At 44.7% G+C, this 57,671-nt stretch carries 54 protein-coding genes (1 of these 54 cut by a window edge); 23 read left to right on the top strand and 31 right to left on the bottom strand.

Translation table 11 applies throughout. From position 1 onward, the window contains the following. From UQW94_RS16950 to UQW94_RS16940, 3 genes are all read right to left on the bottom strand, one after another. Window positions 1–1,098, bottom strand: the 5' portion of a protein-coding gene (locus tag UQW94_RS16950; protein ID WP_005378158.1) for an EAL and HDOD domain-containing protein. 117 nt of this gene lie to the left of the window's left edge; the window shows 1,098 of its 1,215 coding nt (coding positions 1–1,098); the start codon lies at window positions 1,096–1,098; its stop codon lies beyond the left edge, outside the window. 98 nt (window positions 1,099–1,196) lie between these two features. Further along, window positions 1,197–1,934 carry a UDP-2,3-diacylglucosamine diphosphatase gene (gene lpxH, locus UQW94_RS16945; protein ID WP_005389817.1) on the bottom strand — a complete coding sequence of 246 codons (738 nt, stop codon included), beginning with the start codon at window positions 1,932–1,934 and terminating at the stop codon, window positions 1,197–1,199. Window positions 1,935–1,994: 60 nt separating this feature from the next. After that, complete coding sequence (locus UQW94_RS16940; RefSeq protein ID WP_005378156.1) at window positions 1,995–2,489, bottom strand: peptidylprolyl isomerase; 495 nt, start codon at window positions 2,487–2,489, stop codon at window positions 1,995–1,997. Window positions 2,490–2,691: 202 nt separating this feature from the next. On the opposite strand from UQW94_RS16940, the gene cysS reads away from it, so the two are divergent. Both cysS and UQW94_RS16930 read left to right on the top strand, forming a co-directional pair. Next, window positions 2,692–4,074 (top strand): cysteine--tRNA ligase, encoded by a 1,383-nt coding sequence (cysS, locus tag UQW94_RS16935; RefSeq protein ID WP_033905095.1) that lies wholly within the window; start codon window positions 2,692–2,694, stop codon window positions 4,072–4,074. Between the two features lie 87 nt (window positions 4,075–4,161). Next, on the top strand, window positions 4,162–4,740 hold the full coding sequence (locus UQW94_RS16930) for a thymidine kinase (protein WP_042522050.1): 579 nt from the start codon (window positions 4,162–4,164) through the stop codon (window positions 4,738–4,740). Window positions 4,741–4,801: 61 nt separating this feature from the next. Here the strand turns inward: UQW94_RS16930 and UQW94_RS16925 are convergent, their stop codons facing one another. From UQW94_RS16925 to UQW94_RS16915, 3 genes are read right to left on the bottom strand one after another with little or no spacing between them, the layout of a single operon-like run. Next, window positions 4,802–5,440: a YdcF family protein gene (locus UQW94_RS16925; RefSeq protein WP_258509588.1), complete on the bottom strand. Its 639-nt coding sequence runs from the start codon at window positions 5,438–5,440 to the stop codon at window positions 4,802–4,804. Continuing rightward, entirely contained in the window at window positions 5,437–6,264 is an 828-nt protein-coding gene (locus tag UQW94_RS16920; protein WP_064353801.1) for an NAD-dependent epimerase/dehydratase family protein, read from the bottom strand. Before UQW94_RS16920 ends, UQW94_RS16925 begins: the two co-directional genes overlap by 4 nt. 18 nt (window positions 6,265–6,282) lie before the next feature. Continuing rightward, on the bottom strand, window positions 6,283–7,161 hold the full coding sequence (locus tag UQW94_RS16915; protein ID WP_137281859.1) for a LysR family transcriptional regulator: 879 nt from the start codon (window positions 7,159–7,161) through the stop codon (window positions 6,283–6,285). Window positions 7,162–7,250: 89 nt separating this feature from the next. On the opposite strand from UQW94_RS16915, the gene UQW94_RS16910 reads away from it, so the two are divergent. After that, window positions 7,251–7,697, top strand: coding sequence for a PACE efflux transporter (locus tag UQW94_RS16910; RefSeq protein ID WP_042522041.1), 447 nt, complete (start codon window positions 7,251–7,253; stop codon window positions 7,695–7,697). A gap of 156 nt (window positions 7,698–7,853) precedes the next feature. After that, the gene (gene tnpA / locus UQW94_RS16905) at window positions 7,854–8,288 is read left to right on the top strand and encodes an IS200/IS605 family transposase (RefSeq protein WP_017633711.1); all 435 of its coding nucleotides are present in this window, start codon (window positions 7,854–7,856) and stop codon (window positions 8,286–8,288) included. Window positions 8,289–8,354: 66 nt separating this feature from the next. Here the strand turns inward: tnpA and UQW94_RS16900 are convergent, their stop codons facing one another. After that, on the bottom strand, window positions 8,355–8,588 hold the full coding sequence (locus UQW94_RS16900; RefSeq protein WP_005387662.1) for a TIGR02647 family protein: 234 nt from the start codon (window positions 8,586–8,588) through the stop codon (window positions 8,355–8,357). A gap of 298 nt (window positions 8,589–8,886) precedes the next feature. Here UQW94_RS16900 and focA point away from each other — a divergent pair, with 298 nt between their 5' ends. Next, complete coding sequence (gene focA / locus UQW94_RS16895) at window positions 8,887–9,747, top strand: formate transporter FocA (RefSeq protein ID WP_005378146.1); 861 nt, start codon at window positions 8,887–8,889, stop codon at window positions 9,745–9,747. A gap of 85 nt (window positions 9,748–9,832) precedes the next feature. On the opposite strand, the gene UQW94_RS16890 is transcribed toward focA, so the two are convergent. Both UQW94_RS16890 and UQW94_RS16885 read right to left on the bottom strand, forming a co-directional pair. Further along, a complete protein-coding gene (locus tag UQW94_RS16890) occupies window positions 9,833–9,970 on the bottom strand; it encodes a hypothetical protein (RefSeq protein ID WP_005378145.1) in 138 nt (45 codons plus the stop codon). 354 nt (window positions 9,971–10,324) lie between these two features. Beyond that, the gene (locus UQW94_RS16885) at window positions 10,325–11,137 is read right to left on the bottom strand and encodes an ABC transporter permease (RefSeq protein ID WP_017634681.1); all 813 of its coding nucleotides are present in this window, start codon (window positions 11,135–11,137) and stop codon (window positions 10,325–10,327) included. Window positions 11,138–11,599: 462 nt separating this feature from the next. Here UQW94_RS16885 and torE point away from each other — a divergent pair, with 462 nt between their 5' ends. The 4 genes from torE (at window position 11,600) to UQW94_RS16865 (ending at window position 17,441) form a co-directional block, all read left to right on the top strand. Continuing rightward, entirely contained in the window at window positions 11,600–11,779 is a 180-nt protein-coding gene (torE, locus tag UQW94_RS16880; protein ID WP_005378141.1) for a trimethylamine N-oxide reductase system protein TorE, read from the top strand. 50 nt (window positions 11,780–11,829) lie between these two features. After that, window positions 11,830–13,014, top strand: a complete 1,185-nt coding sequence (gene torC / locus UQW94_RS16875) for a pentaheme c-type cytochrome TorC (protein WP_005378139.1) — start codon at window positions 11,830–11,832, stop codon at window positions 13,012–13,014. Between the two features lie 26 nt (window positions 13,015–13,040). Continuing rightward, window positions 13,041–15,503, top strand: a complete 2,463-nt coding sequence (torA, locus tag UQW94_RS16870) for a trimethylamine-N-oxide reductase TorA (protein WP_005378138.1) — start codon at window positions 13,041–13,043, stop codon at window positions 15,501–15,503. A 198-nt stretch (window positions 15,504–15,701) separates the two neighbouring features. Then, window positions 15,702–17,441, top strand: a complete 1,740-nt coding sequence (locus UQW94_RS16865) for a glycoside hydrolase family 36 protein (protein WP_322142425.1) — start codon at window positions 15,702–15,704, stop codon at window positions 17,439–17,441. Window positions 17,442–17,518: 77 nt separating this feature from the next. Here UQW94_RS16865 and UQW94_RS16860 read toward each other — a convergent pair whose 3' ends face one another. Beyond that, the gene (locus UQW94_RS16860; protein ID WP_017820871.1) at window positions 17,519–18,733 is read right to left on the bottom strand and encodes a putative manganese transporter; all 1,215 of its coding nucleotides are present in this window, start codon (window positions 18,731–18,733) and stop codon (window positions 17,519–17,521) included. Between the two features lie 186 nt (window positions 18,734–18,919). On the opposite strand from UQW94_RS16860, the gene UQW94_RS16855 reads away from it, so the two are divergent. Together UQW94_RS16855 and UQW94_RS16850 are read left to right on the top strand one after the other, a co-directional pair. Continuing rightward, complete coding sequence (locus UQW94_RS16855) at window positions 18,920–19,825, top strand: manganese-dependent inorganic pyrophosphatase (protein WP_017634678.1); 906 nt, start codon at window positions 18,920–18,922, stop codon at window positions 19,823–19,825. Window positions 19,826–19,893: 68 nt separating this feature from the next. Beyond that, window positions 19,894–20,283: a DUF2750 domain-containing protein gene (locus UQW94_RS16850; RefSeq protein ID WP_005378129.1), complete on the top strand. Its 390-nt coding sequence runs from the start codon at window positions 19,894–19,896 to the stop codon at window positions 20,281–20,283. A gap of 81 nt (window positions 20,284–20,364) precedes the next feature. Here UQW94_RS16850 and UQW94_RS16845 read toward each other — a convergent pair whose 3' ends face one another. From UQW94_RS16845 to pspF, 6 genes are all read right to left on the bottom strand, one after another. Then, window positions 20,365–21,156, bottom strand: a complete 792-nt coding sequence (locus tag UQW94_RS16845; protein WP_005393308.1) for an ATP-binding cassette domain-containing protein — start codon at window positions 21,154–21,156, stop codon at window positions 20,365–20,367. Continuing rightward, the gene (locus UQW94_RS16840) at window positions 21,153–22,148 is read right to left on the bottom strand and encodes an oligopeptide/dipeptide ABC transporter ATP-binding protein (RefSeq protein ID WP_005378126.1); all 996 of its coding nucleotides are present in this window, start codon (window positions 22,146–22,148) and stop codon (window positions 21,153–21,155) included. The genes UQW94_RS16845 and UQW94_RS16840 overlap by 4 nt, the downstream gene beginning before the upstream one ends. Further along, window positions 22,148–23,035: an ABC transporter permease subunit gene (locus tag UQW94_RS16835; protein WP_005378123.1), complete on the bottom strand. Its 888-nt coding sequence runs from the start codon at window positions 23,033–23,035 to the stop codon at window positions 22,148–22,150. Before UQW94_RS16835 ends, UQW94_RS16840 begins: the two co-directional genes overlap by 1 nt. After that, on the bottom strand, window positions 23,022–23,984 hold the full coding sequence (locus UQW94_RS16830) for an ABC transporter permease (protein WP_005378122.1): 963 nt from the start codon (window positions 23,982–23,984) through the stop codon (window positions 23,022–23,024). Before UQW94_RS16830 ends, UQW94_RS16835 begins: the two co-directional genes overlap by 14 nt. Further along, a complete protein-coding gene (sapA, locus tag UQW94_RS16825; protein ID WP_005378121.1) occupies window positions 23,984–25,603 on the bottom strand; it encodes an ABC transporter substrate-binding protein SapA in 1,620 nt (539 codons plus the stop codon). The genes UQW94_RS16830 and sapA overlap by 1 nt, the downstream gene beginning before the upstream one ends. 205 nt (window positions 25,604–25,808) lie before the next feature. Then, the gene (gene pspF / locus UQW94_RS16820) at window positions 25,809–26,816 is read right to left on the bottom strand and encodes a phage shock protein operon transcriptional activator (protein ID WP_017820869.1); all 1,008 of its coding nucleotides are present in this window, start codon (window positions 26,814–26,816) and stop codon (window positions 25,809–25,811) included. Window positions 26,817–27,048: 232 nt separating this feature from the next. On the opposite strand from pspF, the gene pspA reads away from it, so the two are divergent. The 7 genes from pspA (at window position 27,049) to UQW94_RS16785 (ending at window position 34,388) form a co-directional block, all read left to right on the top strand. Beyond that, window positions 27,049–27,720: a phage shock protein PspA gene (gene pspA, locus UQW94_RS16815; RefSeq protein WP_005378119.1), complete on the top strand. Its 672-nt coding sequence runs from the start codon at window positions 27,049–27,051 to the stop codon at window positions 27,718–27,720. Between the two features lie 14 nt (window positions 27,721–27,734). Further along, entirely contained in the window at window positions 27,735–27,968 is a 234-nt protein-coding gene (gene pspB / locus UQW94_RS16810) for an envelope stress response membrane protein PspB (RefSeq protein WP_005378117.1), read from the top strand. After that, window positions 27,961–28,350: an envelope stress response membrane protein PspC gene (pspC, locus tag UQW94_RS16805; protein ID WP_017634673.1), complete on the top strand. Its 390-nt coding sequence runs from the start codon at window positions 27,961–27,963 to the stop codon at window positions 28,348–28,350. Before pspB ends, pspC begins: the two co-directional genes overlap by 8 nt. 161 nt (window positions 28,351–28,511) lie before the next feature. Further along, window positions 28,512–29,543, top strand: coding sequence for an efflux RND transporter periplasmic adaptor subunit (locus UQW94_RS16800; RefSeq protein ID WP_322142424.1), 1,032 nt, complete (start codon window positions 28,512–28,514; stop codon window positions 29,541–29,543). Between the two features lies 1 nt (window position 29,544). Further along, window positions 29,545–30,642, top strand: a complete 1,098-nt coding sequence (locus UQW94_RS16795; RefSeq protein WP_258478757.1) for an efflux RND transporter periplasmic adaptor subunit — start codon at window positions 29,545–29,547, stop codon at window positions 30,640–30,642. Next, on the top strand, window positions 30,639–33,749 hold the full coding sequence (gene vmeI / locus UQW94_RS16790) for an efflux RND transporter permease subunit VmeI (protein WP_322142423.1): 3,111 nt from the start codon (window positions 30,639–30,641) through the stop codon (window positions 33,747–33,749). Before UQW94_RS16795 ends, vmeI begins: the two co-directional genes overlap by 4 nt. A 72-nt stretch (window positions 33,750–33,821) precedes the next feature. Further along, complete coding sequence (locus UQW94_RS16785; RefSeq protein ID WP_005378109.1) at window positions 33,822–34,388, top strand: DNA-3-methyladenine glycosylase I; 567 nt, start codon at window positions 33,822–33,824, stop codon at window positions 34,386–34,388. Between the two features lie 24 nt (window positions 34,389–34,412). Here UQW94_RS16785 and UQW94_RS16780 read toward each other — a convergent pair whose 3' ends face one another. The 4 genes from UQW94_RS16780 to cls form a co-directional block, all read right to left on the bottom strand. Beyond that, the gene (locus UQW94_RS16780; RefSeq protein WP_322142422.1) at window positions 34,413–35,273 is read right to left on the bottom strand and encodes a lipase secretion chaperone; all 861 of its coding nucleotides are present in this window, start codon (window positions 35,271–35,273) and stop codon (window positions 34,413–34,415) included. 12 nt (window positions 35,274–35,285) lie between these two features. Continuing rightward, the gene (locus UQW94_RS16775) at window positions 35,286–36,191 is read right to left on the bottom strand and encodes an esterase/lipase family protein (RefSeq protein WP_017820863.1); all 906 of its coding nucleotides are present in this window, start codon (window positions 36,189–36,191) and stop codon (window positions 35,286–35,288) included. Between the two features lie 248 nt (window positions 36,192–36,439). Then, window positions 36,440–37,645: a cystathionine beta-lyase gene (locus UQW94_RS16770; protein ID WP_042522027.1), complete on the bottom strand. Its 1,206-nt coding sequence runs from the start codon at window positions 37,643–37,645 to the stop codon at window positions 36,440–36,442. A 211-nt stretch (window positions 37,646–37,856) separates the two neighbouring features. Beyond that, window positions 37,857–39,311 (bottom strand): cardiolipin synthase, encoded by a 1,455-nt coding sequence (gene cls, locus UQW94_RS16765; protein ID WP_017820861.1) that lies wholly within the window; start codon window positions 39,309–39,311, stop codon window positions 37,857–37,859. 430 nt (window positions 39,312–39,741) lie between these two features. On the opposite strand from cls, the gene UQW94_RS16760 reads away from it, so the two are divergent. From UQW94_RS16760 to UQW94_RS16745, 4 genes are all read left to right on the top strand, one after another. Beyond that, the gene (locus UQW94_RS16760; protein ID WP_256902894.1) at window positions 39,742–41,112 is read left to right on the top strand and encodes a sodium-dependent transporter; all 1,371 of its coding nucleotides are present in this window, start codon (window positions 39,742–39,744) and stop codon (window positions 41,110–41,112) included. An 82-nt stretch (window positions 41,113–41,194) separates the two neighbouring features. After that, complete coding sequence (locus tag UQW94_RS16755; protein WP_322142421.1) at window positions 41,195–41,887, top strand: TIGR01621 family pseudouridine synthase; 693 nt, start codon at window positions 41,195–41,197, stop codon at window positions 41,885–41,887. A gap of 31 nt (window positions 41,888–41,918) precedes the next feature. Then, window positions 41,919–42,860 carry a class I SAM-dependent methyltransferase gene (locus UQW94_RS16750; RefSeq protein WP_322142420.1) on the top strand — a complete coding sequence of 314 codons (942 nt, stop codon included), beginning with the start codon at window positions 41,919–41,921 and terminating at the stop codon, window positions 42,858–42,860. A 246-nt stretch (window positions 42,861–43,106) separates the two neighbouring features. Beyond that, window positions 43,107–44,144: an IS110 family transposase gene (locus UQW94_RS16745; protein WP_161440720.1), complete on the top strand. Its 1,038-nt coding sequence runs from the start codon at window positions 43,107–43,109 to the stop codon at window positions 44,142–44,144. Between the two features lie 258 nt (window positions 44,145–44,402). Here UQW94_RS16745 and UQW94_RS16740 read toward each other — a convergent pair whose 3' ends face one another. The 9 genes from UQW94_RS16740 to UQW94_RS16700 form a co-directional block, all read right to left on the bottom strand. After that, complete coding sequence (locus UQW94_RS16740) at window positions 44,403–45,458, bottom strand: FAD-binding oxidoreductase (RefSeq protein WP_005378100.1); 1,056 nt, start codon at window positions 45,456–45,458, stop codon at window positions 44,403–44,405. Window positions 45,459–45,538: 80 nt separating this feature from the next. Next, entirely contained in the window at window positions 45,539–47,200 is a 1,662-nt protein-coding gene (hcp, locus tag UQW94_RS16735; protein ID WP_005378097.1) for a hydroxylamine reductase, read from the bottom strand. Between the two features lie 174 nt (window positions 47,201–47,374). Further along, window positions 47,375–48,904, bottom strand: coding sequence for a nitric oxide reductase transcriptional regulator NorR (gene norR / locus UQW94_RS16730; protein WP_053307433.1), 1,530 nt, complete (start codon window positions 48,902–48,904; stop codon window positions 47,375–47,377). A 202-nt stretch (window positions 48,905–49,106) separates the two neighbouring features. Continuing rightward, complete coding sequence (locus tag UQW94_RS16725) at window positions 49,107–49,586, bottom strand: glycine zipper 2TM domain-containing protein (protein WP_031778989.1); 480 nt, start codon at window positions 49,584–49,586, stop codon at window positions 49,107–49,109. Window positions 49,587–49,709: 123 nt separating this feature from the next. After that, entirely contained in the window at window positions 49,710–50,321 is a 612-nt protein-coding gene (locus UQW94_RS16720) for a CDP-alcohol phosphatidyltransferase family protein (protein WP_005378090.1), read from the bottom strand. Next, window positions 50,314–50,961, bottom strand: coding sequence for an ATP-binding cassette domain-containing protein (locus UQW94_RS16715; RefSeq protein ID WP_322142419.1), 648 nt, complete (start codon window positions 50,959–50,961; stop codon window positions 50,314–50,316). Before UQW94_RS16715 ends, UQW94_RS16720 begins: the two co-directional genes overlap by 8 nt. Continuing rightward, complete coding sequence (locus UQW94_RS16710) at window positions 50,927–52,636, bottom strand: ABC transporter permease (RefSeq protein WP_064368062.1); 1,710 nt, start codon at window positions 52,634–52,636, stop codon at window positions 50,927–50,929. Before UQW94_RS16710 ends, UQW94_RS16715 begins: the two co-directional genes overlap by 35 nt. Window positions 52,637–52,645: 9 nt before the next feature. After that, entirely contained in the window at window positions 52,646–53,806 is a 1,161-nt protein-coding gene (locus UQW94_RS16705) for an ABC transporter substrate-binding protein (RefSeq protein ID WP_042522009.1), read from the bottom strand. Window positions 53,807–54,241: 435 nt separating this feature from the next. After that, window positions 54,242–54,688 (bottom strand): META domain-containing protein, encoded by a 447-nt coding sequence (locus UQW94_RS16700; RefSeq protein WP_005378077.1) that lies wholly within the window; start codon window positions 54,686–54,688, stop codon window positions 54,242–54,244. Between the two features lie 184 nt (window positions 54,689–54,872). On the opposite strand from UQW94_RS16700, the gene UQW94_RS16695 reads away from it, so the two are divergent. Beyond that, a complete protein-coding gene (locus UQW94_RS16695; RefSeq protein WP_005378062.1) occupies window positions 54,873–55,121 on the top strand; it encodes a DUF1289 domain-containing protein in 249 nt (82 codons plus the stop codon). A 135-nt stretch (window positions 55,122–55,256) separates the two neighbouring features. Here the strand turns inward: UQW94_RS16695 and UQW94_RS16690 are convergent, their stop codons facing one another. Together UQW94_RS16690 and ushA are read right to left on the bottom strand one after the other, a co-directional pair. Next, window positions 55,257–55,478, bottom strand: coding sequence for a hypothetical protein (locus UQW94_RS16690; protein WP_005386686.1), 222 nt, complete (start codon window positions 55,476–55,478; stop codon window positions 55,257–55,259). A 415-nt stretch (window positions 55,479–55,893) separates the two neighbouring features. Further along, window positions 55,894–57,582 carry a bifunctional UDP-sugar hydrolase/5'-nucleotidase UshA gene (gene ushA, locus UQW94_RS16685; RefSeq protein WP_017820852.1) on the bottom strand — a complete coding sequence of 563 codons (1,689 nt, stop codon included), beginning with the start codon at window positions 57,580–57,582 and terminating at the stop codon, window positions 55,894–55,896. Window positions 57,583–57,671: the final 89 nt, after the last annotated feature.

Genomic DNA, 57,671 nt, shown 5'->3' with positions numbered 1-57,671 from the left:
CGCTTGTTCGTAGGCGATCGTCATCGAAAGTAAGTGACCAAGTACGCCTTTTCGACTGGTTAATGCGAGTTTTATATCTTCGTCAACGGGGATATCTTCAATGACATCCGAGAGCGGTTGATCGAGCAAAGATCCGAGTAAAGAAAACATGCCTGTCAAAAAAGCCTGCCCAGGGTCATACCTAGTGTTCATTTGACTAAGTAACAGTTCACACATTCGTGCACGCTGAATCGCTAAAGAGTAAAGAGAGTCAGGTTTATCTTCTTGAACGGACGCAATCGCAACTAAGGAAATAAAGCGTCGTAGTCGCTCTTCACCCAGATAAATAAGCGCCTGTCTGAACGATTTGATCTTAGTCGTTAATGTATATCCTGAATTTACGTAAGTAAGCAGCTTGTATGACAGCGTCACATCAATCGAAAACAGACGTTCAACCTCATTGAAGTCGATGGGCTTATCAGCAATCTCTTTACAAAGTTGGATGACGGTAAGAAACGCGGGGTTCAACCGTTTTTTCTGGATCATCTCAGGTTTGCTAAAAAAATACCCTTGAAAATAGTTAAAACCGGCTTCTAGAGCTTGCTCAAACTCTTCATAGGTCTCTACCTTTTCCGCAAGAAAGTCGATTTTAAATGGGCTCAACGCCTGAATAAAAATGGCAGCTTTCTTGATCGGCACAAGTCTAATATCAAACTTGATCATGGAAACGTATGGAAGAAAACGCTTCCAAGCTTTCGTCGGAACAAAATCATCCAGAGCAATTTTGTATCCGCACTCATGAAGGTGCTTGATGGCTTCTAACAGTTCTTCTGTCGGTTCGCAGTCTTCAAGGACTTCAATGACGAGAGATTCTTTAGGGAACAAAGTTGGGACCAAGTTCACCAAGCTTTGATGCGGAAAGTTAACAAAGCCAAGTTTGTTTCCTAATGTGTTGTAATGCGTCGACAAAAAATGATCGGATAGCAGTCGACTAGTAGCCAGCTCTGGTTCTACTTCAGGGAAGGTATTTTTAGGGCCGTCTCGAAAGAGGAGTTCGTAACCTATGGTTCGTTTTTCTCTATCCAGAATCGGTTGGCGAGCTACGTAAGAATACTTCAATTAGGTACTTCGTTCTGTTTAACTTAGTATTATGATAATAGCGATTTTTTACAAAATATCTACGACTTGAGCGTGAATCTTCTACACGCTCTACATGCTTAACGCAAATTCTGTATGAACGGTCTCGTTTGTAGGTCAAAACTATCAGAATTTACTTTTAAAACTGAGCCTTGCGTATACCAATCCCCTAAAACAATTCGGGTCTTTTTAACGCCATCGACGTCAAAAAAATGTGTGTTCGGGCGATGTGTGTGACCATGAATCATTAAGTTGACGCAGTTCTGAGACATCACTTTCTCGACCTCATTTTGGTTGACGTCCATGATATCTAATGACTTGCTCATTTTATCATCACGAATATCGGATTGAACTTTTGAGACAATTTTCTTCTTAATGAACCAAGGAATACGGTTAAACAACCATTGTAGCCATGGCTTGTGAACGGTTTTTCTAAACTCTTGGTATTTCACATCGTCAATGCAGAGCGTATCGCCATGTAGGATTACGGCTTTTTGACCATAAAGATCAATCGTGCAGACATCGTCGAGTAATGTCATACCGGTTTCTTTGCAAAAGCGTTTGCCGAGTAAAAAATCTCGATTGCCTTGGATGAAAAAAGTTGGCACACCCGCATCCGTCAGTGCTTTAAATTCTGCACGGATTTGGTCTGCAAAAGGGGTGTTGTCATCGTCACCAATCCAGAACTCAAACAGATCGCCGAGTACATAAAGTGCATCAGCTTTTGTTGCTTCTGTTCGCATGAACGTCACAAAACATTCCGTGATATCAGGACGTGATGGGGTAAGGTGAAGATCGGAAATAAATAATGTCGTCATAGAAATAAGGGGAAGCTATGCCTCCCCATTAACTTATCTTTTAAAAATAATTCCTAAGAATTACTCTTCAATTGTTGTACCAGTGATTACTACGTCTTCTAGAGGTACGTCTTGGTGCATGCCGTAAGAACCAGTGCTAACGCCTTTGATCTTATTTACGATGTCCATGCCTTCGATTACTTCACCGAACACACAGTAACCCCAACCGTCTAGGCTTTCGCTACGGAAGTCTAGGAATGTGTTGTTGTTTACGTTGATGAAGAACTGAGAGCTTGCTGAATGCGGCTCCATAGTACGTGCCATAGCAAGTGTACCCACTTTGTTGCTTAGGCCGTTGTTTGCTTCGTTCTTGATAGGTGCACGAGTCGCTTTTTCACGTAGACCAGACTCCATACCACCACCTTGGATCATGAAGCCGTCAATAACACGGTGGAAAAGCGTGTTGTCGTAGAAACCGTCGCGGCAGTACTGAAGGAAGTTTGCGCTTGTCTCTGGCGCTTTCTCTTCGTTTAGTTGAATCTTGATGTCACCAAAATTAGTGTGAAGGGTGATCATGCTACTTTCCTTTACTGTGTTGTGTTGAGCCCGAGATTCTAGCCTAAGTTCTAGTGCTTTAAAAACTCAGGAAGAGGAAATTCTTCGTTTTGTGCTTGAAGTTTAGCCGATTATCGTTTTATCGGTTAATTGCTATTACCTAACTAGGTTGGAGTTGATATACTCATCTTCTTTTATTCATTCACAATCATAGATAGAGATCATGTTAAAGATATATAACACACTCACAAGACAGAAAGAGGAATTCAAACCAATTACAGCTGGCAAAGTCGGTATGTATGTCTGTGGAGTTACCATCTACGATCTCTGTCACATTGGTCACGGTCGTACTTTCGTCTCTTTTGACGTTGTATCACGTTACCTTCGCTACTTGGGCTATGATCTGACGTTTGTACGTAACATCACAGATATCGACGATAAGATCATCAAACGTGCCGCAGAAAATGGTGAGTCTTGCGATTCATTGACTGAGCGTTTGATTGGTGAAATGCACGCTGATTTTGATGCGCTGAACATGAAACGTCCGGACGTTGAACCTCGTGCGACACAGTTTATTGCTGAAATCATCGAATTGGTTGAGAAGCTAATCGAGCGCGGTTTTGCATACGTTGCAGATAACGGTGACGTAATGTTTGAAGTGGGTAAGTTCAACGAATACGGCAAGCTTTCTAAGCAAGACCTTGATCAGCTTCAAGCTGGCGCGCGCGTTGATATCGAAACAGCAAAACGCAGCCCTCTAGACTTTGTACTTTGGAAGATGTCTAAGCCGGGTGAACCAACGTGGGAGTCACCATGGGGTCCTGGTCGTCCAGGTTGGCACATAGAGTGTTCAGCAATGAACTCTTCAATCCTAGGTAACCACTTCGACATTCACGGCGGCGGTTCTGACCTTCAGTTCCCACACCACGAAAATGAAATCGCACAATCATGCTGTGCACACGATACACAATACGTGAACACATGGATGCACAGCGGCATGGTAATGGTAGACCGTGAGAAGATGTCTAAATCTCTAGGTAACTTCTTTACTATCCGTGACGTTCTTGGTCACTACGATGCTGAAACAGTGCGTTACTTCCTAATGTCTGGTCATTACCGTAGCCAGTTAAACTACAGCGAAGATAACCTAAACCAAGCACGTGCTTCGCTTGAGCGCCTGTACACATCTCTACGTGGTTTAGACCTAAACGCGGCGCCTGCTGGTGGTGAAGAGTACGTATCTCGCTTCACTGCAGCGATGAACGATGACTTCAACACACCAGAAGCGTACTCAGTTCTGTTCGACATGGCGCGAGAAGTTAACCGTCTGAAAACAGAAAACCTAGAGAAAGCGAGCGAACTCGGTGCGCTAATGCGTGAACTAGCTGACGTGATCGGTATTCTTCACCAAGATCCTGAAGCCTTCCTAAAAGGTGATGCGGGTAACGATGATGAAGTGGCTGAAATCGAAGCTCTGATCAAGCTGCGTAACGACTCTCGTGCTTCGAAAGATTGGGCGAATGCAGATATGGCTCGTGACAAGCTGACCGAAATGGGCATTGTTCTGGAAGATGGTCCAGAAGGCACAACGTGGCGTCGTAAGTAATTGAATTTTCATTTTTAAAGGGCTGATAATTCAGCCCTTTTATTTTCCATTTCCATAAATTAAAACTTTAACTTTAGGTAATGCTCTGTGGCTCAGATGTATTTCTATTACTCAGCAATGAATGCGGGTAAATCAACAACGCTTCTTCAATCCTCTTTCAACTATCAAGAACGCGGCATGACGCCAGTTATTTTTACGGCTGCGCTAGATGATCGTTTTGGTGTCGGTAAAGTGAGCTCTCGTATTGGTCTTCAATCTGACGCACATTTATTTCGTCAGGATACCAATTTGTATCAAGAGATCGCAGATCTGAATGAGGTTGAAAAACGTCACTGTATTCTTGTTGATGAGTGTCAGTTCTTGTCGAAAGAACAAGTTTATCAACTTACTGAAGTCGTTGATAAGTTGCATATTCCAGTATTGTGTTACGGCCTTCGCACCGATTTTCTAGGCGAACTTTTTGAAGGCAGTAAGTATCTATTATCTTGGGCAGACAAGCTGGTTGAGCTCAAAACAATCTGCCATTGTGGCCGCAAAGCGAATATGGTTATTCGTACCGATGAACACGGCGTGGCAATTAAAGAAGGCGATCAAGTTGCGATCGGCGGTAACGATAAGTATGTCTCCGTATGCCGCCAACATTACAAAGAAGCGCTCGGTAAATAAGCCGTATTGATATAGAAAAGCCACCGTACTTGGTGGCTTTTTGTTTGTCGGTTAGAAAAAGCTAGACTAAGTCAAAACCAAATCGCTCGAGTAAAGCCTGGTAAGAAGATTCGACTTGCTGAGGGATGTTCTGCTCGGTTTGAAATCCTTTCTCTGGATAGCTTTTTACGCGAGAGAAATCTTCTATTAGTGCTTCTAGCACCATCATTAATGGCATGTCTTCATTAATGTATTCAAAAAATGGAAGAGCCGCAGAGCTTACTTGGAGCTGAGTGTAGGGTGACTGCCACTGTTTTTCAAATGTCGCGATTGCTCTACGCTCCATAAACGGTTTTTGTACCAGAATAAACGAGGAACACTGTTTTCCTTCCTCTTTTAATCGTTGCTCAGTAAAGCGAACATTTTCTCCACTGTTTGTGGATTCAGTTTCGAGCAAAATTGCTTCACTTGGAACGCCCGACAACTTTGCAATCTCGGCAAAGGTTTCTGCCTCGCTTTTTTCAAACAGTCCATCTGTGAAGCGACCTTGACCCCCTGAAAATACAATCAAAGGTGCCAACTTTTGGTGGTAGAGCTTGGCAGCGTGCTCCGCTACACGCACATCATTACTGCACATCACAAACAAACAGTCCGCAGGTTTCAGTTCATGTTTGAGTTGCATGTAATCCCAAAGCGTTTCTATATGTCTATAGAGTCTCATAGCGCATCCAAAGTTGAATTGAAGTGAAATCGATAACCAAGTGAGAGTAGTTTGTCAGCAAGAATACGCTTGTCAGCTTGCTCTGTGACGGGTGGAAGAGGTATCTCACTTCCGATTTTGTTTATGGCAGCTTGGTAGAACTCAGCCTTGCTGACAGTATGAGGTGTCGTAACATTAATGACTTGGTTGCTTAAATTGCCTAAGGCAAATTTCGCAGCCGAGACAGCATCATCTTGATGAAGCATATTAGCTGGTGCTTTACGACTAACTTGTTGAAGCCTTGCAGCAAAGCGAGATGGGTGTCTATCTGGCCCGATTAATCCGCTACAACGTAGAATAACAAAGCTAATATTCGAGTCGATAACATGCTGCTCTGCTTGAAGCATAATACGTGCATTGTCAGAGAAATAAGGGCTTTCGGCTGCTAAAGAGAGTGACGCGTCAGCTTCTTCCATATCGGAAGCAAGGTTAGGGTAAACCGTGGTAGAGCTGATCATGAGAAGTTTTTCAACGTTGTTTTGCTTAGCTGCGTTGGCAAGTATTTGCCATTGCTGGGCATATTCTTGACCGCGTCCTTTACGAAATCCTGGAGGAAAAGCACCGATAACGTGCGTAATTTGATGCTGTTTGAGCAGCTCATCTAGCCGTGCTGTGGCGTTCAATTGATTGAAATCGAACAATGCGGAGTGAGTTAATGAGGTGGGTAACTCTTTTAATCGAGTTTGGCTACGACGAGTGACGACAACATAGTGTCCATCTTTCATCAATGTTTCTGCTAGCGGAGTTCCGAGCCAGCCTGCACCTACGATCAATGTATTTGCCATTTGGGTCTTCCTACTTACTTATGTCTGCCCGAATAGGTTGAGCAGTTCTGCTTTAGCTTGTTGATGGAGGGGATCTGAATGCCATTTCTGGTGCTGAATAAGGTCAACATTGACTTGCCAAGCCAGTTTTGTGAAATCATCCCCAACTTTTTCTAATGTATTAGGTGAATACGCGACTAAATGCTGTGGTAGAAAGCACCAACCAAACCCTTTATTCGCCAATTCCAACAAAATATAGTAGTTATCAGCGTACCAGATATCTGGGCTAAATGCTTGATTGAGGCCACATGGCTCTGCACTTTTGGATCGTATGACCAATTGACGATGTTGTTTTAATTGATCAATGTGAGTGATTTTCTGCTTTGCTAAAGGATGTGTTGAAGAAACATAGACATCAAATGCAATATTGCCAAGATTGGTGAAATCGATGTGCCTTGGCATTTGTAAATCACTCAAAATAATCCCAGTCGTGGCGCGTTCCGACTTAACCAATTCAATGATATCAGGGCTTGATGCCGTTAAGCATTCAACTTGTAAGTGTGGAAAGCGTTGCTCTAACTTCTTTAGCACATCCGGCAAGCGAGTCAGAGGAATCCCTTCATCAATAGCTAAGACTAATTTGTTCGTTGGCGTGGAAAAGAGCTGTGATGCCCTATTGTTTAGGCGGTCGAGTTGGCTGATTGTTGCTTGTGCATAAGGTACGAGCGCGAGGCCATTCTCAGTTAATTTAGGGTACCTGCCTGATCGATCAAAAAGCTCAACGCCACAGTCGATCTCCATATTCATGATGTGCTGGCTCACTACAGATTGAGCTCGCCCCAGTTTTCTAGCTGCTCCTGAAAATGATCCTGCTTCTGATGTAGCAATAAAAGCTTGCAGTTGTTCGATGGTAAACATATCGCTTAAACCGATGTTATCTAACTTTTGGTTATCTAAATAATAGATAAAATTCTAAGCATTGAGTAGAACTATTTGGACAGAGAAATATGACTCGTAACGAACGAATTTTTCATGCAGTACTTTTTGAGTTAATCGCACTCGCGATTATTGTACCAGCGGCTTCATTGATCACTGGAAAGGGCTCTAGTGATCTTGCGTTGGTTGGGGTCGGGTTGAGCATGTATACCGTGATATGGAACTACATCTACAACTTGTACTTTGATAAGTGGTTTGGTGACAATCGAGCTGAGCGAAGTTTAGCGATGCGGCTTGGACACACTATTGGTTTCGAGGGAGGATTAATCTTTATCTCTCTACCTGTGATTGCCTGGTTCTTAGAAATTACGCTTCTTCAAGCTCTAATGCTGGAAGCCGGCTTCCTCGTTTTCTTCCTATTTTATGCCACTGGTTTTAACTGGTTGTATGACAAGGTTCAACCATTTAGCAAAATGAAAAAGCGATTATTGCCACAGGCATCGACAGGAAAAATATAGGACTAAAAAACGCCACCGAGTTCGGTGGCGTTTTTTGTTTTCAGCCCTAAACCACCTACTTCAGTAGGTGGTTATCATCCGTTTCGGCTTTGCCTGTAAAACTACTCATGCTAAATGCGTCTTTGATTTTTCCAGAAGTCAAAGAGGACAAATAACATGAGTAGATACAATCAAGCTTCCCACGTATTTTGGCGTTGTCAATACCATATAGTGTGGACGCCAAAGTATCGATTTAGGATCTTGAAGAACAATATAGGTAAAGAAGTTTATCGATGTATTTATGTTTACTGTAATCAACTTGGATGTGAAGTCGTAGAGCTAAACGTACAAGTTGACCACGTACATTTAGTTGTAAAGGTCCCACCAAAGCTTTCGATATCCAAGTTGATGGGGGTATTGAAAGGCAAAATAGCCTTAAAGCTATTTAGCAAGTTTCCTCACCTTAGGAAGAACAGGCTTTGGGGTAATCACTTTTGGCAAAGAGGCTATTTTGTCGATAGTGTTGGAATCAATGAAGAAATAATACGCCGATATGTAAGACATCAAGAGAAGCAAGAGCGAGTAGAGCAGCAGCAATTGGCGCTGGACTAAACAAAGGCCCCCTTTTAGGGGGCTCACACAAAGCCACCTTCTTTAGAAGGTGGTAATTTACTCAAATTACACAGACAAAACTCTTAAAATCTTATCTGCATGTTCTGCAACTTCAATGCCTTCGTCTGTTAGATAACCACCGTCAGGCTGTGTACAAAGTTGCTTCTTATATAGACGAGCAACGGCTGCCTGCATTTCTTCTGACGCGTCTGTATGAACTTTAATACCAGTTGCAGCACTACTTAGGTCGAACTGAAGAAGTAGATTCAATTCGGCGATATGTTCAGCTGAATATTTCATAAATGATTCCTTTGCGCTTTTTTACCAAGCTAGTCTGAAAAGTAGCGTTGGGCAACATTCAACGACAAGAAGTGTTAAGTACGGCGCTATCAGGCTGATATAACGCAGGATCTTTGTTCGAAAGGTCGAATACTTGTTAAGTATCAATGATACTTACGGTAGCGAATGATAGGCGCTATTTATTGCTTGATCTCCCAATAACAACGATTTTAGTAAACACGCCAAATAGCACTTGAAAAAATAGGGAAATAGAGCGATTATCCGCGCCTCTTTAAATGTTTCTAAATGTTACACCAGAATGAACTTTAATCAGTTTGACTCACTATTACCGCCACAAGCTGCGGAACGCGCGGCTGAAGTGGGGGTAGGCAAAGCAACGAAAGCTCCAATCAAATCTTTTCTGCTCGCCATTTCTGCGGGGCTTCATATTGGTATTGCTTTCATCTTCTATACCACAGTAACGACAGGCGCAGGCGAGCTGCCTTGGGGCATTACACGACTCATTGGTGGTCTGGCATTTAGCCTTGGTTTGATTTTGGTGGTGGTTACTGGCGGCGAGCTTTTCACTAGCTCTGTGCTGACACTAGTTGCGCGTGCGAGTGGAAAAATCTCTTGGCAAGCACTTATCAAAAACTGGTTGGTGGTTTACTTTGGCAATATGGTTGGGGCCATTTTGCTCGTGGCCTGTATGCTAGTTACCAAGCAATATATGTTTGATCATGGCCAAGTTGGTCTCAACGCGATGGCGATCTCTCAACACAAATTGCACCATGGTTTCTTTGCTGCTGTTGCGCTTGGCATCATGTGTAACGTGCTGGTGTGTATTGCTGTTTGGATGACGTTTAGTGGACGTACATTAACTGACAAAATAGCGGTCATGATTTTGCCTGTGGCTATGTTCGTGTCGGCAGGTTTTGAGCACTGTATTGCGAACATGTTCCAAGTACCTATGGCGATTGGTATTAAGTACTTTGCGCCAGAAGCGTTTTGGCAAATGACAGGGGCAGATATTGCAAACTACGCGGACTTAAACATGATGGGGTTCATCGTAAACAACCTAATTCCTGTTACGATAGGAAACATTATTGGTGGTGGCGTATTTGTTGGCATGTGGTATTGGATGATTTATCTACGCGACGAAGATAACCATTTGCGATAAGTTTAGAAGATCACAAGAAAGGCGAACCAGATGGTTCGCCTTTCTTTTTATTTGTCTCTGCAAGTGTCAAATAAGTCGAGTCATGCTAAATCAACTCTTCGTTGATGCCAAAATCGGTTGGGAGCCAATGAGAAGTTACTTCCTTTGGTTCTTGAACGAGCCAATCCAGAGGTGCATCGGACAGGAGTTCATCGTAATTTTCTTTGATCATTAAGACATCCATGTACGTATCTCCAAGTTTGTGGTCACTGCCTTTACTCTAAAATTAGAACATGTCAGTCACGTGATCAATGCATGACGATTCGATTGATCACTTATGTTGCTATGTTTCTGGTTGCGTATGGGGTTTGGGGGCTTATCCACATTTTCTGTGGATAACCTGTATCAAAGGTCGTGCGTATCTAAACTTGCAAAGAAAATTTCATAAAATTAGAAGCTTATATCAAAAAGAATTCTGCCTGACTTTTCATCTGAAAGCGTCTTGATGAGTGCTCGAAGAATAGTTGAGTTATTCAGTTAAAAGTACGTTCGACTTGGCAATATAAGTTGTTTAACGGTCTTTACCCACAAGCGCCAGCTAACCATGAGTTTTGGTCGATTCGGGTTGCTCGATTTTTATCTTGATTCGGCCTTCTTTGGTTTGTACCCAGCGCAATGTCATTTCTAACGTTATGGTTACGGAGGCACTCAACATGACGAAAATAGCCAGCATAATTACTAACTGATATTTAATCGCAACCATCGGGCTCGCGCCACCTAGAATTTGACCGGTCATCATACCAGGTAAGGTAACCAGCCCTGTAGTGGCCATAGAAGCTAAAGTTGGGGCGAGGGACTTTCTAAGAGCCTCCTGAATGAAGGGGAAGGATGCGTAGCGAGGAGAGGCTCCAAGTGAGATTGCAGCCTCATATTCTGCTTGTCTCTGCTCAAAAGCCGTAAACAAATTCTGAAGAGCGATGATATTACTACTCAAGCTGTTACCCAATAACATACCAGCAAGTGGGATCATGTACTGCGCATTGTAAATAGGGGATGGTTGCACTAAGCCTGCTGTAATTGCTATCAGAAGTGGTATTAGACCACAGGTAAGGCCCGTTAGTAGCGGAAGCATAAGTGGCTTTTTAGGTAAGTGAGCTTTTCCCGCAATTGAGCTGGCACCAATCAGTAGCATGATGGCAAGCCAAAGTATATTGACAAGTAAGCTGTTTAATTGAAAAAGATATTCTAAATACACGCCAATCAATATGAGCTGAAGTGTCATTCGGATAACACTGATTATGGTGTCTTTTGCTATCCCTAATTTGTAGCGGGCATTGATAAAGAAGGGGACCAATAAAATCAAACCAAACAGTGCCAGTTTGACCCAGCTTATATCCACCACGTTGTCCATAATCGCTCCTTGAAAATACGCGAATAATTGTATCTAAGCCTCCCCTTTATATGAACCACTACGTGCACTTTTTGCTGTTCTTAAAGTAAATCTTGAGTGCTATTTTCGACATTAATACGCAGCATTTTGTTTACAAACGGTTATCTTTTTCGGAGTTTTTAAGTCGATTTATGGCATGGTAATTACGATTTAAATGTGATCGATGTTTCTTAAATGTTGGTTATTTAACAACTCCTTAAAAGACTTATTTTGTCACATCTGTTCATGTTTTTTAATAAATAACATCAATCCATCATATCTCTGGATGAGCTCAAAAAAGTGTTGAATTACAAGGTCTGAGGTCGCTTATTTGATTGAACCCTACTATTAGTATGGTCTAACATTTTCCATTAGAGTTTGTAAAAAACTTAAGCTTGGTTACGCGGGCTTTTCAATAACACTAGATACAAAATAGGCAAATGTATGAGTGATGTTAATAAAATTGAGAGTGGTGAAAAACGCTCCCTGGAGTGGAAGTCGTTCCTCTTCATTGCAGTTGTTCTCTTCCCAATTCTGAGTGTGGCCTTTGTTGGCGGCTACGGGTTCATCGTTTGGATGTTGCAAGTCTTCTTCTTTGGACCTCCAGGCGCGCACGGCATGTAAGCCAGTGAGCTCATAACCACACTTTTGAAAAGATTTTAAGAGAGCAAATAATGAAATCATTAATCATTAAACTGTGGCGTACCATGACGCGCCCAGCTGTACATATCAGCCTAGGTGTGCTGACTATGGGCGGCTTTATTGCTGGTGTTATCTTTTGGGGTGGCTTTAACACCGCTCTAGAAGCAACCAACACAGAAGAATTCTGTATTAGTTGTCACACAATGCGTGACAACGTGTACGTTGAGCTACAAGAAACGGTGCACTGGAAAAACCACTCTGGTGTTCGTGCTACCTGTCCTGATTGTCACGTTCCACATAACTGGACAGATAAGATCGCTCGTAAGATGCAAGCTTCTAAAGAAGTATTTGCACAAGTATTTGGCAACTACGACGAACCGGGTGTGTTCGAAGAGCGTCGTATCGAACTTGCTAAACACGAATGGGATCGTTTCTCGGCAAACAAATCTCTGGAGTGTAAAAACTGTCACAACTACGAATCGATGGATTTCGAGCAAATGTCTCCAACCGCTCGTATCCAAATGAAGCAAGCCGCTGAGAAAGATCAAAGCTGTGTTGACTGTCACAAGGGTATTGCGCACAACCTACCAGCAGGCATGGACAGCATTGGCGGTATCGTGGGTGATCTAGAGGGTATGACTTCTAACACGGATTACGGCGTTGGTCAGCAACTCGTGAGCGTTCGTCACCTACCAATTTACTTTGATGCGCAAGGCAGTAAAGAAGCTGGTCTTCTTAATCCTGCATCGACCGTTAAAGTTCTTGAAGACAAAGGCGAGTTTGTTGAGATCGAAATTGACGGTTGGCGCAAAGCAAAAGGTTTTGGTCGTGTAATTCAAGAAGACTTCGGTAAGAACATTGCGACTGCGTCTCTGATGAAAGAAGCAGCAACAGACAGCAACATTGTGACGACTGGTGAGAAAAAAGTGGATGAGTTAACAGGCCTTCCTTGGGAAAAAGTAGCGGCGAAAGTATGGATTAAGAAAGAGTCTATGCTGAACGACATCAATCCTGTTTGGGAAAAATCTCGTGAAGCCTACAAGACCAATTGTTCTGTATGTCACACTCAACCTGCGGAAGCGCACTTCGACGCGAACACCTGGCCAGGTATGTTCGACGGTATGTTGGCGTTCGTTAACCTAGATACAGACAGTGAAGCACTGATCTTGAAGTATCTACAGAAACACTCTTCAGATTATGCTGAAGGTCACCACTAATAAGCGTCGGATTGGAGTAATTTTAAATGGCTATTACACGAAGAAGTTTTCTTAAAGGTGTAGCAACCACAAGTGCAGCGTCAGTAATTGGTCCTAGCTTATTGGCGTCCGCCTCTGCAAATGCCGTTGAGACGACAGGTACTTGGAAAGTAACCGGTTCTCACTGGGGCGCGTTCCGCGCCCACATCTACGCGGGTAAAGTTCAAGAGATCAAGCCGCTAGAGCTAGACAAAAACCCAACAGAAATGTTGAACGGCATTAAGGGTATTATCTACAGCCCTTCACGTGTTCGTTACCCAATGGTTCGTCTAGATTGGTTGAAGAAACATAAATACAGCGCAGATACTCGCGGTAACAACCGTTTCATCCGAGTAACTTGGGATGAAGCGCTAGACTTGTTCTACCGTGAGCTAGAACGTATTCAAAAAGACTACGGCCCATGGGCGCTGCATGCAGGTCAAACAGGTTGGAACCAAACGGGTTCATTTAACAACTGTACAGCGCACATGCAACGTGCAGTAGGTATGCACGGCAACTTCATCACGAAAGTAGGTGACTACTCGACGGGTGCAGGTCAAACCATTATGCCGTACGTGCTAGGTTCAACCGAAGTGTACGCACAAGGTACGTCTTGGTCTGAGATCCTAGAAAACTCTGACAACATCGTTCTTTGGGCTAACGACCCAGTGAAAAACCTTCAAGTAGGTTGGAACTGTGAAACGCATGAGTCGTTTAAGTACCTTGCACAACTAAAAGAAAAAGTGGCGAAAGGTGAGATCAACGTTCTATCTGTAGACCCAGTGAAGAACAAAACTCAGCGCTACTTAGAGAACGATCACTTGTACATCAACCCGCTGACAGACGTAGCGTTCATGCTCGCTGTGGCACACGTGTTGTACAACGAAAACCTGTACGATAAGAAATTCATTGATACTTACTGTCTAGGCTTTGAAGAGTTCATTCAATACGTTCAAGGTAAGACAAAAGACAAAGTAGAGAAGACGCCTGAATGGGCAGCGGCGATTTGTGGCGTGAAAGCGGACAAGATCCGTGAATTCGCACGCATGCTAGTCAGCGGTCGTACACAGATCCTGATGGGTTGGTGTATCCAGCGTCAAGAGCACGGTGAGCAGCCATACTGGGCAGCGGCTGTGGTTGCTGCAATGGTTGGTCAAATCGGTCTACCTGGCGGTGGTATCTCTTACGGTCACCACTACTCAAGTATCGGTGTGCCTTCTACTGGTTTCGCGGGTCCTGGTGGTTTCCCTCGTAACCTTGACCAAGGTATGAAACCTAAGTGGGACAACAACGACTTTAACGGTTACAGTCGTACTATCCCTGTTGCACGTTGGATCGACTGTCTGCTAGAGCCTGGCAAAGAGATCAACTACAACGGCGGTAAAGTGAAACTGCCAGACTTCAAGATGATGGTTATCTCGGGTTGTAACCCATGGCACCACCATCAAGATCGTAACCGCATGAAGAAAGCGTTCCGCAAGCTTCAAACGGTTGTAACGATCGAGTTTGCTTGGACTGCGACATGTCGTTTCTCAGATATCGTTCTACCGGCGTGTACGCAATGGGAACGTAACGACATCGACGTATACGGTTCATACTCGAACAAAGGTCTGATTGCGATGCATCGCCTCGTTGATCCATTGTTCCAATCTAAGCCTGACTTCCAAATCATGAGTGAACTCACTCAGCGTTTTGGTCGCCGCGAAGAATACACTCGTGGTATGAGCGAGATGGAATGGATCGAAAGCCTTTACAACGATTGTAAAAAAGCGAACGAAGGTAAGTTTGAAATGCCAGAATTCAACGAGTTCTGGGAGAAGAGCGTACTAGACTTCGGTGAAGGTAAACCTTGGGTTCGTCATGCGGACTTCCGTAAAGACCCTGAGCTGAATCCACTAGGTACGCCGTCTGGCTTCATCGAGATCACGTCTCGTAAGATCGGCCGTTACGGTTACGAACACTGTCAAGAGCACCCAATGTGGTTCGAAAAATCAGAGCGTTCACACGGTGGTCCTGGTTCAGATAAATACCCATTCTGGTTGCAGTCTTGCCACCCTGATAAGCGTCTGCACTCTCAAATGTGTGAGTCTGAAGAGTTCCGCGCGACTTACGCGGTACAAGGTCGTGAGCCGGTTTACATCAACCCAGCGGATGCCAAAGCAAAAGGCATCAAAGATGGTGATTTGGTACGTGTATTCAACGGTCGTGGTCAGCTATTAGCTGGTGCTGTTTTGACTGACAGCTACCCACGTGGCGTTATTCGTATCGAAGAAGGTGCGTGGTACGGTCCTCTAAACGAGAAAGAAGGCGCAATCTGTACCTACGGTGATCCTAACACGCTAACGCAAGACATCGGTTCTTCTGAGCTTGCACAGGCGACTTCTGCGAACACATGTATCGTAGACTTCGAGAAGTTCACAGGTAAAGTGCCGCCAGTCACTTCATTTGGTGGTCCGATCGAAGTTGCTTAATTAGTGCAGTTTGCATAAATCCAAATACCAGCCTCAGGGCTGGTATTTTTTTATCAAAATTTCAGTGAGCGTTGTCTCAATAGTAACTTCATAACGTTAAACGAGACTGGTATTCGTGATGATGGTAACGAATTGGGTGAGACAAGCAGGAGATAATGCGCCAAGCTAAACAATAATAATTAAGTGAGTAGACTCTTTATGGCTCAGAGCATTCAATTAGCAAATCACACTGAGATCACTGTGAATAACAATGACTTCCAAGTTGAAGTTGAGGGTAATCAATTACATTTTTCTTTTGCTGGTCTTCACAATAAAACCTTTACGGACCGTGAAGTGTTATTCGAAATGCCGTTTTTGTACGAGCACGAGGCCAACGTAATTGGGGATGGTTTTCAAATGTTGGCGCAAACGGCGGGAACGATCAATCACCCCGTTGATATTGGTCGCTGCCCAGACAATAATCCTTCTTATCGAATCTACCCTAAAGATGCCCCTAAGCGTTATTACAACTATTTAGTGGTGGAAGGTTCAGCGGGCTACACATTATTTGGCTTCACATCATGTCATCGCTTTGCAGGCTATTTTGATGTTGTGCTGCGTGATGAGCATTGGGTTTTATCAGCCGCAATTGATGGTGAGTTGACTCAAGTGGCGGATTGGGAAAGTAATCAACTTGAGTCCGTGGCGGTACTCTGCGGTCAATCACTGTCCGAGCTTTATCAAACCTATGGCGAGATGATTGCAGAGCATCATCCTGTTCGCCAAGGTGTGACACAAGATGCGCCTGTTGGTTGGTGTTCGTGGTACGCGTACTACGCAGACGTGACAGAACAAAACATCATGCAGAACGTAGATTGTATGCAAGATAAGCTCGAAGACCTAGAGTGGGTACTTCTGGATGATGGCTATCAAGCCTTTATGGGCGATTGGTTAACCCCATCAGATAAGTTTTCTGGTGGCGTAAAAGAGCTCATTCATAACATCCGTGCAAAAGGAAAAAAGCCGGCAATTTGGATGGCGCCTTTCATTGCACAGCCTGAGTCGGAGATCTTCAAACAGCATCCAGATTGGTTTGTTCGCCACAAGGGTGGTGGCTTACTTAAAGCAGAAGATGTCACATACGGTGGTTGGCGATGCACGCCTTGGTACATACTCGATACCTCAAACCCAGAAGTGCAAGACCATCTGACGCATGTAGTCTCTGTCATGAGACAAGAGTGGGGCGTTGAGTTGTTCAAGCTAGACGCGAACTATTGGGGCACCTTAAAAGGTGTTCGTAAACAATCTGGTATTACAGGCGTTGAGGCGTATCGCTTAGGAATGGAAGCGATTGCCAAAGGCGCTGGTGATGCGTGGCTTTTAGGTTGCAACGCGCCAATGTGGCCATCTCTGGGGCTTGTGGATGCAATGCGTGTTTCTGACGATGTAGAGCGTCATAGTCGTCGATTCGAACAGATAGCCAAAGAAACCTTTTACCGTAGTTGGCAGCATCGAAAATTGTGGCAAATTGACCCGGATTGCGCCACGTTCACTTCATTAGCTAATCAATCTGCATCCAGAGAAGAGTATGAATTTCATCGCACGGTGTTATTAGCGAGTGGTGGTTTGCTGCTGTCTGGTGACCCGCTCCCTGAGATTACGCCGTTTGCTAAGAAGACACTGTCTAAGCTCATGTTACGTCAACAACGTAACCAGCAATCTGCAAAGTTTACCGCTTTGAGTTTAAATCACGCGTTTTTAAAACTAACGACGAAGAATGACCTCCATTGTTTGTTTAATTATGCGAGTTACGGAGCGATGGAATTTACGCTGACGTCTGATCAACCGGTGGACTGGTATGATTACTGGACAGGGGAAAAGCTAAACCAAGAACCTTGCCAGTTGTTAATGGTGAGCGTGGATAAAGGGCTCAATGCGAAAGCGATCGTTACAGCATAACGTGAAGTAAATCGCCCAATACCAAGATCAAGAAAGGAGCCTATTGCGGCTCCTTTCTCGTTTTGATGCTCTGGGCGTTAGAACTCGAATAAAAAGTAATACCCGTATCCAACAATAAACGCAGGAATGGACGAGTAAATAGTCGCGACCAAAGCAGCTTTCGGTGCCATTGCAATAGCGGGGAATAGGGCGTCACCATCGTTAGAAATCGCATTGGCCAGTTGCGCAGAAAGTGGCGCTGCACCAGAAATGTATAGGCTAGTGACTAAAATTTGCGGTCCACAACCAGGCAACATACCAATGGCTAGGCCAGCTAATGGCATCCAAATTCCCCAATGAGAAAAGGTTTCTACAAGGTCGAGTCCAGAAAAATAGGTCGTCAGTTCAAACGCCAGAAACGCCACGATCACCCAAGCACTGACGAAATTCGTATCTTGTGCTGCTTTTTGAATCGGGTGTGAGTCCACGATTTTTTCATCTTCAGAGACCGTTGACTGATAATCGCCGAGCTCTTTTGTCATAGCCCACAACGACATTGTGATCACCGCGAAGATAGCGCCCAGCCATTCAATGGTATTGGCCTGCAAAGACAACAGCTGATTAATATCGATTTGGAAAGACATTAACACAGCAACGACACTAGCAGGCACAATAAGCCATTTCCAAAATGCGCCTTGTAGATTGATTGCACGTTGTTCAAGGGGTGTGTGTCGGTCTGTCTGGTGTTGGCAACAAGCATGTGTCTGAGGTGCTTCTTTTGGTTCTGGTCGCAGAAAGTTATCAGCATGAAAAGCATTAACGACTAACCCTGAAAGAGTACCCACGATAATGCCTAATCCAACCACGCCTAATCCAACACTTGGTTTGGCGGCCAGAAGTAAAAAGGCAGCGTCACCCATTGTTGAAGTAAGTACCGCGACAATCGCACCAAATCCTACTCGGCCACTAATAAATTGCGTTGTCACAACAATAGCGCCACCACAGCCAGGCAAAGCACCCAACAAAGAAGCAAAGAAAACCTGATGATTACGCGAGCGATGATATAGCTCGGTAATTCGATTGGTTTTCGACATAAAGTTTGAAAGATAATGATAAATAGCCAATGTGGCAGCAACATAGCATGACACCGCCCAGAATGAGTCGGATAGCGTCTGTACGGCTACGTCACGTGTATTTTCATTGCCTAGCAAAATGAGCATGACGATAGGGATCAGCAATCGCTTATAAGCTAAACGAAACTGAGTAGGCTGAAACAACTGTTGTGCAGAGTGTAATAATTGGGTCGCGTTCATCGTTTACTCAAATGCAAATAGGAATAATTATCATTATATGTAAATGAGATTTATTCGCAATAGCATTGTGAACTTTTCTTCGTGTCAAACTCTCTGAAATCAGGTAAAGTATCGGCCTTTGTGAGCAAACACGCCCTAATTAACTGTATTAGGCGGCGTATAAAATTGACTTGAATAGGAAGAAACATGATTCTAGTTGTAGGTCATAAGAACCCAGACAGTGACAGTATTTGTAGTGCACTCGTTGCAACTGAACTTCTAAAAGCGCGTGGCGTTGAAGCTATGCCAATTCGCCAAGGCGAAATCAACCGTGAAACTCAGCACATCCTAGAAGTTGCTGGCGCTGAAGTTCCTGAGCTTCGCACATCAGTTGCGGGTGAGACCGTTTGGCTAGTAGATTACTCAGATCTAGCACAAGCACCAGACGATATCGCAGAAGCTGAAATTGCGGGTATTGTTGACCACCACCGTCTAGGTGACGTGATGACAGTAAACCCAATGGAAGCATGGATCTGGCCTGTTGGTTGTACCAACACTGTTCTATTCAACATGTTCAAGATTGAAGGTCACGCGATTACTCCACAAATTGCTAAGCTAATGATGTCAGCAATTCTATCTGACACAGTAGGTTTTGCTTCTCCAACTTGTACACAAAAAGACAAAGATGCCGTTGCTGAACTAGCGGCAATCGCAGACGTACAAGATGTTGACGCGTTCACTAAAGATCTTCTAATTGCTAAAACAAACATCGAAGGTCTATCAGCGGCTGAGCTTGTTGAGAAAGACCTTAAAGGTTACCCATTCAACGGTCGTGACGTAGTGGTTGGTCAAGTTGAACTTGCAACTCTTGAGCAAGTTGACGGTATGATCGAAGCACTAGAAGCAGACCTAGAATCTCGTTGTGAGAAAGATAACCTAGCGTTCGCTGCTGTAATGCTAACAGACATCACGACTGCTCAAACTCGTCTTCTATACAAAGGTGAGTGGGCTGAGAAGCTTGTTAAGCACGAAAAAGACGGCATGCTAATGATGGAAAACACGCTAAGCCGTAAGAAGCAAGGTTGGCCTTGGCTTCAAACTGAGCTAGCTTAATTTTCTAGCATATACTTTAAATGCCCGCCTAGCTGCGGGCATTTTTCTATGGGAAATAGGAGACGAATATGTCTGAGCAACTGACCCAAGAGCAGATGGATACCATTAATCGCTACAACGAAGAGCAACGTTTAAAGTACTGCGTAAAAGAGATTGTGGCGAATCGTAAGGTTTGGATTCTGAAAGACGAACATGGCTGTGTCATGTTAAATACAGAAGATGATGATTGTGTACCAGTATGGCCAAACGAAGAGTTCGCTTTGCAATGGGCGAATGGTGATTGGGAAGATTGCGAGCCTGAGGCGATCTCTTTAAACAAGTGGCACAGCCGTTGGACCTCTGGTCTAGAGGATGACGAGCTATCGATTGTTGTATTCCCAAATCAAAATGAAGAAGGGGTCGTATTGTTTCCTGACGAGTTTGATTTTGAACTGCGCAAACAAGCGAGCCGCCGTTAGTTTTTTGATTAGTACCCATGCAATAAAGAAGCCTGCGTTAAAGCAGGCTTCTTTACATTTGCACGATTACATCTTTGATAACTATTTTGTTTGATGGCTTGGCGCTTTATAAAAGTGGCTTTCGACTAGTCGTTGAGTAATAGGATGCTCGGGATGAGTCAGTACTTGGTTGGTCTCGCCAAACTCGACCACTTCACCTTCATGCATCACCATCACTTTATCAGTAATATGCTTAACAATGCCAATGTGCTGAGACACGTACACAAATGACAATCCCATCTCTTCTTGCAACTCGAGGAATAAGTTAATGATCTGCGAGCGCATTGCCATATCCAAACCGTTTAACGCCTCATCAGCGACAATGATGGAAGGTTGAAGAATAAGTGCACGAGCCAAACACACGCGCTGTTTTTGACCGGCAGCTAGCATTTGTGGATAAAAATAGGCGTGCTCAGGCAGCAATCCTACGCGGAGTAGGGTGTTCTTTACACGCTGCATGCGCGCATCTGGCGGCATGTTGGTATTTCGCTTTAGCGGACCTTCTAAAATACGACCAATCTGGATTCGTGGGTTTAACGATGTGTTTGGATCTTGGAAAATCATGCGGATGAGCTTGCAGCGTGTCGCGTAATCTTTGTGCTCCAATCGTTCGCCATTCACACGGATCTCTCCGGAGCTTGGTTCAACAACGCCAGCAAGCATACGAGCTAGTGTGGATTTTCCTGACCCGTTTTGACCAATAAAACCAATAGTTTGTCCTGGCTCTAAAGTAAAGCTTACCGGTTTAACTGCCTCATTAACCTGACGTTTGAACAGACGGGAGCGCGTAACAAATTGCTTCGATAAATTATCGACTTCAAGTAACGCACTCATGACTTTTTCTCCGTGTTCAATGGAAAGTGGCAGTTAAATTTATGATTCTTAATTCGTCTGGTGTGTGGAATTTCTACACATTGTTTCTGCGCATATGGGCAACGTGGTCCGAGGCGACAACCGATAGGCAGATGCTGCAATGGCGGAATCGAGCCCGGTAGGGATTGGAGTTTTTGCTTGTGTGGTACCCAATCATTAAAGTCTGGCATCGCTTTAAGCAAGGCATCTGTATACGGGTGCTTGGGTGCCGCAATGATTTTACTGGTATCGGCAGACTCTACCGACTGACCACAATACATTACCGTAATACGTCCTGCCCACTGTGTTATGGTCGCTAAGTCGTGGCCGATAAGCAGAATGGTTGTGTTATTAAGTTGGTTCATGCGGCTCAACAGACGCAAAATTTGCGATTGGGTAATCGGGTCTAAGTCGTTGGTTGGCTCATCTGCGATCAGCAACTTTGGTTTGGTCGCTATCGCCATGGCAATCATGACTTTTTGACACTCACCATCAGTCAGTTCATAAGGGTAGCTACCCATTAAACGCTTGTGATCTTTAATACCCACTTTATGCAAAAGCGCGATGGCCTGTTTTTTACGCCATTTAAATCGCTCCCACCATTTCCCTTCAAATGCGCGAGATGGAATGGATTCAATCAATTGACGCCCGACTTCCTCTGAAGGGTCAAGACAAGTTGAAGGTTCTTGGAAAATCATCGCAATATCACGAGCAATGACGCGCCGACGCTCTTTTGGTGTAAGCTGAAGCAAGTCAATATTGCCAAGGCGCATACGGTCTGCGGTGATGCGCCAGTTATCTTTACTTACCCCGACAATCGCTTTTGCAACTAAGCTTTTCCCTGAACCAGACTCACCTACAAGACCACGAATTTCGCCTTCGTTCAAAGTTAGGCTCATTCGGTCAACGGCTTTGACCAACCCTTGAGGTGTTTCGATCTCAATGGTCAAATGTCGAATATCTAACAACGGCATTATTCGATCCCCGCATTAAGCGCTTGACGTACACCTTCACCTACTAAGTTTAGGGTAATAACAGTAAACATGATGGTCAGGCCGGGTAGGGTCACTGTCCAAGGTGCAATATAAATAAGCTCGACAGAGTCACCTAATATTGCTCCCCACTCGGTGCTTGGGGCCTGTGCGCCTAGGCCAAGAAAACCCAGTGCCGTAATATCTAAAATCGCAGCAGAGAGCGCGAGTGTGATTTCAGCGGCAATGACCGTCAGAATGTTAGGAAGAATTGAACTCCACAGTAAGTAGAAATCATTAGCGCCATCAAGGCGTGCTGCCATTATGTAGTCTTTTTCAACTTCGGTGTGGACTGCGATATAAACGGAGCGAATAAAACGCGGAATCAAAGCCAAGCAGATTGCGAGTAAAATATTGAACCCACCAAAGCCTAGAAATGCCACAAAAATGATTGCTAATAAGAGCGACGGGATCGACATGACGGTATCGAGCAAGTGGTTGAGAGTACTCGACAGTAAGCCTTTCGTCATACCTGCCAATACGCCAATTAAACAGCCTACAACGGCAGCAATTGCGGTGATGGCGACAGCAGCGCCAAATGTCAGCTGAGAGCCCATAATCAGGCGCGAAAGAATATCTCTACCTAAGTCATCGGTCCCCAAAAAGTAATCAACCGTTCCTGCTGGGGCCCATGATGGCGGCACAAGCAACTCACCTGACTGTGCTTGGGCGTCAAATGGTGCAAGTAGGGGGGCAAAAATGGTAATAAGGACGATAAACACCAAGCACCACAAGCCAAACATGGCTAGTCCGTTGGCGCGGTAGCTTCGCCAAAAACGCTCAAACTGTGTTGGAATGCGCTCTTCCTGATAAACGTTATTTGTTAGCATACCATTCCTTTCGAACTAAAGGGTTAATCATCGCGCCAATCAAATCCGAGAGTATGTTAGCGGTAAGAACCAAAGTCGCAAGTACCATCACGCCAGCTTGGATAGATGCATAGTCTTGGCTTGCTAGCGCATCTAAAAGCCAACGACCAATACCTGGCCAGTTAAAAATAGACTCCGTGATGATAGCTAAGGTAATCATACTCGAAAGTTGAACACCAACTTTGGGAATGATAGGCGGTATCGCATTCCGCAATACATGTTGAGTTACGATTTCGCGGTTAGAAAGACCTTTGATTCTCGCTGCACGGATGTAGTTTTGGCTCATCACTTCCGCTACCGAGGAGCGCATTAGTCCGACAACCTGGGTGGTTGGAGCCAAAGCAAGCACCAAACATGGCAGCACCATATGCTCAATGACGCTTTGCAGTGCGTGAGCGCGGTATTCACCTTTCGCCATGAATGCGTCGATAATGGCAAATCCGGTTACATGATCAATTTCGTAAAGCAGGTCATATCGTCCTGCCACGGGAAAGAGTTGGTACTCTAATGAAAAAACCATGATAAGTAACAAAGCCACCCAAAAAATTGGGGCGGAATAACCAGACATCGACATGAATGAAATGCTGGTATCGAGCCATTTACCTTGCTTCATCCCAGCCACGGTTCCAAGTGGAATGCCGATCAAAAGGGACACCAAAAAGGCAAAGAAACACAATTCCAAAGTGGCTGGGAATACAACGGCGAGCTCGTCGTAAATCGCATTGCCGTTTTTACTTATGCCAAAATCGAGTTGAGAAAGGTTGATTAAGTAAGTTTGCCAGCCAGACCAAAAATCAACGTTTGCCCAGTGCGAGAGAGGGTCAAGGCGAAGCAGAGAAAAACCTACTAATGTAAGGATCATCAAAGTGATGATAAATAGGTTAAAGCGTCGAACGGTATACCAAAACATCAGTGAATTCTCTCAACTCTATCAAACGGTTGGGCATTGAAAGGGCTTGATTTGAAGCCTGTCAGCGATTTGTCGTGCACACGGAACTGCACGCCATGCGCCAGAGGAATAACCGGGAACTCTTGATTCAAAATGTTCTGTGCTTGGCGATATAGGTTCAAACGGTAACGCGGTTCTTGAGTTTCTAACGCCAAATCGAGCAAGAAATCGAAGTCATCGTTACACCACATGGACACGTTAAGGCCAACGCGGTCAGACTCGCAAGATAATAAAGGGCGGAAAAAGTTGTCAGGATCCCCGGTATCACCAATCCAACCTGTTAAAAGTAAATCGATATCGTTGATGTTCTCCAAATCCACACGTTCAAACCTATCATCGGTCAGTAGCGTTAATTTAACCCCAATATCGGCAAAATTCGCTTGGATTAACTCCGCAGTCTTACGAGGGCTTGGGTTAAAAGCACGTGGTTCAAGTGGTACCCACATGGTCAATTCTAGGCCGTCTTCGTAGCCTGCATCTCGAAGTAGTGCCAATGCATAATTCCGGTCATAACGAATTTTTACGCTGTCTTTTTGATAAGCCCATGAATTAGGTGGTAGCAAAGTATAAGCTTGGGAGCCAGTTCCGTAGTAAACCGAATCTAAAATATTTTGACGGTTGATCGCTAAGTTAAGTGCTTGGCGAACTCGAGCATCACTCAGCGCGGTGGTTTCTGTGTTTATCGCAATAAAGGAAACGTTGTTAGCTGGTGTAGCCGTCAGCTCAAGGTTGTCATTTTCTTGAATGACAGGTATTTGGCTCGAAATAGGTGAAGAGAGTACGTCACACTCGTTTCTTAAAAGTTTAGCTAATGTACCCGTCCCTCTGTGAGAGATATCGAACACCACTTGTTCCATTTTTGCTGGTGACTTCCAGTAATTAGAATGACGCTCTAATCGAATCAAGTCGTTCACTTGGTACTCTTTTAATTGATAAGGGCCGGTACCGATAGGAAGTTGGTCGATTTCTTCTTTATGATCTTTTGCTGCCAATTGCTGTCCGTACTCCGCAGACAAGATAACCGCATGGCTGGTGGCAATATTGGCCAAGAAAGAAAAGTTTGGCTGAGATAACGTAAACCTTACCGTATGCTCATCTATTGCAACCACGTCTTGGAGTAGGTTTTGAAAATCTAACCCTGCAAACCATGGATAAAAACCACCACCTACTTGGTGAAAAGGATGGTCTACATCGATGATTCGCTTGAAGCTAAATACCACATCTTTTGCATTCAATGGGCGAGTGGGTGCGAACCAAGGCGTGGTTTGGAATTGAACACCACGTTTAAGCTTAAACGTGTATTCCGTCCCTGATTCATTTACTGACCAACTCTCGGCGATGCTTGCCACGGGCTGATGTGATTTAGGATCGAGCGTGAGCAGCGTATCGTACAGCTGTGGGCTCAGAGCCTCTGCGGTAATACCGCTATCAATAAGCTGAGGGTTAAACGTGGTCGGCTTACCCTGTCCGCAAAACACAAAGCCAGCTTTGCGAATATCATTGTGGTCAATTTCATCGCCACAAGCGGTAAGTAGGCTAATCCCAATAAGGCTCAGCGATAATCTTATAAAAGCATTCATAATATGAAATGTTCATTGGATCTTGCTCGTTTCGTTTGATCTTACTCTTTCAAAGCTAACAAGCGAAAATGATCTCGCTAATTTATCACCTTTGTGAACTCGCTCCAAACATAAAATCCATACACTGTAAGGTGTTATGCCATAAATGCATGCGAATTAGAGCGCAGTCACGAGCTCGTGTATTGATTGAGTACTCTCGGTCAAGTTAGCTTTGTCCGACCAAACCATATTTTCTAACCATCCCTCGTAATTGGTGATAGCTCAAGCCAAGTAGCTCGGCTGCTTGTCGTTGATTAAACTTGGCTTCTTCCAATGCACGATTGAGTAAATGGATATCTTGTTCCTCTTGCCATTGTTTATAGTCTAGAGGGAATTGGATGGTGTTGCTTGATGCTTCCTCTTCTTGTTGTTCTGCTTGTTTTGCACTATGGCCAAGCGCGCTGTGCCAAACCGTTTCAAAAGGATTGAAAACCAGTTCATCAATTGGGTGAGCATTCAGACCATGTTGGTAAATCGCACGTTCAATCACGTTTTTTAGTTCGCGGACGTTACCGGGCCATTCATATTCAATAAGCGACTGCTGCGCTTTTGGGGTAAAACCGACAAAGTATTCCAGTTGCAGTTCACGACACATTTTCATCGCGTAGTGCTCTGCTAAAGAGAGAATGTCTTCTTTGCGCTCGCGAAGAGGCGGTAACATAATGACATCGAAGGCTAGCCTGTCGAGCAGATCTGCACGAAAATCACCTTGCTCTGCCAATTTTGGTAGGTCGGCATTGGTTGCACAAACAAGTCGAACATCCGCATTGAGAGCGGTATGACCGCCAACTCGCTCATATTCACCATATTCAATGACACGTAATAGCTTTTCTTGAACTAAAAGTGGTGCGGTTGCCAGTTCGTCAAGGAACAAAGTACCGCCCTCGGCACGCTCGAAACGCCCTTTATGCTTACCTTTAGAGCCCGTGAAGGAGCCGGATTCATGTCCAAACAATTCGGAATCTATTAGCCCTTCGCTTAATGTCGCACAGTTGAGTGATAGTAGTGGTTTATCCCAACGTCTTGATAAATAATGCAAACGCTGAGCGATGAGTTCTTTACCCGTACCTCGTTCACCAATGATGAGGACAGGGCGCTCAATGGGTGCAAGTTGTGATACTTTATCTAGTACAGCGAGAAAAGCAGGTGATTCACCAATCAGGTTTTGCTTCATAAAGTCCTTCTTATTTAACAGCCGAGCCATGATTTAGAGATAGAGTTGGTAAATTTCACCAACAGTTGGTGAAAAACATCATAGCACAATAGTGTGTAACGACAACAAAATGAATAACGCTCTGATTTATAAGAAAATTATAAGTTGGCACGTTACTTGTTATATATTCAGGGAGACACAAGGTTAATCACCACCTTGTCGAGTTTTAATAGGAAAAAAGAGGAGTTCCGTTATGGGTATTTTTTCTCGATTTGCAGATATCGTTAACTCAAACATCAGTGCATTACTGGACAAGGCGGAAGATCCTGAAAAAATGATCCGTCTTATCATTCAAGAAATGGAAGACACACTTGTTGAAGTGCGTACTAACTCGGCTAAAGCGATTGCAGACAAGAAAGAGTTGGCTCGTAAGGTTGAAACGTTAGAAGAGCAAATTGGCGAATGGGGCCAAAAAGCGAGCTTAGCATTAGTTAAAGAGCGTGAAGATCTAGCTCGTGCAGCGTTAATTGAAAAGCAAAAGCTAGAGCAAGTGATTAAAGGCCTCCACACTGAGCAAACCTTAGTGGAAGAAACGATCGATAAGCTTACTGGCGAGATTGGTAAGTTGGAAAGCAAAATTGCTGAAACGCGCGCCAAACAGCAAGCTCTAGCAATTCGTAACCAAACTGCATCTAACCGTCGTGATGTGCAAAAACACCTGCATACTAGCCGTACTAATGAAGCGATGGCGAAATTTGAGCAGTACTCACGTAAAGTGGATGAAATGGAAGCGGAAGCAGACCTGTATGCTCAAACTGGTAATGCTAAATCGCTAGAACAAGAGTTTGCAGAGTTGCAGGCACAAGACGAAATTGAAAAAGAGTTGGCAAAACTGAAAGAACAGATGTCATCGAAAGATAAATAAGAAAGGAGCCATTTATGTCGGCATTTTTTATAGCAGGACCAGTGATTGTCTTTTTAATCTTTGTCGCTCCACTATGGCTCTTCTTACACTATCGCAGCAAACGCAAAACAGATAGTGCACTGTCGAGCCAGGATTTAGAGCGCCTTCAGGTACTATCTGAAAAAGCAGAAGCGATGCAGTCCCGAGTTGATACATTGGAGCGCATCTTGGATGCTGAGTCACCAACATGGAGACGCAAGTATGAATAATCGAGAACTGTATCGTGATCCAGTAAATGGCAAAATCTCCGGTGTTTGCGCCGGTATTGCCAACTACTTTGGTGCAGAAGTTTGGTTGATTCGTATTGTAGTGATTTCTGCAGCGCTGTTAGGTGGTACGTTTTTGGTATTGTTAGCGTACGTCGCGATGGCGTTTATGTTAGAAAAGCAACCAGTAACGTATTCTGAAAATATCAGAGCGCAGCAAGAGCATACGCTCAAAAGTAAGCCTTGGCAGAAAGGGCAAAGCCCTGATCAACTGCTCAGTGTGTTGGAAAGGGATTTTGACCGTCTTGATGGCAAAATTCGTAACATGGAAGCTTATGTTACGTCTGATACATATAGGGTGAACAGAGAATTCAGTAAGCTTTAGGCATTTTGTATCCAAAGAAGATTTAACTGAAGCAGGCATAAAGCCTGCTTTTTTATCACAAATTACTAATTTTAAAGCACTATTAATCTTTTCTGCTCTGGAAGTTCGTTCAAAATTCATCTACTTTAAAAATAATCCCCCAATTTTTATGGATGAATGTAATGAGAAAATTGCTCATTCCTATTGCCATCTCGGCTGTCTTGTCGGGGTGCGGTAAAGAACTTCCTCCTGTTCCTGAACCTGAATCGCGCCCTGCGAAGCTATTTACAGTATCTGTTGGCAATGCCCAGTTTGAGCGACATTTTCCTGCCACGACGGAAGCTGGCGATAGAGCAGTACTGACATTTCGAGTTCCTGGGCTTCTTCAAACGATAGAAGTGAATGAAGGTCAAGTCGTCAGTAAAGGTGATGTTTTGGCGTCATTAAACCCAGATGAATATTCTCTGCTCGAACAGCAAGCTCGGGCAAATTTTTTGCTCGCAGATGTGCAATACAAGCGATACCAAAAGCTACGTAAAGACCAAGTAGTATCTGAGCAAGATTTTGATGAGGCAAAAGCGAACCACAACTCGGCAAAAGCTCAATGGAATCAAGCAAAGGCAAACTTAAGGTATACCAGACTTGTCGCGCCATATGATGGAACTATTTCGTACATTCCAGCAGAAAACCATGAATATGTTGCCGCGAAAGAAGGGGTGATGAATATTCAGTCCAACCAACTCCTCAAAGTGATATTCCAAATCCCAGACTATCTTCTAAATCGTTACACGCAGGGGAGCGATGTCTCTGCCAGAATGATATTTGATGCGTTCCCCGAGCGAGCCTTTGACTTAACCTTTCAGGAAATCGATACAGAAGCCGACCCTAAAACGGGCAGTTACAAAGTCACGATGGTCATGGAGCGGCCAGCAGAAATTGGCCTTTTGCCGGGAATGTCTGGCAATGCTTACCTCCTGTCCAAAAGTGCAGGAGCGACAAAGATTCCTAACTCCGCGTTGCTAGAAGAAAACGGCAAAACATACGTTTGGCGTGTCGATGAGCAAGGCATTGTATCCAAAGCCGCAATTGAGATGAATGACAAAAATCAAGTGTTAGCCGGGCTTAACGATGGCGACCAAATCATTATCTCGGGTGTCAGTGTAATTGAACCCGGAATTAAGGTAAGAGCGTGGATTAAGGAAAGAGGGTTGTAATATGAAAGGAGTCATCTCTCTAGCGACTTTACTTTCAACGCTTTTTCTCGTTGGCTGTGGGGATAAGGCGCCAGAAAAAGAGCTCGAAACGCCACGAGTTAGAGTTACGTCATTAGCGGGAAACAAGGTGGATGACAACTTGTACTTCCCTGCGGTTGCGAATGCAGCGGATCGCTCTCATTTGAGCTTCAGAGTGGCAGGAGAAGTCAGCAGCATCATGGTAAAAGAGGGCGACAAAGTCACGAAGGGTGATGTTATTGCAACGCTAGATCCCACGGACTATGAGTTGGATGTAGATAATGCGAGTGCGCGTTTTTCTGTTGTCGACAGTCAGTATCGCCGCTCACGCCCTTTGGTTGATAAAGGCCTATTAGCTAAGTCTCAGTTTGATGAAATTGCAGCACAACGACAAATCGCCTTAGCTGAGCTTCAGTTAGCCAAACTTCGTCTATCATTTACTGCCTTAAAAGCGCCCGTGGATGGGATTATTTCGCGAGTTAATATCGACCAATTCGAAAATGTTCAAGTCGGACAGCATATCGTTAATATTCACAGCTTGGAGCGAGTCGAAGTGTTGATTCAGCTTCCTGACCGCCTCTATGTGAACCAACCGCCAACGGAAGAAAGGCTTACCGCGATCAAAGCATTAGTGCGCGTGCCCAGTGGTAACGAATATAACGCGACGGTAAAAGAATTTACAACCGAACCCGACCCAACAACAGGTACGTTTACTGTCACACTGTCGCTTCCTATGCCGGAAGAAGAGTACATCCTAGATGGTATGGCTGTTGAGGTAACTTCTAAAGACGAGAATGTTGGGCTTGATCTCAACCTAGGAATTAATGTTCCTATCGAAGCCATTTTTAATGCGGATGGTGACGAGCTGGGGCGCGAAAACAAATTTGTTTGGGTACTGAATGACGACAATACGGTATCGCGCAAACAGGTGCGAGCAGGTAAGGCATCTAAAACGTCCATTCAAATCCTTGATGGTCTCATGCTCAAAGACAAAGTCGTGATTGCCGGTGTTTCTCGATTAAGGGATGGCATGAAAGTGGAAGTGATACAGGAAATGGCTACGCAGGAGGTCGGTCTATGAGCGATCTTAATAAATCAGTGCCTCAAAGTGATGATGATGTGACCGGTATTGCTGCGTACTTCATCCGAAATCGCGTCATCAGTTGGATGGTCGCACTGATATTTTTGATTGGTGGTATCGCCGCATTCTTTGGTTTAGGGCGTCTTGAGGACCCTGCTTTTACTATTAAAGATGCGATGGTAGTGACCTCTTACCCTGGTGCGACACCGCAACAAGTCGAAGAAGAAGTGACGTACCCAATCGAAAAAGCGATTCAGCAGCTTACTTATGTTGATGAAGTAAATTCGATTTCTAGCCGGGGATTATCTCAAATCACGGTCACGATGAAGAACAATTATGGCCCTGATGATCTACCACAAATTTGGGATGAGTTGCGCCGTAAAGTGAACGACCTTAAAGGGACGTTGCCTCCAGGTGTGAATGAACCTCAAGTGATCGATGATTTTGGTGATGTTTACGGGATTTTGTTAGCGGTGACTGGCGACGGTTATAGCTATAAAGAGCTACTGGATTACGTCGATTACTTACGCCGAGAGCTCGAACTGGTTGATGGCGTGAGTAAAGTTTCGGTATCCGGGCAACAGCAAGAACAAGTTTTCATCGAAGTATCGATGAAAAAGCTGAGCAGTATAGGTCTTGCTCCGGATACCGTGTTTAATCTTCTTTCGACGCAAAACGTGGTTTCTGACGCAGGAGCGATCAGAATTGGTGACGAGTACATCAGAATTCAGCCGACTGGCGAGTTCCAGAGTGTGGAGGAGCTGGGTGATTTGTTGATTACTGAGTCGGGCGCTCAGGGGCTCATTTTCTTGAAAGATGTGGCGGAAATAAAACGCGGGTATGTAGAAGTACCGAGTAATATTATTAATTTTAACGGAAGTCTTGCACTAAACGTCGGCGTTTCTTTTGCTGAAGGCGTCAATGTGGTTGAAGTCGGAAAAGCGTTTGATCATCGCCTTGCCGAGCTAAAGTACCAACAACCTGTCGGTATCGAAATCTCGGAAATTTACAGTCAGCCTAAAGAGGTGGATAAATCGGTTAGCGGTTTTGTTGTGAGCTTAGCTCAAGCAGTCGGTATCGTTATTATCGTACTTCTGTTCTTTATGGGGCTACGTTCGGGGCTACTTATCGGTTTAATCTTGCTGCTGACGGTATTGGGTACGTTCATTTTCATGAAGTATCTCGCGATAGATTTGCAGCGGATTTCATTAGGTGCCTTGGTTATCGCGTTAGGTATGCTGGTGGACAATGCCATCGTTGTGGTTGAGGGGATTTTGATTGGTACTCAAAAAGGGCGAACTCGACTCCAAGCAGCGACCGACATTGTTACCCAAACAAAGTGGCCATTACTTGGGGCAACTGTGATTGCGGTAACTGCATTTGCGCCAATTGGACTGTCTGAAGACTCGACGGGCGAATACTGTGGCACTTTATTTACGGTTCTGCTGATCTCTTTAATGTTGAGCTGGTTTACCGCTATCTCGTTGACACCATTCTTTGCTGACATCTTCTTTAAAGGCCAGAAGATTAAACAAGGTGAAGGGGAAGAAAATGATCCATATAACGGGATTATTTTCGTTATTTATAAAAAGTTTCTTCAGTTTTGTATGCGTCGTGCTTGGTTTACCGTTGTGGTGCTGATTGCGGGATTAGCGGCAAGTGTTTACGGGTTCACCTTTGTGAAGCAAGCGTTTTTCCCATCTTCGACAACGCCGATTTTTCAGTTAGATGTATGGATGCCAGAAGGAACTGATATTCGAGCAACCAACACAACGCTTAAAGAGTTAGAAAGTTGGTTAGCTAAGCAAGAGCATGTTGACCATATCACGACGACCGCGGGTAAAGGTTTACAGCGCTTCATGTTAACGTACGCGCCAGAGAAAAGTTATGCGGCTTATGGTGAGATAACCACTCGTATGGAAAATTACGAAGCGTTGAAACCATTAATGGCGAAGTTTCGAGAGTATTTAAAAGCCAACTACCCAGAAATCAATTACAAGCTCAAACAGATTGAGTTAGGCCCTGGTGGTGGTGCAAAAATTGAAGCGCGCATTATTGGTTCAGATCCAACCGTCCTTCGTACGATAGCCGCTCAGGTCAAGGACATCATGTACGCCGATCCTCAGGCAACAAATATCAGGCATGATTGGCGTGAACGAACCCAAGTTCTTGAACCGCAGTTTAACGAGAGTCAGGCACGTCGCTATGGCATTACAAAATCAGATGTCGATGACTTCTTGTCTATGTCATTCTCTGGAATGACGATAGGCCTTTACCGAGACGGCACGACGCTCATGCCTATCGTGGCTCGCTTACCTGAAGATGAACGTATTGATATTCGTAACATCGAAGGCATGAAAATATGGAGTCCAGCACAGAGTGAGTTTATTCCACTTCAACAAGTCACAATGGGTTACGACATGCGTTGGGAGGATCCTATTATTGTGCGTAAGAACCGTAAGCGTATGCTCACTGTGATGGCAGACCCTGATATTCTAGGTGAAGAAACCGCATCGACGTTGCAAAAACGTTTACAGCCCCAAATCGAAGCGATTCAAATGCCTCCTGGCTATTCACTAGAGTGGGGTGGTGAATACGAATCTTCTGGTGATGCTCAAGAGTCGCTGTTTACTACCATGCCAATGGGGTACTTGTTCATGTTCTTGATCACTGTATTCCTATTTAACTCTATCAAAGAGCCACTCATTGTTTGGCTTACCGTGCCGCTGGCGTTAATTGGCGTCACCACAGGTTTGTTGGCACTCAACACGCCGTTTGGTTTTATGGCATTGCTCGGCTTCTTAAGCTTATCGGGAATGGTGCTCAAAAATGGCATCGTATTACTGGACCAAATTGAAATTGAAATGAAGTCCGGTAAAGAGGCTTATGACGCGGTTGTTGATGCTGCGGTAAGTCGCGTCCGTCCCGTTTGTATGGCTGCTATCACGACGATCCTTGGTATGATCCCACTGTTGCCAGATATTTTCTTCAAACCAATGGCGGTTACGATTATGTTTGGTTTGGGTTTTGCGACAGTCCTGACACTGATTGTCGTGCCAGTGTTGTATCGTTTGTTCCATAAAGTGGCAGTACCGAAACAGGCTTAGTGCTACTGATATAACGATGAAAAGTATTGCGCCTCTAGCTCATCAGTTAGAGGCGCTTTTTAAGGAAGAATAATGACAGAACAAAAAACGTGTGCGTGGGCGATGAATCACCCATTAGAGCGCGAATATCATGATTCCGAATGGGGCGTGCCAGTATATGACGACCAAGTCCTGTTTGAATTTATTACTTTGGAAGGTGCGCAAGCTGGTCTTAGTTGGATCACCATCCTTAAAAAGCGCGAAGGTTACAGAGAAGCGTTCGAGAATTACGATCTAGATGCGTTGGAACAAAGAAATGAAGAACGCGCTGAATACATCGTGGAAAACTTCGATGTTGTGAGACATCGTGGAAAGATTAACTCGGTATTTAGTAATGCCAAAGCGGCTAAAGCGTTAATTGCTGAATACGGGAGTTTATCAGACGCGTTGTGGCAGTTCGTGGACGGTGAACCAATCGTCAATCAATGGCAACATATGAGTGACGTACCAGCTTCGACAGAGCAATCCAAAGCCATGAGTAAATTCCTAAAAAAGAAAGGCTTCAAGTTTGTCGGTGAAACCATCTGTTATGCTTTCATGCAAGCCGTCGGCATGGTGGATGACCATATCGTTGGATGTCCTAAAAAGCAGAATAAGTGACGTTTGGCTATTAAGCTAATGTTGTTAGTTCTGGCTATCATGAATACGTTCCAAAGCTTCGATTCGACGCCATTGAGTGGCATCGAAGCTTTGTTTTCTTAAAGCAATGATTTCTGCCTGTTTTTCGTCTTGCCCTAAAAAACCCCTATTCAGAATATTTTGACGCTGCTTTAAGTAAGTGGCGAGTTGAGTCTCAAATGATGCTCTTTGCTCATCAAGCTTTTGCAGCCTCTGCGCTCCGGCATCTCCTACCAGAGCAACACGGGCGATGTACTTGTCTTGTGAATCAAGCTGAGAAGCTTGCTCGAGCTGCTCTGCTAATGCGTTATTGCGTTCACTTTCTCGTATGTAATCCGGTTGTTCTGATAGCGCTTGATTGAGAAGGTGTGCTTGACTCTCGATATCCGATGCCTGTGTTTTAATCGTCAGCTTTTCTAAAGCAAGTTGGCGAAGTCGGTTTTCTTCGTCAAACAATTGGGTTATCTGCACCTCGTTAAAGTATTGAAGCTGTAAGTTCAGTATTGCTTCATTCAGCATGGTTAACTGTTCAAGAGTTAGGTGGTTGTGCTCAAAAGGCTCTAATGCAGTGAGTGCTTGCTTGTAGGAAAGGTAGGCTTGAAAAAGTGTGGCATCAATATTCAGAGTTTGCTTTGCTAAAGTGTCATCATTGACTTCCGCTTTGATCGTATCGAGATCTTCTTCGCCCAGCCGGCTAAGAGAATATTCGAAGAAATCTTTTGGAGAAGAGACATCGGCGGCTATATCTTGCTGAGATTGCGAATGGTTAGAGGTTATCTCTTGTTGTTTGTCGCTTTGCAACAGAGAAAGCGCTCCCACGCCAAATATCGAGAGCAGGATAAAAGTGGTGAGAGCGACTTTCTTCATTGTGATGACCTCTTATAAACCTTGAAGTTTGAGACGATTTGCATGTTGGCGATAAAGCGTGACTGGATCGGTTTCAAAAAGATGATGAATACCGAGTAGGCCGTTAATTTCATCCAAATGGTTCATTTGATAATCATCACGTATGACTTTGCCCAAATGTGTGCTGCACGCACCAACTAAGCCATCATTTGGCCCATCAAAGGCTAAGCCAAGTACCATCATGGCAGCGTCGGTCGGATCGAAAACGTTTGTAAAAGTGGATGATCCGGTCCATGAGTAGTAATAAACGCCATTTGAAGCCAGCAAGTCACCATTACCACATTCACTGGTAGGGACTCCCTCCGGGTAGTGTTGGTTAAACGCTAATGATCCTTCCGTGGTTAATGCTGCTAGTGAGGCTAAAGGGTCTTGGTCGAGATCAGAACCACCTGATAGAAGATTAATAAGAGTAGTTAAGCCTTGCGCCAGTTTTACCGCGAGCTGCTCACTACCCGAACCCTCGGATACGGTGCCACGAACTAGATCTGCCACTTTAGACCCTTTATTAACGCCTCCTATACTCGTAACTGATGCGACTAGGTCAGGACGGACAGAGGCAACATAGCGCGTTGTTGGACCACCATGACTGTGACCAATGAGATTGACTTTCTCTGCGCCTGTTGCTGCAAGTAAGGTTTCGACTTGAGCAAGCAGTTGCTCCCCTCGAACTTCGCTGCTATTGGTCGCGGATACCTGTGCAACATAAACCGTAGCGCCATCTTTTGTTAAGGAATGTGGTATTCCGAAAAAGTAATCAACGCCTGCCAGGGTATCAAAACCAAACAAACCGTGAACCAGAACAATCGGATACTTGGTTTGGGTATAACCTGTTGCAGCGTATACGGAGGTTATTGGGACGGTAACTAAGGTAAAAAGCATTAGCGCTATAAATTTGAGTTTCAAAACTATCTCCTTGTGGTATGACCTCTTATGAATGATAAAAAGTAGGAGAGAAACTCTAAATTTGGAAAGCCTATTTGTGGCACATTATTTCATTCTGTGACTGCTCAATTGAAAAACAACACAAATGATTAACATTAATTAATGGTTCGGGTGAATGTTAGTTAATTCTAATTAAGTCAGGGGCTTATAAAAACGCCCCGCAATGCAGGGCGATTCAATCATTGTTATAGGGAGGCTTCTTTTTCAAGCATTAAGGCATTATAACGCGCAAAACCAGCCTCTAAATCAGCGATCAAGTCATTTACGTCTTCTAAGCCAATATGAATACGAACCAAAGTACCTTCAAAGTGTGGGTGAGCTACGGTTCTCAGGCTGTTAAAGCTCTTAGGTTCGTTAGCTAGAATGAGGCTTTCATAACCGCCCCAAGAGTAACCCATACTGAAGTGTTTCATACCATCAAGCAGAGCCGTCGTCGCTTTTGGATAAGACGTTTTGAGAACAAATGAAAACAAGCCGTTTCCACCTGTGAAGTCTCGTTTGAAAAACTCATGGCCAGGGCTTGTTTCTAAAGCTGGATGGCGGACATGATCAACTTCTGGGCGAGAAGCGAGCCACTGAGCGACTTTTAAACTGCTTTCTGCGTGCTGTCTTAGGCGAACATCCAACGTGCGAATACCTCGAAGACCTAGGTATGCGTCGTCAGGAGAAACGCACTGACCCATCAGGTAGCTTTGTTCACGAAGCTGATCCCAATACTTTTCAGAAGCCACAGCAGTACCTAGCATGACATCTGAATGTCCAACGATATACTTAGTCGCCGCTTGAATGGAAATGTCTACGCCATGCTCGAAAGGAGAGAAGTTCACGCCAGCTCCCCATGTGTTGTCAAGCATCACAATGATATCTTGCTCGTGGGCAATGCGCGCTAATGTAGGTACATCTTGGACTTCCATGGTTATTGAACCAGGAGATTCTAAGAAAAGGACTTTGGTATTCGGCTGAATCAAGTCTCGGATACCTTCACCGATCATTGGGTCATAATAGGTGGTTTCGATGCCCATTTTCTTCATGATGGTGTTACAAAAGTCACGAGTTGGTTCGTAACAAGTGTCCACCATTAGAATGTGATCGCCAGTTTCAACGAAAGAGAGGATGGCGTTTGAAATTGCTGCCGTTCCACAAGGGTAAAGCGCGCAACCAGCTCCACCTTCAATCTCAACCATTGCGTCTTGGAAAGCAAAGTGCGTGTTGGTGCCTCGGCGACCATAAAACAACGTTTTGTTTGCACGATTAATGGTGGCTTGGTTCTTTTCTGCAACGGTATTGAATACCACAGTTGAAGCGCGTTGAACGGGTGGGTTTACAACACCATTTGTCCACTTTTTATCGCGGCCAGCGGTAATGAGTTTGGTTTTTTTTCCCTCTGACATAAAAGTTCCCTGTCTTAAATATTGCGGTTTGGAATATTTAAAACATGGACGACGTAGGTTATGCAAGGGAAAAGTCAACTATCAGCCAATAACAGCCAAGATGAACAGGTAATGATGTCGAGAGGTATCGTGTAGATAGGGAGCTAAAAGAACAAACCTCCAGCAGGATGCATGTAGCGCTGGAGGTTTTTTAGTCGGTGTATTTGAGGTATTAAAGGAGTGGATTGAAGAGATAGAATACTCGCTCTAAGAACCGAGAAAATAGGCTCCTTTTCTCCCATTCTTCCAATACAACAGTGTGAGATTGCTTAATATAGCTATCTTGTAACCAAGACATTTGCTTGGTGAACTCTTCGTCATCAACGGCGAGGGTCACTTCGAAGTTCAGCCACAAGCTGCGCATATCCATGTTTACGGTGCCAACTAAACAGAATTGGTCGTCAATTACGACAGATTTTGTATGCAGCAAACCACCATAAAACTCATAAATCTTGACCCCTGCACTCAAGAGCTCACTATAAAAAGCGCGTGACGCCCATTGCACCATCATAGAGTCATTTTTATGGGGAATAATGAGTTCAACGTTAATGCCTCGTTGTGCTGTCATCTTTAACGTTTCGAGTAAATCAGCATTGGGCACGAAATATGGTGTTGTGATTCGTACCGAGCGATTGGCTTGGTTTATTGCCAATGTTAATACTTGATAGATCAGATATTCCGGCATACCTGGGCCAGAAGGCACAACCTGAATAGGGTGTTGGAATTCACTCTCATCGATCTTGCATTCAGGTAGTCTTGGTAAATGACGTTCGCCAGTTTCGACTTCCCAATCCCAACAGTGGATGGCACTCAATACGTTTACCGTTGGTCCTGTAATGCGAACCATGATATCCACCCAATGCCCAACGCCACTATTTTGCTTGAAGTAAGCCGGGTCAACCAAGTTCATTGAACCTGTATAAGCAATTTCATCATCAATTACGATGATCTTGCGATGTTGGCGAAGATCAAGACGACGTAAGAAAATACGCCACATCTTCACTTCTAACGCTTGAATAACTTCAATTCCAGCATCCTGCATCATTCGATACCAAGGACTTCTGAAAAAACGCGGGCTACCTGCTGAATCGAGCAATAGTTTGACATCTACGCCGCGTTTAGCCGCTTGGATAAGTGCAGAAGCGACAGAGTCAGCCAAACCACCCGGATGCCAAATGTAGAATACCATTCGAATACTGCTCTGCGCGTTTTCGATGTCTTCAATAATGGAATGCAAAATCTCATTAGGTGACTGTTGCAGCGACAATGTATTACCGCTCAATGCGGGAAGACCAAGGCGGTTGTTACAAAGTTCATCAATTCGGTAGATGTGCCTTCCCATCGTTTCTGGGTTGTGCGCGTTACAGTCGTTAAGCTGACTGAACCACTTCTCGAATGGTGTAAACATCTCTTTCGCACGTTCGGCTCGTTTTCTGCCTAAGTTCAGTTCACCGAAGAGGAAATAACATGCGACACCCAGAACGGGAAGGATATAAATGATCATTAGCCAAGCTAAAGACACGCTCACTGCACGGCGCTTTAAAACGACACGAATGGTCACACCTGCGACCAGTAACCAATATAGCCCGATGCCAGCTAAAGTAAGAAAGTGATAAAACTTGTCCATATACGCTCAGAGTAATATGCCCTTCTAGGATATTAAGCATAAAAGTGGGTTGGGGGAATAGATTTCCCATTTAGACGTGGGATTGACCTTATATGAGGAACGAATTTCATAACAGCTGATTCTGTTATTTTAATGTGAAAAATAAGGTCATTCTTTAACTTTTGAACAAAAAAGCAGCATTTAACCTGCGTAACTCGACACTTGTGCGATAAATGTACTTTTTTGGGGTTCCAATTTTAAAGGGGAGCTGCTTTACTTTCTAGACATAGTGCGTCGAACGCTTATTTTATAAGTGTACAATAATTTTTACATAAACTTTTTAGACGCCTATCTCTATGCATACACAACAAACTAATTTTGGAGAAAAAGCGTGGCTACAACTAATACAGCAGCACCACGTGATACGTGGGGGTCTAAACTAGGCTTCGTAATGGCAGCAGCGGGTTCCGCTGTCGGTTTAGGCAATATATGGAAATTCCCTTACACAGCAGGTGAGAGTGGCGGCGGTGCATTCGTTGCTATCTATCTTATCTTTGTAATTTTTATCGGCTTTAGCGTGATGCTGACAGAGTTCGCTATTGGTCGTAATACAGGTCTTTCTGCCGTAGGTGCATTCAAAACAACTGACCGACGCTGGACGTTCACTGGCGTTATGGGAGTTTTCAGTGGTCTTTTGATCATGGGCTTCTACCCTGTGGTTGGTGGTTGGGCATTGGCCTACATCTTTAAAGTGGGTGGTGGTCTACTCAGCGCGCCAGAAGCAATTGGCGACAGTTTTGGCGGTTTCATCTCAGATCCGATTCAACCTTTAATGTGGATGGGTGTTTACCTGTTCCTTAACGTCATGATCGTGATGAAAGGGATTTCGGGTGGTATTGAGAAAGCCGGTAAGGTTCTGATGCCGCTACTGTTCTTAATCCTAATCGTTGTTTCTGTTAAGGGCTTAATGCTGCCAGGTGCAATGGCTGGCCTTGAGTTCTTATTCATGCCGGACTTTTCTAAAGTCGACAGCAACGTGGTTCTTGCTGCACTAGGACAGGCGTTCTTCTCACTTAGCTTAGGTATGGGTTGTATGATGACGTACGGTTCTTACCTGAAGAAGAAAGAGAACCTAGTTCAAACAACCGGTATGGTTACAGCGATGGATACTGGTGTCGCGATTCTTGCTGGTGTTGCTATGTTCCCAGCAATGTTTGCCTTTGGCATGGAGCCTGCGGCAGGCCCTGGTCTTGTATTCGTTGTCGTTCCTCAGCTATTTGCTGAAATGGGCGGTGTGATTGGGTTGCTATTCGCGTTGCTATTTTTCATCGGTTTGACGGTGGCGGCATTAACTTCTTCAGTATCACTATTGGAAGTTGTCGTGTCTTACCTAATCGACGAGAAAGGCATGAAGCGCTCTAACGCAGTTCTGTCTGCAAGTGCAGTTATGGCGGCATTATGTATTTTTGCGTCACTATCGTTAGGTGGAATGGGACCAACGCTGTTTGGTACCGGTGCCTTTGATATCTTTGACTTACTAACGGACAAAATCTTCTTAGCGGTTGGTGGTATGTTGGTTTGTATCTTTGCAGGATGGCGCCTAAGCCGTGCTGAGTTAGAAAAAGAGATCACTAATGACGGCGAAGTATCCTTCCCGCTATTTGGATTGTGGTACAACCTAGTTAAATACCTGATTCCTGTTGCGATTGCTATTGTTGCCTTCATGGGGATTAAGTCTGGCTTTGATAGTGGCAAAGGTGAAATCATGCTGCTGGGTATCGCAATCATTGGTCTTGCTGGCATTTTCTCGAAGAAGCTTTAGAAAAGACCTTAGGGGCAAGCCTCGATAGCTTTGTCCGGTAACTTATGTATACTGCTGGCTCCAAACGTGGAGCCAGTTTTTTATGTTCGATATTCTACATACCCATCCCGATTTTCTGATCATCAATAAGCATCCCAACGTCTCTGTTCATAAAGACGATGGCGACACAATGCTGCTGCAAGAAGTGGCTAAGCAGAGTGGTGATGAGCAGCTCTATCTTATCCATCGCTTGGATAAAATGACATCGGGTATTCTGCTCCTCGGACGCAACGCCAAAGCGGCTAGTGCGTTATCGCAAGCTTTTGCTGACCGCCAAGTGGAAAAGTTCTATCTGGCGATTGGCTCTAAAAAGCCGAAAAAGAAACAAGGTTTGGTCGTTGGTGATATGGAGCGTTCGCGCCGTTCATCATGGAAGCTGGTCAACAGTAAAAATAACCCAGCCGTCACCCAGTTTTTCTCTCTTGCGGCAGAGCCTGGAGAGCGCCTATTTTTATGTAAGCCACACACTGGTAAAACGCATCAAATCCGCGTGGCATTAAAATCGGTTGGCTCAGGTATTGTTGGCGACCAGATTTACAATGCAGGCAATGAGGCTGATCGCGGTTATCTGCACGCATTTTCACTTTGCTTCCAATACCGAGATGAGCAATATCGCTTTGTTTGCGATCCACGAGAATACAAAGTGCTTGGTAACAAATGGCACAGTGAAACCGTCTCTCAGGGTTTGGATACTTGGCTTTCCCCCTGGGAACTGAACTGGCCTACGATCAAATAACCGTCACAAAGAAAACTAATAAGAGAACTCGATGCAAGCATCACAACTTTCGCTGTTTTTTCAGCATCTAGAAACCGAGCTCGCGCAAGCTCCGAATGAAATTCGTCGACTGTTTCATGGTCGTGGCCGCCGTTTTGAGGGCTTAGAGCAAATTACCTGTGATTGGTTACAAGGTCAGTTGATCATCAACTTGTTTAAAGAAGTCGACGACGCGTTTCTCGCTGAGCTGAAAAGCGGCCTCAATGCGTTGGCACTATCACCACTGTGGGCAGACAAGCAAGGTCGTACTATGGTTCTTCAGCACCGTTATGCCGATGGTACGCCTTCAGAAGTGCTTGTCGGTGAATTAGACGCTCGTCCTGTCGTTGAAGAAAGCGGTTTGAAATACCAATTGGATATTGGCCGCAACCAAAACTTCGGTCTGTTTTTGGACATGCGCTACGGTCGTGATTGGGTACGGGAAAATGCCAAGCATAAAAACGTGCTCAACTTGTTTGCTTACACGTGTGGCTTTTCTGTCGCTGCCATTGCCGGTGGCGCAGATAAAGTGGTTAACGTCGACATGGCGAAAGCGTCGCTGTCTAAAGGTCGTGAGAACCACAAGCTAAATGGTCATAACATCAACCAGGTAAGCTTTATGGGGCACGATATCTTTAAATCTTGGGGTAAGATTAAGAAATCTGGTCAGTATGATTTGATCATCATCGATCCGCCTTCATTCCAGAAAGGCAGTTTTGCGCTGACTAAAGACTACAAAAAGATTCTACGTCGATTGCCGGATTTGTTGGCAGAAGGCGGTCAAGTGATGGCATGTGTGAACTCGCCATCTGTGACAAGCGACTTCTTGATTGAAAGCATGAAAGAAGAAGCGCCAGAGTTGACATTCCGTGAGCGTCTGGATAACCCACCAGAGTTTATGGACGTAGACAGCGAAGCAGCATTGAAAGTGTTGTTGTTTAGCGAGAAGCAATGACGACGAAACGAAAGTTGTACCTATCTATAGTACCAGCCGTTTGAGTACGGCTGGCATTTCCGCGATACCCCGTCAATCTGAATAGCGAGACGCGAGTGTGATTCAGAGTCTATTATCAGAATAAGTTATTCCTAACACGCTGATATTAGGTTCCTGATCTCGCCTAGGCTCGCGATGTATGGACTCCCTCCCTCTGGAGGGAGCTAGAATTTATGGTGTCAAAGCCTAAATCTAAGGAGTCCATACATGAAAAAGTCTACTACTATCGCCATTGATTTAGCAAAGCACTCTTTCCAAGTTTGTAAGCTTCAAGGAAGCTCTGATGAGTTTAATAAAGTATTTACTCGCGAAAAATTAAAAGCTTGGTTAATACAACAACCTCCAACGACCGTGGTTATGGAGGCATGCTCTACAGCCCATTATTGGGGACGGTTCTGCTGCAACCATGGGCATTCGGTTTGCCTCATTGCCCCAAAATATGTCACGGCATATCGAACGGGACAAAAAACAGATAAGAATGATGCAACAGCGATTGCTGTTGCATCTCAGCAAGCTAACGCCCGTTTTGTCGCTTTAAAATCTATTGATGAACAGGCACTACAATCGATCGATAGAATAAGACAGCACTTAACCGATTCGATGACAGCGACAAGTAACATGGTTCGCTCCTTGCTTTCAGAGTTTGGCTTCAATATCCCCAAAGGACATAGCGCCTTTAAAAGGCACATTATTGAAATTCTGGAAGATGGTCAGAACTCACTTCCTGATATCTTAAGAGAGCACATAGCAAACGCATTTCATTTGCATGAGACCTTAGCAAAAAAGAGGGCAGATTTAGAAACGAGCTTAACCCAACACCTCAAGCACCATGATGCATGTAGAAAACTTGAAGCTCTAGAGGGCGTTGGTCCAGTCAATGCTTTAGGGCTTTATCTTTCGTTAGGAGCCAATGGCGGTAACTTCAAAAATGGTCGAGAGGCTTCGGCTTGTATTGGACTTACTCCAAAACAGCATAGTACTGGAGGAAGAGTTACCCTTTTGGGTATCAGCAAAAAAGTTGGACAGAAGAAGTTACGTTCAAGCTTGATACAGGGAGCGCTTGCTGTTGCGAAGGTTGTAAATAAACGAGAGCCAAGGAATGTTAAAGAGACTTGGCTCAAGTCACTGATTCAGCGTGCAGGGTTAATGAAAGCCGCGGTTGCTTTAGCAAATAAGACCACAAGAACAGCTTGGGCATTGCTTCATTATGGCAGTGAGTATCAAGTGCCTCTAACTTACGAGTAGTAAGTCAAAGACGTTATTTACATCTTGATATAGCGAAGAACAGGTAAGACCGACCTTGAAGAGCCAGATCATTCCTTTGGATTATTTCCGCGCTCGCGAAATGGCATCAAGGTGCGAATACATCTAGGGTCGAGTTAGCTACTCATTAAAACCCGAATATACGCATGCATCTAATCTATTCTCGCTAAACAAGTTGTAATAACTCGGGAGTCCATATACGGAATGACGGGAAACAATAAAAGATCGATACCAGCAGCATTAACCGATCTGCACTTCAAGATCCGCTTCGATGATTGATGAGCAGGCGAGCACATAGCCTTGTTCAATTTCTTCTGGCGTCAATGTTTCTAGGCTAGTGGAAGATACGTTGCCTTTACGAACCTTGCATTTGCACGAGCCACAAATTCCGCTTCGACAAGCGACGATTAATGGTAAACCTGCGCCTTCGAGCACATCGGCCAGTACCTGACCTTTTTGCGCATCGATGCTTTGAGCAAAATCAGGAACAGAAACGTTAACCGTCTCATCGGAGACCGATGATTCTGCGCCAGTCGCTGGCGTAAAACTCTCTTGGTAGAAGTTCGTCATGTCAAAACCAAGGTCATTCAAATAGCCGTGAACATCTTGCATAAACTGGCTTGGACCACACAGGTAAACGGTGCGCTGTTTGAAATCAGGAACAAGCTCTTTAAGCCAGTCGGCATTCAAACGACCTTGTGGATGCGATGTTCCTTCGCGGTTTTTCAGCAACAACTTTAAATTGAAGTTGGGATACACAGCGTCTAACGTTTCTAGCTGATCGTAGTAAATCGTCTCTTCTGGGCTGCGTGCAATATGAAGAAATGCGATGTCCACATCGTTGTCGTTTTCATCTTGATTACTCAGCCAGTGCTTTGCCATCGAAAATACGGGCGTGACGCCGCAACCTGCACTGATAAGCAAGGCTTTTGTTTCGCCATCACGTAAAACGGGTGGATGGTCAATGCAGTTAAATTCGCCCGCTGGTGGTAATGCTTGAACGGTATCACCAAGCAGCAGCGAGTCAACGATGTAGTTCGATACTTTACCGCCAGATACTCGTTTGATGGTGAGTTGAAGGTGATCGTCTTCATTGATCGAGCTGATTGAATAGGCACGAAACTCCATTTTTCCATCAATTTCGACGCCCAAGTTAATAAACTGGCCAGGCTTAAACTGAAACAGAAGTGATTCGGTTAGTTCGGCCAATTTGATGCTGACGGTGTCGTGTGTTTCGAAGTATTTGTCGATGCAACGGAGTGTGACGGGTTGGTTACCTTGCCATTCAAAAAACATAACAATCTCTTTGGTTGTGGCTATTTTTAGTTCGAAATAGATAGCGCCTCCACGTAAGGAGGCGCGAACAAGCAAGTTTATTAAGCTGCTAGGATGGCTTTTAGATCATCCTGAACATTGCCAATACTGCGCATATCGAACTTCTCTTGGATGATGGCGATTAGGTTTGGCGTTAGGAATGCCGGTGCAGTAGGGCCTGTGTAAATGCCTTTCACGCCCAATGCAAATAGCGTTAGCAAGATAACGATCGCTTTTTGCTCGAACCAAGAAAGCACAAGCGTGAGTGGTAGTTCATTGATATCACAGTCAAACTCTTTCGCCAGTGCAAGTGCAAGCTGGATTGCAGAGTAAGCATCGTTACATTGGCCCACATCCAATAGGCGAGGGATGCCGTTGATATCTCCGAACGTATTCTTATTGAAGCGGAACTTACCACACGCCAAGGTCAGGATTAGCGTGTCTTCTGGTGCTTCAGCCGTAAAATCGGTGTAGTAGCTACGTTCCGCTTTATCACCATCACAACCGCCGACTAGGAAGAAGTGCTTGATGTTGCCTTGCTTCACTTGGTCGATAACCGCAGGGGCGGCGTTCATCAGTGCATTTCGACCAAAACCAACCGTGATGTGGTGTTCGATTTCATTGTGTTGGAAACCATCTTGCGCTAGAGCACATTCAATCACTTGGCTAAAATCATCGCCTTCGATGTGAGCAACACCAGGCCAGCCAACAATACTACGCGTGAATAAACGGTCTGCGTATTGACCCACATTTGGATTCAACAAGCAGTTTGACGTCATTACGATTGCGCCAGGGAAGTTTGCGAATTCTTTCTGCTGGTTTTGCCATGCGCTGCCGTAGTTGCCGACAAGATGAGGGTATTTCTTCAGCTCAGGGTAGCCGTGTGCAGGTAGCATTTCACCGTTGGTGTAAACGTTAATGCCTTTGCCTTCAGTCTGTTGCAGGATTTTTTCTAGGTCATGCAAATCATGGCCAGAAACAAGAATACATTTGCCTTTTACTGGCTTGACGTTCACCGTGGTTGGTTCTGGATGGCCGAAGGTCATTGTTTCACCTTGGTCGAGCATTTCCATCACTTTGTAGTTCATCAGGCCGATGCGCATTGAGCAATCAAGTAGTTCACCAAGATCTTCAGGGTCTGTACCCAACCACGCCATGATTTCATGGTATTCGGCATAGATATCGTTGTTGGTTTGCTCAAGAACACGTGCGTGCTCCATGTATGCTGCGGCACCCTTAAGGCCGTATAGGCAAAGTAAGCGTAGGCCAATAACATCTTCATGTACTTGGTCCTTACCACGGTTAACCGCGACTTGAGGAGCAAAAGCTAAGATTGCTTCTGCGCTATTTGGTAGCTCAAAGTGAGCAACAACAGGGATGTCAGCAACTTCGGTATCGGCGAGTGTTGCAGCAGACATTACTTGCTCTTTTAGCAATGCTTTGTACGTTGCCGCTTGAGAAGTTAGCTCTAGGACACGTTCAGGGTCAAAGTTTACGTTCGTCAACGTAGAGAAAAATGCCTTTGGTGCCCATTGGTTGATTTCATCGTTAATGATGTTGAATTCAAGTGCTTTTGATGCCCAAAAAGAAACCCCTTGCAGTGTGTAAACCAACACGTCTTGAAGGTCAGATACTTCAGAAGTTTTACCACACATACCTTGTGCAAAAGAACAACCTTTAACAGCAGGGGTTTGAATTGTCTGTTCACATTGAATACAGAACATATTGGGTTCTCCAGTGATTGTTTTAATAGTCGTGATGTTGACCACTAGAGAGCAGAATGCGTGCCAATTATTATCTTGTTGATTTTTAATTATTTTATTTGTTTTTGATAGGGCGAGTGATGTAATTAAGACAACGTAAATGATGTCTTAATTACATCAGCTTCTTGTGGTTGGTTATTTATTGATCCCGAGCTTTTTACCCATTCGATATAAGTTCCCGCGATCCATTTGCAAAAACTCCGCTGCTTTTGCCCAAACGCCACCAGTTTGGCTTAAAGCATGTTCAATTAAATCACGTTGATAGCTTTCTATCAGTTCTCGCATTGGTTGGCTTTCTTTGGGTAAATAATGCGATGTGTTTTTTACATCACCGAGAGCCAATGAGGTGTCGAAATGGTTAAGCATGATCGTGCTTGCGCCTTGTTGAATGGCGTGCAAAGCCGCGCGCGTTAAAGTATGTTCGAGCTCGCGCACGTTTCCGTACCAAGGTGAAGATTCCAATTGAGTCAACACTTTAGGATGAACGTGCAGATTGGGTGCATTGAATTGTTGGCGTACTTTTTCCAACAAATATCCTGCTAAAACGGGAATATCCCCGTCACGGGCACGCAGTGGGGGGACTTGGATTGGGAACACGTTCAAACGGTGGAAAAGGTCAGCTCGAAACGTGCCAGATTCGACCTCTTTTTCTAATTGTCGATTGGTCGCGGCGATGATGCGCACATTGACCATCAAATGCTGATCGCTACCTACACGTTGCAGCTCGCCTTGCTGAATTACGCGCAGCAATTTTGCTTGCAAAATCAAAGGCAGTTCGCCCACTTCATCAAGGAAAATCGTTCCACCGTCTGCCAGTTCAAACTTACCGGCACGGTGGCTATTAGCACCTGTAAATGCGCCTTTGACATGGCCAAACAGTTCACTCTCAGCCAGACCTTCTGGTAAAGCCGCACAGTTGACGTAAATCATCGGCTTATCGCTACGATGAGATTGCGCGTGTACCGAGTGCGCGACCAGTTCTTTACCAGTTCCGGTTTCTCCTAAGATAAGTACCGCGTAATCTGATTGAGCAACAGTCGCAATGTTGTTTCGTAACTGGTTGATCTGCGGACTCAAACCCACCATTTCGCCATGTTGAGAACGGGCTTGCTGGATAAGGGTTTGAGTGACGCTTTTTTGCTTCTGGTTTTGCGCTTTGAGTGCTTTTAACTGAGCAATGTTACGCAATGTCGCAGCGGTCAATGCCGCAAAGGTTTCGATAGCGACAGGATCGATGCCATCAAACGCGCCCACCGTTAGTGCATCCATCGTTAGTGCGCCAACAAGTTGGCCTTCGACATACAAGCTAAAGCCCATGCAATCGTGAACATCAATGCATTGGTCTTCAGTTAATAGTGTGCCGTCGAAAGGATCCGGCAGTGAACAATCGGCATCGAAACGCACCGGTTCACCGCTATGAATAATGGCATCTAAGCGAGGGTGCGCCTTGGGGAAATAGCGACGACCTAAGACCGAGCTAGATAAGCCTTTTACCGCGACAGGAGTTAGAAAACCATCCTCATCGAAGATAAACAGGCAGCTCGCATCACATGGGAATACTTGCGCGACCCCATCAATGAGATTTTGATATTGCTGCTCGTGAGAGCGATTTGAGCTGAGGTTTAGCGCGATATTAAGGAGTACGTGGTCAACAGTCGGAGTCATAACAAGCCCAAAGTTATCTGGAATGGGCTCATGCTAGCAACTTGATGTCATTTGAACATCGAAAGGTGTGGGAGATTGATGCTCCATTGACGACGATCAAGTTTGATACGAAAAGAAACGCGCAAGTTAACAAGCCAGTGATGTAAGCTTGCGCGGGTTAGGTGTTTGAATTAAAGCAGGCCAAAGGTTTGGTTCGTCCGAATTAACGAGGAACGACTCTAGCGTCATTACCAGAAACATTGATTTGGACCGCTTGGCCTGGTTGGAAAATCATGTTTGGATTTGCTTCTTGAACAATAGAGATAATCTTTCCGTCCTCTAAACGAATGGTCAGATTCACGCCATTTCTTTTCGCGGTTGCTTCAGCCGCTTTGCTGCCTGCATAGCCACCCAATAGACCACCACCAATGGCAGCGATATCCGAGCCAGAACCGCCCCCAACTTTTGAGCCTAAGATCCCGCCCACGGCAGCACCAGCGATGGTGCCAATGGCATTGGATTGGGTAGAGGCATCAATGGTTACGGGTTCTACTTTTTCTACTGTGCCGTAGTAAACCTGCTGAACTTTGCGAGTGTCGGATGAGCCGTATGCATCTCCGTACGGGTTAGGTGAGCTACAGCCGCCAAGCACGAGCACACAAGTAATGGTGAGCAACATGCCTAAATTGATCTGTTTTTTCATATAGCCTCCGAATGGTTTCTTCATTCAAAGAGTATATACCCCAATTTAACCTGCGTTTTGGTGCTTTATAAAACAGTGGCTTAGCGGCCTGTCCCTTAAGGAAACGCGATTGTCTAAGCAGTATTAATGATCGTTAAGCGTATGAAACCCTGAATAAATACGTGTAAAAGTAGTAAACCAGCATGCCGCGCCAAAGATATACGCGATGACGGCAAAGTGTTGCGGTAGCAAACAAAATAAAACCAAGCAGCCAATGGTTTCTGTACCTTCGGTTAAGCCGCTCATGTAGTAAAGCGATTTGTTTTTATATACCGGATTATCGATGCCTTGTTTTCCTGCCATGATGGCAAAAGCCAAAAAGCTACTACCAGTGCCGATGAAGGAAAAAATCAAAAATGCGCCTGCAACGGCATTGTGTTCTGGGTTGGCAAGCACAAAGCCAAAAGGAATCAACGAATAGAACAAAAAATCTAAGCTGATATCAAGAAAGCCACCCGCATCGGTAATGCCTTGAATCCTTGCCAGTGCACCGTCTAACCCATCACAGATTCTGTTCAGCAAAATAAACAGCAACGCCAACAAGTACTGTTCGGCGATCAAAGCAGGCAGGGCAAAACAGCCAAGCACAAAACCAAATATTGTCGTCTGATTTGCGGTGATGCCACATTTATCGATATATGTCGCACTGAGTGCCAGCGGTTTGCGGATGAGCTTTATACTCAGGCTATCAAGCATGATTTGTCTCCCACGGCCAGTTTAGGCAGCGGCTGCCATCAGGAATATCATCTTCATCGTGCGTTACCATCAAAGTAGGAATGTTCGCTTGCTGCAATTGTTCGACCACCCAATTGCGAAATTGTACACGCAGGTCTTTATCCAACTTGCTATAGGGCTCATCAAGTAGCGCAACTTTCGGCTTTGCTAGCAGCATACGAGTCAATGAAATACGGGCGCGTTGCCCTCCCGAAATTTGGTCAGGAAAGGACTCTGCTAGTTTGGTCAATGAAATGTTCTTCAGCGCTTGCATAGCGTGAGCTTTACGCTCTTCACCTTTGATTGAGTTTGGTAGCGCGAAGGCAAGGTTCTCCCACACCGTTAAATGAGGGAAGAGCAAATCTTCTTGGAATAGAATACCGACCTGACGCTTATGGGCAGGGAGGGCATCCAACTTTTCGTTATCAAGCGTAATGGATCCAGAGTAGTTGAACTCGGCGGATAGGTGCCCGGCAATGGCATCCAACAAAGTGGATTTACCACAACCACTTGGTCCCATCAGAGTAACAATTTCACCTTTCTCTACGGTCATGTTGAACGCTGAAAAAAGCGCGGCACCATTGGTTTTACGGATGGCGAGGTTTTCGAGACAAAGACTCATTCAGTAGTAAACCTTTTATAGACAAGCGGCGATACTTCCTGTGCAAGTGGCTAAGCAGTATCGCAAAAGAGAAGAACAAGAATGGCAGCAGAGCTTGCCAAATGGCGTAAATAGCGGTGACACGTCGGTCAAAACCACTGGATAGTGCAACGGCTTCGGTTGTGATGGTGCTAATGCGCCCAGCCCCTAGAACTAATGTAGGTAGGTATTGCGCTAGGCTGACACTAATACCGACAGCCCACGCGAATGCAATTGCAGGCAGGAGGATTGGCAGTTTCACTTTTAACCAAGCTTGCATCGGTGTTTTACCCAAGCTGAGTGCGACGCGAGTTAAGCTGTTATCGAAGCTGCGCCACGGCCCGTCTAGCGAGAGGTAAATAAATGGGAATGCGAAGAACACATGCGCCCAGCATACCCAAAAGAAATACGCGTTACTGTTTAAGTACAGCGTCACTACTTGCATACCGAATAGCACGGATAGCTGAGGAATCAGCATTGGGATGGCGATGATGTAACCGGGCACCTGCCAGCGATAACGAAGGCGATACTCATGTGCGATCAAGGCAAGGGCTAGAGCGACAGTCGCGCTGATAACGGCAATCAGCATGCTCTGTTCCAGCGTGCCAAGAATACTGTGCCATTCGTATTCCCAAAAACGCAGGCTGTAACGGCTTGGGAGCAAATCTGGAAAGCGCCAACGTTGAGCAAAGCTCCACACCACCATGAGTGGAATCATTAGAAGTGCAAGTAGCGCGACCAGTGAAAATAGGGTTTTACCGGGTAAACGAAAACCGTTTCGACCAGAGTACTGCCAGCGTTTGAAGCCTTTGGTAATACACCATTCCATTAAGCGTGCAAATCCAATCAAAAGGCTAGCGATCGCAAACAGTATTACTGCGCCAGCGGCAGCTCTTGGTAGGAGCGATAAATCTGGATCGTTAAACCATTGCCATACCAAAACCGCAAACGTGGGTGGGTTGGTAGGGCCAATAATCAGGGCGACATCGACAACGGACAAACTGTAAGCCAATACCGCCAGCATTGGGAAACGAAGTTTTGCTAACCATTGCGGAAATACGCATTTCCACCACGCTTGCGCGGAACTGTAGCCCATCGAGTGACTGACTTTTTCAACCTTATCGACTTTCAATTGCTGAAGGATCGGAATACTCATCAACAATAAAAACGGCACTTCTTTAATCGCAAGCATGATGACCAAACCGAGTGCATGTGGGTCCTTAATCAGCAATGCTAAGTCATTCACCGTTTGTGCATTCGGGTCGTAACCAAACAGTTGGTTGAGAACACGAACGCCCATACCAGTTGGGGCAAACAAGAACGCAAAGCCAATTGCAAACGCGACGTGCGGCATCGCGAGAAGTGGGGAAAGGCTAACTTCAATTTTTCGCCAAAACTTACTGCCCCAAGAGGCTTGTAGAATTGCAAATGCGATGAAGCAAGCCAAGTAGCTACTGAAAATGGCGGAGTAGAAAGTAAGCCCGATGGATGTCCAAACACCTTCCCAATCAAAGACGGCATTGAAGCCATCAAAAGAAAAGTGGTGTAGACCGATAGGAGGTACATAACCGAGCGCAGAGACCACCACTCCAAGTAGTCCCGGAATGGTAGGCAAAATACAAACTGCGATAATGACTAAATACAGCGCTCTTAACATGGATTCTTACTAATTCCCGTAGCGTTTCAACCATTCTTTTTCTAACGCCGCTTGCCAACTTGGATGTGGCTCAGCGATAGATTTGAATTGTTGAGTGTTTTTGGCCGAACCAGTTAGGTATTGGTTGCTTAGTACCGAAGGGTCGCCCCAGATGTTTAGGTTACCTTTGCGAGACTGTGCTTCAGGGCTCAATAAAAAGTTTATCGCAACTTGTGCACCAGCACTGGCATTTGCGTTCCAAGGAATCGCTAAAAAGTGGATATTTGAGAGTGCTCCTGCGTCCATTGCGTACGCTTTGGTGCTCTCTGCAAGATTACCGCTCGACTGCGCAGAGAAAACCGCGTTCGGGTTAAAGGTAATCGCCAGGTCAGTCTGACCATCATCTAGTAGCTGAAGGGTTTCTGCTGTACCACCTGGAAACTGCTTACCACCGCGCCAAGCGACTTTATGGAACTCATCTAGATAAGACCACAGCGGTTGAGTGACTTGCTCAAACGTGTCATCGGTAACTGGTTGTTGCAGCTCAGGGGCGTTGTTAGACAGTTCAATGAGTAATGCTTTGATAAAGCTTGTGCCATGAAACTCTGGTGGTCGAGGGTAAGTCAGGCGATTCGGGAACGCTTTTGCATAGCTCAGCATTTCTGCGAATGATTTTGGAGGGTTATGGAGGGTTTGCTCGTCATGGATAAACACTAATTGTCCTACTCCCCAAGGTGCTTCTAGACCTTCTGTTGGCTCGGAGAAGTCCACATCAATTGGTAGAGATTTATCCACATATTGCCAGCTTGGCAAACCTTCGACAAAAGGACCAAATAGCAATTGGTTATCCTTCATTGATTTGAAGTTTTCGCCATTGATCCAAACCATATCAACACTACCACCGCTGTTTTTGCCTGCTGCTTTTTCTGCGATAAGTCGAGTAGTGGTCTCAGAAATATCAGTTACTTTAACGTGGTTTAGCGTCACGTTATAACGTGATTTTAGCTCTCTACTCGCCCACTGTATGTAGCGATTAATTTCTTGGCTCCCGCCCCAAGCATGAAAGTAGACGGATTGCCCGTCGGCTTGCTGTTCGATTTTTTGCCATTCGCTATTCACTGATGAATCGGCAAAAGAAGGTGTCGCAAAAGTCGTGGCTAAAATGCCAATGCTGCTGAGTAGCTTTTTCATATCTATTCCGTGTTATGTCTTTTGGTGCTTGCTTTCGTTTCTATTGATGTTTTCGCAAGTCGTTCCGCTCTGTTACAAGGATAGTAATTCATCTCTCTCTATTATCAATGCCAATCCCAAACGGAATCACTCATTGATTCAAAGAATTACTCTCAATGTGAAGCAAAACGAAGAAAGGACAAATTTGGTGTCATTTTAGGAGCGGACCGTTTGTTTGAGGATATTCTTTCAAGTAATTGAAAATTATTGTCCCCAGAGATATGAATAGGTTGTTTTACAGAGCAAAATTGATGTCTAAAGCATGGAATTGAGGGCGAAAAGAGAAAGAAAGTTGGCCATTTAAATGACTTTAGCATGCATGACTAACGATTCATCGATATAAAAAAGCAGCCGTCTGGCTGCTTTCAAAATACTATTTGGTTTACTTAGTTGGGATTAGTTTACCCAGTCACGTAGTGTAAACGTCAATTCGTGATCGGCACTTTTCAGAACAAGACCATCTTTAGTTAGCGTGATATCGCTCCAGTTAGATAGTGTTTGTGTCATTGCGTTTTCGATCTTCATTTGATCTTCCATACACATCTTCATGGTCATGCCCATTTTTTCGATGCGTAGTTGGTTGTTTTTCAGCTCGGCTTGACCGAAGAAGTTGTTACAACCTGCGTTGCCGTTTGCGGTTAGATTTTCACCGATTTCTAGGCGAGCAGCTTTTTGGTGTTCGTCTAGAACGATATTTTTGCCATCAACTTGAACAAGTTCCCAGTTGTGGTGCTGCAAATCTTGAGCCGTTATTTCTTTCACATCATCACCGTTGCTAGCACAAGCAGTCATAAGAACAGGGAGAGAGATTGCTGTAACTAACGTTTTTAGGCTAAGCTTCATTTTATAGACTCCGTTTTTATAAACGCGGTAAGTATAAGTAATAAAACACTGTTTTTGTCAGCATAAGGTTATGGTTTCGTATGTTTTTGACATAACGAAGTATATAGCAGATTTTGTTGCTGACTAATCTTCTCATTATTTAAACTAGGCCAATACGCCCTAATATGGAAAGAGCGGTTTTAGTATGGAGCAACTGGAGTTTTTTACTGTCCCAAGCCCTTGTGTTGGAGTATGTACCTCCGATGAAAAAGGGTATTGCAAGGGGTGTATGAGAAAGAGAGAGGAAAGGTTTAATTGGCTTAACTTAACCCCCGCTCAGCAGTTGCACGTTATTAAGTTGTGTCGTCAAAGGTACAGAAGAAAGATGTTGGCGGGGAAGACGAAGCCAGAACAGCTTCAAGATGAGTCATCGCCTCAACAAGACTTATTCTAGAACTCTTGTTCAGTCTGTGGGGTTACGCCTTCGCTTTCGGTTCTGATTAGGCTTTTACATATTCCCGGTCCGGCAAGGTGTCCTTTAAGAACCGGGAATCTCCTATCCATTTTCCCTATAGAGCGGTAATTGGCGTTATTTCATCGACCAACGGTCGCTAACCCAGCCTCCCGCTTGTTCGTCGAAGTGATTTCCTGAAAATCTATGATTGAATTCAACATCTAATTTACTTGTTGGGCGTTCATCCATCAGTTGATGAATATATCTCGCCATAGGATCCGTACAAGCTTCACGCTCTCTACGGGTAACTACTTCTTTGATCATTTGGAGTCTGTAGCTATTGCTGGCTCGTTTCATTTTTGACCTCCAGAACTCGATGGCAGCAGTTTGAACACATTGACGTCCAGATCGCTGCTCATTAGTGTGCGCGTGGAGGCACATCACCATCGTTTGAAGTCCAAAGACAAATTGTTTGAGAGCAGTGTTTGTAACGCCATTCACATCTTTCTCAGAATCATTGACTGTGCGATTGAAAATGTTTCGCGAAATTTAGCCGATGAACCTGCATATTTAAAAGACCTTATCAAACATAGAAGCCCAACACAGGGGCGTCAATAACACAAATGAACAATTTTTGAACATATTGTGAAGGTGGAGAGTTTTCAGTAATTTATCGAAAATAAAAAACCGAAGCACAAAGCTTCGGTTTTAAGGAAAGCCCTGACGAAATTGCTTGTAAAAGCTCTTAGCGCCAGGGGTAAGGTGTTGAGTATTAGCTACCAGTTGCAGGACAACCTTTTACTGGTTGGCCATTACTGAAGTACTTGACGTTCTCTAAGTTCTTGTTGTAGTTATCCGCAGAGATTTGTGGGTTGTTTACGAAGAACTCGCGCAAAACGTATGCATCGGTTAGCTGTGTAGATTGAACATCGATGATTGGATAGTTATCGCCACCAGCAGCACTGAAGCTGATTACAGAGAATGTGTACGTTTCGTTTAGATCGAAGCCTTTATTGTTAATATCGGTAATGGTTACTGAGCCAGCATCACAGTTTACATCTAAAGTGATGTTATCTAGTTGAGCGTAAGCACCAGACCCTGCAGATTTCGTCGCAACCACGTCTAGGTATTCTTTAACTTCTTTACCTGTCATAGTTGCTTTAGTCACGAAGTTACCAAATGGCTGAACCGTTAGTACGTCACGGTAAGTGATATCACCATCTTGGATTGAATCACGCACGCCGCCAGAGTTCATCACACCAAAGTCAGCATTTACCGTTTTGTAAGTACGGTATGCCTCGCCGAGTAGGTGACCTAGGTTAGTTTGTTGAGAGCGAACTACGTTACGATCACCTTCTAACTTACCCGTCGTATTAGAAATCTTCTCATCTAATAACTCTTGACCTTGTTGTTGGTATGGCAGTAGTAACGCTTTTACTGTTGCATCTTGTTGAATTCGTTCACCGATAACTTCATCGTTTTCGTCTAGAAGGTTTACAGGAATCAGTGCGTAGTTCGCTAAGTGAAGCTTGCCGTCGTAGTATTCGAAGTCTGCACGACCCACATATTTACCCCACTCATGCGCTTGCATAATCCAAGTGCCTTTTTGTTGGTCTGGGGCACAATCATCCCCAGGTTTGAAATCAGCATACTCATTGGTACCTGGTTCCATACATACAGGGTTTTGCGAGTGACCACCGATGATAGCGTTTAGCTGTCCTTCTTCAAGAGAGCGAGCGAGTTTAACGTCACCTGGTGCTTCACTACCGTTTTTGCCGTCTTCGTAGTGACCCATGTGCGTCGTTGCAAATACTAGGTCTACCTTTTCGTTCTCTTCGATTTCCTTCAGTACCTTTTTGATTTCTACTTGAGGGTCTTCGAAGTGGATGTTTGATACGTTGTCTGGATTGACTAGCTTCGCAGTGTCTTGCGTTGTTAGACCAATAACAGCGATCTTAAGGCCGTTGATAGTAAATACTTTGTAAGGGTCGAAGTAACGCTCGTTTGTATCTTTTTTATAGATATTCGCAGCCAGCATAGGGAAGTCAGCTAGCTCGGCTTGCATATCGAGAATATCTAGTGAGTTATCAAATTCGTGGTTACCGACAGCCATTGCATCGTAACCAAGTAGGTTCATCCCTACGAAGTCTGGAACCGCATCTTGCATGTCTGATTCTGGTACGCCGGTATTAATATCACCGCCAGATAGCAGAATGGTTTCACCGCCTTTTGCTTCGACTTCTGCGCGGATAGATTCGATTAAAGTGTGACGCGCAGCCATGCCGTATTCGCCGTCGCTGTTATGCCAAAAGCGACCATGGTTATCGTTAGTGTGGAGAACGGTGAACTTAGTACAAGAATCTGCAGTCTCGCAGGTTACTGGAGAATTGTCGCTGTCTGAGCCGCATCCTGCTAGCGCAGCGCCTACTGCCACTACCAAAAGAGATTTGGAAAACTTCATAAGGGATCCTTTCTTTGTGATTTTGTTATTGTTACGGCGTGAAATATACGGAATTAATGTGAAACTTTAGTGATCTATCTCTTATTTAT

The organism is Vibrio sp. PBL-C16 (genome assembly GCF_034321865.1).
GTDB lineage: Bacteria > Pseudomonadota > Gammaproteobacteria > Enterobacterales > Vibrionaceae > Vibrio > Vibrio alginolyticus.
The sequence above is the reverse complement of the archived record's forward strand: the minus strand, read 5'-3'. Positions and strand labels throughout refer to the sequence as shown.

What these genes read in the sequence shown, in the direction of transcription:
- UQW94_RS16760 (WP_256902894.1), top strand. Translation starts at nt 39,742, where the DNA reads ATGGCAGCAGCGGGTTCCGCTGTCGGTTTAGGCAATATATGGAAATTC.
- cysS (WP_033905095.1), top strand. Translation starts at nt 2,692, where the DNA reads ATGTTAAAGATATATAACACACTCACAAGACAGAAAGAGGAATTCAAA.
- UQW94_RS16885 (WP_017634681.1), bottom strand. Translation starts at nt 11,137, where the DNA reads ATGGACAACGTGGTGGATATAAGCTGGGTCAAACTGGCACTGTTTGGT.
- pspF (WP_017820869.1), bottom strand. Translation starts at nt 26,816, where the DNA reads ATGAAGCAAAACCTGATTGGTGAATCACCTGCTTTTCTCGCTGTACTA.
- UQW94_RS16755 (WP_322142421.1), top strand. Translation starts at nt 41,195, where the DNA reads ATGTTCGATATTCTACATACCCATCCCGATTTTCTGATCATCAATAAG.
- UQW94_RS16725 (WP_031778989.1), bottom strand. Translation starts at nt 49,586, where the DNA reads ATGAAAAAACAGATCAATTTAGGCATGTTGCTCACCATTACTTGTGTG.
- UQW94_RS16720 (WP_005378090.1), bottom strand. Translation starts at nt 50,321, where the DNA reads ATGCTTGATAGCCTGAGTATAAAGCTCATCCGCAAACCGCTGGCACTC.
- tnpA (WP_017633711.1), top strand. Translation starts at nt 7,854, where the DNA reads ATGAGTAGATACAATCAAGCTTCCCACGTATTTTGGCGTTGTCAATAC.
- sapA (WP_005378121.1), bottom strand. Translation starts at nt 25,603, where the DNA reads ATGAATGCTTTTATAAGATTATCGCTGAGCCTTATTGGGATTAGCCTA.
- torC (WP_005378139.1), top strand. Translation starts at nt 11,830, where the DNA reads ATGAAATCATTAATCATTAAACTGTGGCGTACCATGACGCGCCCAGCT.
- UQW94_RS16700 (WP_005378077.1), bottom strand. Translation starts at nt 54,688, where the DNA reads ATGAAGCTTAGCCTAAAAACGTTAGTTACAGCAATCTCTCTCCCTGTT.
- UQW94_RS16920 (WP_064353801.1), bottom strand. Translation starts at nt 6,264, where the DNA reads ATGGCAAATACATTGATCGTAGGTGCAGGCTGGCTCGGAACTCCGCTA.
- UQW94_RS16865 (WP_322142425.1), top strand. Translation starts at nt 15,702, where the DNA reads ATGGCTCAGAGCATTCAATTAGCAAATCACACTGAGATCACTGTGAAT.
- UQW94_RS16740 (WP_005378100.1), bottom strand. Translation starts at nt 45,458, where the DNA reads ATGTTTTTTGAATGGCAAGGTAACCAACCCGTCACACTCCGTTGCATC.
- UQW94_RS16795 (WP_258478757.1), top strand. Translation starts at nt 29,545, where the DNA reads ATGAAAGGAGTCATCTCTCTAGCGACTTTACTTTCAACGCTTTTTCTC.
- pspA (WP_005378119.1), top strand. Translation starts at nt 27,049, where the DNA reads ATGGGTATTTTTTCTCGATTTGCAGATATCGTTAACTCAAACATCAGT.
- UQW94_RS16860 (WP_017820871.1), bottom strand. Translation starts at nt 18,733, where the DNA reads ATGAACGCGACCCAATTATTACACTCTGCACAACAGTTGTTTCAGCCT.
- hcp (WP_005378097.1), bottom strand. Translation starts at nt 47,200, where the DNA reads ATGTTCTGTATTCAATGTGAACAGACAATTCAAACCCCTGCTGTTAAA.
- cls (WP_017820861.1), bottom strand. Translation starts at nt 39,311, where the DNA reads ATGGACAAGTTTTATCACTTTCTTACTTTAGCTGGCATCGGGCTATAT.
- UQW94_RS16900 (WP_005387662.1), bottom strand. Translation starts at nt 8,588, where the DNA reads ATGAAATATTCAGCTGAACATATCGCCGAATTGAATCTACTTCTTCAG.
- UQW94_RS16785 (WP_005378109.1), top strand. Translation starts at nt 33,822, where the DNA reads ATGACAGAACAAAAAACGTGTGCGTGGGCGATGAATCACCCATTAGAG.
- UQW94_RS16745 (WP_161440720.1), top strand. Translation starts at nt 43,107, where the DNA reads ATGAAAAAGTCTACTACTATCGCCATTGATTTAGCAAAGCACTCTTTC.
- torA (WP_005378138.1), top strand. Translation starts at nt 13,041, where the DNA reads ATGGCTATTACACGAAGAAGTTTTCTTAAAGGTGTAGCAACCACAAGT.
- UQW94_RS16855 (WP_017634678.1), top strand. Translation starts at nt 18,920, where the DNA reads ATGATTCTAGTTGTAGGTCATAAGAACCCAGACAGTGACAGTATTTGT.
- pspC (WP_017634673.1), top strand. Translation starts at nt 27,961, where the DNA reads ATGAATAATCGAGAACTGTATCGTGATCCAGTAAATGGCAAAATCTCC.
- focA (WP_005378146.1), top strand. Translation starts at nt 8,887, where the DNA reads ATGAACTTTAATCAGTTTGACTCACTATTACCGCCACAAGCTGCGGAA.
- UQW94_RS16890 (WP_005378145.1), bottom strand. Translation starts at nt 9,970, where the DNA reads ATGGATGTCTTAATGATCAAAGAAAATTACGATGAACTCCTGTCCGAT.
- vmeI (WP_322142423.1), top strand. Translation starts at nt 30,639, where the DNA reads ATGAGCGATCTTAATAAATCAGTGCCTCAAAGTGATGATGATGTGACC.
- UQW94_RS16780 (WP_322142422.1), bottom strand. Translation starts at nt 35,273, where the DNA reads ATGAAGAAAGTCGCTCTCACCACTTTTATCCTGCTCTCGATATTTGGC.
- norR (WP_053307433.1), bottom strand. Translation starts at nt 48,904, where the DNA reads ATGACTCCGACTGTTGACCACGTACTCCTTAATATCGCGCTAAACCTC.
- UQW94_RS16915 (WP_137281859.1), bottom strand. Translation starts at nt 7,161, where the DNA reads ATGTTTACCATCGAACAACTGCAAGCTTTTATTGCTACATCAGAAGCA.
- lpxH (WP_005389817.1), bottom strand. Translation starts at nt 1,934, where the DNA reads ATGACGACATTATTTATTTCCGATCTTCACCTTACCCCATCACGTCCT.
- UQW94_RS16845 (WP_005393308.1), bottom strand. Translation starts at nt 21,156, where the DNA reads ATGAGTGCGTTACTTGAAGTCGATAATTTATCGAAGCAATTTGTTACG.
- UQW94_RS16750 (WP_322142420.1), top strand. Translation starts at nt 41,919, where the DNA reads ATGCAAGCATCACAACTTTCGCTGTTTTTTCAGCATCTAGAAACCGAG.
- UQW94_RS16925 (WP_258509588.1), bottom strand. Translation starts at nt 5,440, where the DNA reads ATGAGACTCTATAGACATATAGAAACGCTTTGGGATTACATGCAACTC.
- UQW94_RS16770 (WP_042522027.1), bottom strand. Translation starts at nt 37,645, where the DNA reads ATGTCAGAGGGAAAAAAAACCAAACTCATTACCGCTGGCCGCGATAAA.
- ushA (WP_017820852.1), bottom strand. Translation starts at nt 57,582, where the DNA reads ATGAAGTTTTCCAAATCTCTTTTGGTAGTGGCAGTAGGCGCTGCGCTA.
- UQW94_RS16710 (WP_064368062.1), bottom strand. Translation starts at nt 52,636, where the DNA reads ATGTTAAGAGCGCTGTATTTAGTCATTATCGCAGTTTGTATTTTGCCT.
- UQW94_RS16705 (WP_042522009.1), bottom strand. Translation starts at nt 53,806, where the DNA reads ATGAAAAAGCTACTCAGCAGCATTGGCATTTTAGCCACGACTTTTGCG.
- UQW94_RS16695 (WP_005378062.1), top strand. Translation starts at nt 54,873, where the DNA reads ATGGAGCAACTGGAGTTTTTTACTGTCCCAAGCCCTTGTGTTGGAGTA.
- UQW94_RS16840 (WP_005378126.1), bottom strand. Translation starts at nt 22,148, where the DNA reads ATGCCGTTGTTAGATATTCGACATTTGACCATTGAGATCGAAACACCT.
- UQW94_RS16775 (WP_017820863.1), bottom strand. Translation starts at nt 36,191, where the DNA reads ATGCTTTTTACCTTAGTTACCGTCCCAATAACCTCCGTATACGCTGCA.
- UQW94_RS16850 (WP_005378129.1), top strand. Translation starts at nt 19,894, where the DNA reads ATGTCTGAGCAACTGACCCAAGAGCAGATGGATACCATTAATCGCTAC.
- UQW94_RS16910 (WP_042522041.1), top strand. Translation starts at nt 7,251, where the DNA reads ATGACTCGTAACGAACGAATTTTTCATGCAGTACTTTTTGAGTTAATC.
- UQW94_RS16800 (WP_322142424.1), top strand. Translation starts at nt 28,512, where the DNA reads ATGAGAAAATTGCTCATTCCTATTGCCATCTCGGCTGTCTTGTCGGGG.
- UQW94_RS16835 (WP_005378123.1), bottom strand. Translation starts at nt 23,035, where the DNA reads ATGCTAACAAATAACGTTTATCAGGAAGAGCGCATTCCAACACAGTTT.
- pspB (WP_005378117.1), top strand. Translation starts at nt 27,735, where the DNA reads ATGTCGGCATTTTTTATAGCAGGACCAGTGATTGTCTTTTTAATCTTT.
- UQW94_RS16715 (WP_322142419.1), bottom strand. Translation starts at nt 50,961, where the DNA reads ATGAGTCTTTGTCTCGAAAACCTCGCCATCCGTAAAACCAATGGTGCC.
- UQW94_RS16830 (WP_005378122.1), bottom strand. Translation starts at nt 23,984, where the DNA reads ATGTTTTGGTATACCGTTCGACGCTTTAACCTATTTATCATCACTTTG.
- UQW94_RS16690 (WP_005386686.1), bottom strand. Translation starts at nt 55,478, where the DNA reads ATGAAACGAGCCAGCAATAGCTACAGACTCCAAATGATCAAAGAAGTA.
- UQW94_RS16940 (WP_005378156.1), bottom strand. Translation starts at nt 2,489, where the DNA reads ATGATCACCCTTCACACTAATTTTGGTGACATCAAGATTCAACTAAAC.
- torE (WP_005378141.1), top strand. Translation starts at nt 11,600, where the DNA reads ATGAGTGATGTTAATAAAATTGAGAGTGGTGAAAAACGCTCCCTGGAG.